The 45,054-nt window shown below is 76.1% G+C and carries 44 protein-coding genes (1 of these 44 cut by a window edge); 14 read left to right on the top strand and 30 right to left on the bottom strand.

Annotation, left to right across the window (positions count from 1 at the left end; genetic code table 11):
- Nucleotides 1-54: 54 nt before the first annotated feature.
- Together FHN55_RS10595 and FHN55_RS10590 are read right to left on the bottom strand one after the other, a co-directional pair.
- A complete protein-coding gene (locus tag FHN55_RS10595; RefSeq protein ID WP_139712278.1) occupies nucleotides 55-384 on the bottom strand; it encodes a hypothetical protein in 330 nt (109 codons plus the stop codon).
- A gap of 5 nt (nucleotides 385-389) precedes the next feature.
- Nucleotides 390-1,433 carry a 4-hydroxy-3-methylbut-2-enyl diphosphate reductase gene (locus tag FHN55_RS10590; RefSeq protein ID WP_139712292.1) on the bottom strand — a complete coding sequence of 348 codons (1,044 nt, stop codon included), beginning with the start codon at nucleotides 1,431-1,433 and terminating at the stop codon, nucleotides 390-392.
- A 178-nt stretch (nucleotides 1,434-1,611) separates the two neighbouring features.
- On the opposite strand from FHN55_RS10590, the gene xseA reads away from it, so the two are divergent.
- Both xseA and FHN55_RS10580 read left to right on the top strand, forming a co-directional pair.
- The gene (gene xseA, locus FHN55_RS10585; RefSeq protein ID WP_257570863.1) at nucleotides 1,612-2,838 is read left to right on the top strand and encodes an exodeoxyribonuclease VII large subunit; all 1,227 of its coding nucleotides are present in this window, start codon (nucleotides 1,612-1,614) and stop codon (nucleotides 2,836-2,838) included.
- The gene (locus FHN55_RS10580; RefSeq protein WP_139712277.1) at nucleotides 2,831-3,049 is read left to right on the top strand and encodes an exodeoxyribonuclease VII small subunit; all 219 of its coding nucleotides are present in this window, start codon (nucleotides 2,831-2,833) and stop codon (nucleotides 3,047-3,049) included. Before xseA ends, FHN55_RS10580 begins: the two co-directional genes overlap by 8 nt.
- A gap of 3 nt (nucleotides 3,050-3,052) precedes the next feature.
- On the opposite strand, the gene FHN55_RS10575 is transcribed toward FHN55_RS10580, so the two are convergent.
- A complete protein-coding gene (locus FHN55_RS10575) occupies nucleotides 3,053-3,721 on the bottom strand; it encodes a DUF4245 family protein (protein ID WP_139712276.1) in 669 nt (222 codons plus the stop codon).
- Nucleotides 3,722-3,822: 101 nt separating this feature from the next.
- Here FHN55_RS10575 and FHN55_RS10570 point away from each other — a divergent pair, with 101 nt between their 5' ends.
- From FHN55_RS10570 to FHN55_RS10555, 4 genes are all read left to right on the top strand, one after another.
- Nucleotides 3,823-4,752, top strand: coding sequence for a carbohydrate kinase (locus FHN55_RS10570; protein WP_218974544.1), 930 nt, complete (start codon nucleotides 3,823-3,825; stop codon nucleotides 4,750-4,752).
- A 75-nt stretch (nucleotides 4,753-4,827) separates the two neighbouring features.
- Nucleotides 4,828-5,505, top strand: a complete 678-nt coding sequence (locus tag FHN55_RS10565) for a carbonic anhydrase (protein ID WP_306821800.1) — start codon at nucleotides 4,828-4,830, stop codon at nucleotides 5,503-5,505.
- Nucleotides 5,506-5,512: 7 nt separating this feature from the next.
- Nucleotides 5,513-6,232 (top strand): hypothetical protein, encoded by a 720-nt coding sequence (locus FHN55_RS10560; RefSeq protein ID WP_139712275.1) that lies wholly within the window; start codon nucleotides 5,513-5,515, stop codon nucleotides 6,230-6,232.
- A 59-nt stretch (nucleotides 6,233-6,291) separates the two neighbouring features.
- Nucleotides 6,292-7,728 (top strand): class II fumarate hydratase, encoded by a 1,437-nt coding sequence (locus tag FHN55_RS10555; protein WP_139712274.1) that lies wholly within the window; start codon nucleotides 6,292-6,294, stop codon nucleotides 7,726-7,728.
- On the opposite strand, the gene FHN55_RS10550 is transcribed toward FHN55_RS10555, so the two are convergent.
- The 4 genes from FHN55_RS10550 to FHN55_RS10535 form a co-directional block, all read right to left on the bottom strand.
- Nucleotides 7,694-8,794, bottom strand: coding sequence for a 3-oxoacyl-ACP synthase III family protein (locus FHN55_RS10550; protein WP_139712273.1), 1,101 nt, complete (start codon nucleotides 8,792-8,794; stop codon nucleotides 7,694-7,696). The two genes, FHN55_RS10555 and FHN55_RS10550, sit on opposite strands and share 35 nt — an antisense overlap.
- Nucleotides 8,791-10,128: a hypothetical protein gene (locus FHN55_RS10545; RefSeq protein ID WP_139712272.1), complete on the bottom strand. Its 1,338-nt coding sequence runs from the start codon at nucleotides 10,126-10,128 to the stop codon at nucleotides 8,791-8,793. Before FHN55_RS10545 ends, FHN55_RS10550 begins: the two co-directional genes overlap by 4 nt.
- Before the next feature lie 78 nt (nucleotides 10,129-10,206).
- Nucleotides 10,207-11,301: a family 16 glycosylhydrolase gene (locus tag FHN55_RS10540; RefSeq protein ID WP_139712271.1), complete on the bottom strand. Its 1,095-nt coding sequence runs from the start codon at nucleotides 11,299-11,301 to the stop codon at nucleotides 10,207-10,209.
- Between the two features lie 82 nt (nucleotides 11,302-11,383).
- The gene (locus FHN55_RS10535) at nucleotides 11,384-12,220 is read right to left on the bottom strand and encodes a glycosyltransferase family 2 protein (protein WP_139712270.1); all 837 of its coding nucleotides are present in this window, start codon (nucleotides 12,218-12,220) and stop codon (nucleotides 11,384-11,386) included.
- Nucleotides 12,221-12,544: 324 nt separating this feature from the next.
- Between FHN55_RS10535 and FHN55_RS10530 the strand changes: the two genes are divergently transcribed.
- Nucleotides 12,545-13,708 (top strand): glycosyltransferase family 4 protein, encoded by a 1,164-nt coding sequence (locus FHN55_RS10530; protein WP_139712269.1) that lies wholly within the window; start codon nucleotides 12,545-12,547, stop codon nucleotides 13,706-13,708.
- On the opposite strand, the gene FHN55_RS10525 is transcribed toward FHN55_RS10530, so the two are convergent.
- The 13 genes from FHN55_RS10525 to mca form a co-directional block, all read right to left on the bottom strand.
- Nucleotides 13,696-15,522, bottom strand: a complete 1,827-nt coding sequence (locus FHN55_RS10525) for a PIG-L family deacetylase (protein WP_139712268.1) — start codon at nucleotides 15,520-15,522, stop codon at nucleotides 13,696-13,698. The two genes, FHN55_RS10530 and FHN55_RS10525, sit on opposite strands and share 13 nt — an antisense overlap.
- Before the next feature lie 126 nt (nucleotides 15,523-15,648).
- Nucleotides 15,649-17,151, bottom strand: a complete 1,503-nt coding sequence (locus tag FHN55_RS10520; protein ID WP_180357762.1) for a lipopolysaccharide biosynthesis protein — start codon at nucleotides 17,149-17,151, stop codon at nucleotides 15,649-15,651.
- Nucleotides 17,148-17,369 carry a hypothetical protein gene (locus tag FHN55_RS22655; RefSeq protein ID WP_180357761.1) on the bottom strand — a complete coding sequence of 74 codons (222 nt, stop codon included), beginning with the start codon at nucleotides 17,367-17,369 and terminating at the stop codon, nucleotides 17,148-17,150. Before FHN55_RS22655 ends, FHN55_RS10520 begins: the two co-directional genes overlap by 4 nt.
- Nucleotides 17,366-19,702, bottom strand: a complete 2,337-nt coding sequence (locus FHN55_RS22650; RefSeq protein ID WP_180357760.1) for a hypothetical protein — start codon at nucleotides 19,700-19,702, stop codon at nucleotides 17,366-17,368. The genes FHN55_RS22655 and FHN55_RS22650 overlap by 4 nt, the downstream gene beginning before the upstream one ends.
- A gap of 149 nt (nucleotides 19,703-19,851) precedes the next feature.
- Nucleotides 19,852-21,966, bottom strand: coding sequence for a glycosyltransferase (locus tag FHN55_RS10515; protein ID WP_139712266.1), 2,115 nt, complete (start codon nucleotides 21,964-21,966; stop codon nucleotides 19,852-19,854).
- A 134-nt stretch (nucleotides 21,967-22,100) separates the two neighbouring features.
- Complete coding sequence (locus FHN55_RS22645; RefSeq protein ID WP_180357759.1) at nucleotides 22,101-22,307, bottom strand: hypothetical protein; 207 nt, start codon at nucleotides 22,305-22,307, stop codon at nucleotides 22,101-22,103.
- A gap of 132 nt (nucleotides 22,308-22,439) precedes the next feature.
- On the bottom strand, nucleotides 22,440-23,300 hold the full coding sequence (locus FHN55_RS10510) for a phospholipase (RefSeq protein ID WP_139712265.1): 861 nt from the start codon (nucleotides 23,298-23,300) through the stop codon (nucleotides 22,440-22,442).
- 352 nt (nucleotides 23,301-23,652) lie between these two features.
- A complete protein-coding gene (locus FHN55_RS10505) occupies nucleotides 23,653-24,960 on the bottom strand; it encodes a PhoH family protein (protein WP_218974548.1) in 1,308 nt (435 codons plus the stop codon).
- Between the two features lie 137 nt (nucleotides 24,961-25,097).
- Nucleotides 25,098-25,853, bottom strand: coding sequence for an isoprenyl transferase (locus tag FHN55_RS10500; RefSeq protein WP_139712288.1), 756 nt, complete (start codon nucleotides 25,851-25,853; stop codon nucleotides 25,098-25,100).
- Nucleotides 25,854-26,029: 176 nt separating this feature from the next.
- Nucleotides 26,030-26,623 (bottom strand): DUF6636 domain-containing protein, encoded by a 594-nt coding sequence (locus tag FHN55_RS10495; protein ID WP_139712263.1) that lies wholly within the window; start codon nucleotides 26,621-26,623, stop codon nucleotides 26,030-26,032.
- An 80-nt stretch (nucleotides 26,624-26,703) separates the two neighbouring features.
- Nucleotides 26,704-27,483 (bottom strand): hypothetical protein, encoded by a 780-nt coding sequence (locus tag FHN55_RS22640; protein WP_180357757.1) that lies wholly within the window; start codon nucleotides 27,481-27,483, stop codon nucleotides 26,704-26,706.
- A 68-nt stretch (nucleotides 27,484-27,551) separates the two neighbouring features.
- Entirely contained in the window at nucleotides 27,552-27,986 is a 435-nt protein-coding gene (locus tag FHN55_RS10485) for a hypothetical protein (protein ID WP_139712262.1), read from the bottom strand.
- Nucleotides 27,983-28,861, bottom strand: a complete 879-nt coding sequence (mca, locus tag FHN55_RS10480) for a mycothiol conjugate amidase Mca (RefSeq protein ID WP_139712287.1) — start codon at nucleotides 28,859-28,861, stop codon at nucleotides 27,983-27,985. The genes FHN55_RS10485 and mca overlap by 4 nt, the downstream gene beginning before the upstream one ends.
- A gap of 147 nt (nucleotides 28,862-29,008) precedes the next feature.
- On the opposite strand from mca, the gene FHN55_RS10475 reads away from it, so the two are divergent.
- Together FHN55_RS10475 and greA are read left to right on the top strand one after the other, a co-directional pair.
- The gene (locus tag FHN55_RS10475; RefSeq protein WP_218974543.1) at nucleotides 29,009-29,416 is read left to right on the top strand and encodes a DUF4307 domain-containing protein; all 408 of its coding nucleotides are present in this window, start codon (nucleotides 29,009-29,011) and stop codon (nucleotides 29,414-29,416) included.
- A gap of 125 nt (nucleotides 29,417-29,541) precedes the next feature.
- The gene (gene greA / locus FHN55_RS10470; RefSeq protein ID WP_139712260.1) at nucleotides 29,542-30,039 is read left to right on the top strand and encodes a transcription elongation factor GreA; all 498 of its coding nucleotides are present in this window, start codon (nucleotides 29,542-29,544) and stop codon (nucleotides 30,037-30,039) included.
- 69 nt (nucleotides 30,040-30,108) lie between these two features.
- On the opposite strand, the gene FHN55_RS10465 is transcribed toward greA, so the two are convergent.
- The 5 genes from FHN55_RS10465 to FHN55_RS10445 all read right to left on the bottom strand — a co-directional run bounded on the left by FHN55_RS10465 (nucleotide 30,109) and on the right by FHN55_RS10445 (nucleotide 35,741).
- Nucleotides 30,109-30,912 carry an ABC transporter permease gene (locus FHN55_RS10465; protein WP_139712259.1) on the bottom strand — a complete coding sequence of 268 codons (804 nt, stop codon included), beginning with the start codon at nucleotides 30,910-30,912 and terminating at the stop codon, nucleotides 30,109-30,111.
- Nucleotides 30,909-31,856 carry an ATP-binding cassette domain-containing protein gene (locus tag FHN55_RS10460; RefSeq protein ID WP_257570858.1) on the bottom strand — a complete coding sequence of 316 codons (948 nt, stop codon included), beginning with the start codon at nucleotides 31,854-31,856 and terminating at the stop codon, nucleotides 30,909-30,911. Before FHN55_RS10460 ends, FHN55_RS10465 begins: the two co-directional genes overlap by 4 nt.
- 147 nt (nucleotides 31,857-32,003) lie before the next feature.
- Entirely contained in the window at nucleotides 32,004-33,236 is a 1,233-nt protein-coding gene (gene ilvA, locus FHN55_RS10455; protein WP_139712258.1) for a threonine ammonia-lyase, read from the bottom strand.
- Nucleotides 33,233-34,504 (bottom strand): AI-2E family transporter, encoded by a 1,272-nt coding sequence (locus FHN55_RS10450; RefSeq protein WP_180357755.1) that lies wholly within the window; start codon nucleotides 34,502-34,504, stop codon nucleotides 33,233-33,235. Before FHN55_RS10450 ends, ilvA begins: the two co-directional genes overlap by 4 nt.
- Before the next feature lie 22 nt (nucleotides 34,505-34,526).
- Nucleotides 34,527-35,741: a cystathionine gamma-synthase gene (locus FHN55_RS10445; RefSeq protein WP_139712256.1), complete on the bottom strand. Its 1,215-nt coding sequence runs from the start codon at nucleotides 35,739-35,741 to the stop codon at nucleotides 34,527-34,529.
- A gap of 128 nt (nucleotides 35,742-35,869) precedes the next feature.
- Between FHN55_RS10445 and msrA the strand changes: the two genes are divergently transcribed.
- The gene (gene msrA / locus FHN55_RS10440; protein ID WP_218974542.1) at nucleotides 35,870-36,538 is read left to right on the top strand and encodes a peptide-methionine (S)-S-oxide reductase MsrA; all 669 of its coding nucleotides are present in this window, start codon (nucleotides 35,870-35,872) and stop codon (nucleotides 36,536-36,538) included.
- A 117-nt stretch (nucleotides 36,539-36,655) separates the two neighbouring features.
- A complete protein-coding gene (locus tag FHN55_RS10435; RefSeq protein ID WP_180357754.1) occupies nucleotides 36,656-37,288 on the top strand; it encodes a class I SAM-dependent methyltransferase in 633 nt (210 codons plus the stop codon).
- A 98-nt stretch (nucleotides 37,289-37,386) separates the two neighbouring features.
- Here the strand turns inward: FHN55_RS10435 and FHN55_RS22635 are convergent, their stop codons facing one another.
- On the bottom strand, nucleotides 37,387-37,557 hold the full coding sequence (locus FHN55_RS22635) for a hypothetical protein (RefSeq protein ID WP_180357753.1): 171 nt from the start codon (nucleotides 37,555-37,557) through the stop codon (nucleotides 37,387-37,389).
- A gap of 161 nt (nucleotides 37,558-37,718) precedes the next feature.
- Between FHN55_RS22635 and FHN55_RS10430 the strand changes: the two genes are divergently transcribed.
- A complete protein-coding gene (locus tag FHN55_RS10430) occupies nucleotides 37,719-39,188 on the top strand; it encodes a PLP-dependent aminotransferase family protein (RefSeq protein ID WP_257570861.1) in 1,470 nt (489 codons plus the stop codon).
- Nucleotides 39,189-39,216: 28 nt separating this feature from the next.
- A complete protein-coding gene (locus FHN55_RS10425; protein ID WP_139712253.1) occupies nucleotides 39,217-40,800 on the top strand; it encodes a helicase HerA-like domain-containing protein in 1,584 nt (527 codons plus the stop codon).
- A gap of 20 nt (nucleotides 40,801-40,820) precedes the next feature.
- Here FHN55_RS10425 and FHN55_RS10420 read toward each other — a convergent pair whose 3' ends face one another.
- The 4 genes from FHN55_RS10420 to FHN55_RS10405 all read right to left on the bottom strand — a co-directional run bounded on the left by FHN55_RS10420 (nucleotide 40,821) and on the right by FHN55_RS10405 (nucleotide 44,609).
- Nucleotides 40,821-42,236 carry a cystathionine beta-synthase gene (locus FHN55_RS10420; RefSeq protein WP_139712252.1) on the bottom strand — a complete coding sequence of 472 codons (1,416 nt, stop codon included), beginning with the start codon at nucleotides 42,234-42,236 and terminating at the stop codon, nucleotides 40,821-40,823.
- A gap of 28 nt (nucleotides 42,237-42,264) precedes the next feature.
- Nucleotides 42,265-42,600, bottom strand: a complete 336-nt coding sequence (locus tag FHN55_RS10415; RefSeq protein WP_139712251.1) for a hypothetical protein — start codon at nucleotides 42,598-42,600, stop codon at nucleotides 42,265-42,267.
- Between the two features lie 35 nt (nucleotides 42,601-42,635).
- Nucleotides 42,636-43,466, bottom strand: a complete 831-nt coding sequence (locus tag FHN55_RS10410) for a Bax inhibitor-1/YccA family protein (RefSeq protein WP_139712250.1) — start codon at nucleotides 43,464-43,466, stop codon at nucleotides 42,636-42,638.
- Between the two features lie 120 nt (nucleotides 43,467-43,586).
- The gene (locus tag FHN55_RS10405) at nucleotides 43,587-44,609 is read right to left on the bottom strand and encodes a LacI family DNA-binding transcriptional regulator (protein ID WP_139712249.1); all 1,023 of its coding nucleotides are present in this window, start codon (nucleotides 44,607-44,609) and stop codon (nucleotides 43,587-43,589) included.
- Nucleotides 44,610-44,739: 130 nt separating this feature from the next.
- Between FHN55_RS10405 and FHN55_RS10400 the strand changes: the two genes are divergently transcribed.
- Nucleotides 44,740-45,054 carry the 5' portion of an MFS transporter gene (locus FHN55_RS10400; RefSeq protein ID WP_139712248.1) on the top strand. 1,059 nt of this gene lie beyond the right edge of the window, so 315 of the gene's 1,374 nt are visible here — the first part of the coding sequence; its start codon is at nucleotides 44,740-44,742; its stop codon lies beyond the right edge, outside the window.

Below are 45,054 nucleotides of genomic sequence, written 5' to 3'. Positions count from 1 at the left end.
ACTGGGGTGCGCGAGTGCGAGATGGGGGGTGGCGCGGGGACAGCGGGGGCGGGGTCAGCGGGCGCCGTAGGCGCGCACGGCGGCGCGGACGGCGGTCAGGGCCGCCTCGTCGACGCGGTCGGCCGGCTGGTCGGAGGAGCCCAGGCGCGAGCCGACCACGTCCTCCGGCACCTCGGCCGGAGCGCAGCCGCGGTGCGCGGCCTCCTCGCGCAGCACCGCCCAGACCCGCGCCACGGCCTCGCGGGCCCGCTCGTGGGAGGCGTCCGGGACGGCCTCGCGGACCACGGGCACCAGCCAGTCGGCGTCGAAGGTGCCGGCCGGCGGTCCGAAGACCCGCTCCCCCGAGACCCAGTCGCCGCCCAGCGGGCCGCCACCAGCAGGCACGGCGGTCAGCTGGTCGAGCAGGACGACGCCGCCGCGCCCCCGCGCCCGGAGCCGCCCTTGGGCGTCAGGCCGAGGTTGGTGCGCAGCTCGCGCGGCAGCGAGAACACGAGGTCCTCGGTGGCCGTGCGGACCTCCTCCGGCTCTCCGTAGCCGCGCTCGGCCAGGGAGCGCAGCACGTCGTCGACCAGGACCTCCGGGACCGACGCACCCGAGGTCACGCCCACCACGTCGACGCCGTCGAACCACTCGTCGCGCAGCTCGGTGGCGGAGTCGACCCGGTAGGACGACGTGGCGCCGTTCTGCAGCGCCACCTCGACGAGGCGCACGGAGTTGGAGGAGTTGGCCGAGCCGACGACGATGACCAGCTCGGCGCGCGCGGCGACCTTCTTCACCGCCACCTGGCGGTTCTGGGTGGCGTAGCAGATGTCGTCCGAGGGCGGGTCGGCCAGCTGCGGGAACTTCTCGCGCAGCCGCGCGACGGTCTCCATCGTCTCGTCCACGCTGAGCGTGGTCTGGGAGAGCCAGACCACCTTGGACGGGTCGGGCACCTCGACAGCGTCGACCGAGTCCGGTCCGTCGACCAGCGTCACGTGGTCGGGGGCCTCTCCCGCGGTCCCCTCGACCTCCTCGTGGCCCTCGTGGCCGACGAGGAGGATCGAGTACCCGTCACGGGCGAAGCGCACGGCCTCGCGGTGCACCTTGGTGACCAGCGGGCAGGTGGCGTCGAGGGTGTGCAGCGAGCGGGCGGCCGCGGCCTCGCGCACCGCCGGGGAGACGCCGTGGGCGGAGAAGACGACGCGGGCGCCCTCGGGCACCTGGTCGGTCTCGTCCACGAAGACGGCGCCCCGGCGGCTGAGCACCTCGACGACGTGCTTGTTGTGGACGATCTCCTTGCGCACGTAGACGGGGGCCCCGTAGTGCTCCAGGGCCTTCTCCACCGTCTCGACGGCCCTGTCGACTCCGGCGCAGTAGCCGCGCGGCGCCGCGAGCAGCACCTGCTTGCGGCGGGGCCGCAGGTCAGCGGCGTCGGCGGTCTGCGCGCCGTCCACAGGGGCGGCGTTCGTCTCCAGCGCTGTCACCCCTCCATCGTAAGGTCGCAGCGTGGTGGAAGCCGGAGCGCAGACGGCCGAGCGGGGGTCCGGCCAGTCCCCGTCGGCCCAGCAGCCGGCCCCGGCCCAGTCGCTCCCGCCGACCGCCGCGCAGACCAGCGCCGAGCACCCCTGGCCGGTGCGGCTGCTGACCATGAAGATCAGCGACTACGTCGCGAAGATGCCGCAGGTCTGGGTCGAGGGGCAGGTGGTCCAGGCCACCCGGCGGCCCGGCACGACGACGGCGTACCTGACGCTGCGCGACACCGACGTCGACATGTCGCTGCCCGTCAGCGCGCACGTGCGCCTGCTCGACGCGCTGCCCGGCGGGCTGGCCGAGGGCGCCCGCGTGGTGGTGCGGGCCAGCCCCGAGTTCTGGACCAAGCGCGGCGTGCTGCAGCTGCAGGCCACCGACATCCGCCCCGTGGGCGTCGGCGAGCTGCTGGCCCGCATCGAGCACCTCAAGCGCGTCCTCGCCTCCGAGGGCCTGCTCGACGAGCACCGCAAGAAGCCGCTGCCCTTCCTGCCGCGCTGCGTGGGCCTGGTGTGCGGGCGCGCCAGCGCCGCCGAGCGCGACGTCGTGCGCACCGCCAGCGACCGCTGGCCGGGCGTCCGCTTCGAGGTCCGGCAGGTCGCCGTGCAGGGCACCGGAGCGGTCTCCGAGGTCAGCGCCGCCGTGGCCGAGCTGGACGGCCACCCCGACGTCGACGTCATCGTGGTGGCCCGCGGCGGCGGGTCCCTGGAGGACCTGCTGCCCTTCAGCAACGAGGCCCTCTGCCGCGCGGTCGCCGCGTGCACGACGCCCGTGGTGAGCGCGATCGGCCACGAGGTCGACAACGTCCTGCTGGACCTCGTGGCGGACGTGCGCGCCTCCACCCCCACCGACGCCGGCCGCCGCGTGGTGCCGGCGGTGGCCGAGGAGCTGTCGGGGCTGGAGGCCGCCCGCTCGCGGCTGCGGCGCACGGTGCTGCGCCTGGTCGACTCCGAGAGCACCGCGCTGGCGCAGCTGCGCTCCCGCCCGGTGCTGGCCGACCCGCGCGCCCTGCTCGCCGAGCCCACCCGCACGGTCGCCGAGGCCCGCGAGCGCGGTCGCCGGGCGCTCGAGGGCCGGCTGCGCGAGCAGGCGGGGGTCCTGGCGGGCCTGACGGCGAGCGTGCGGGCGCTGAGCCCGGCCGCGGTGCTGGAGCGCGGCTACGCGGTGCTGCAGACCGACGAGGGCCAGGTGGTCCGCTCCCCCGAGGACGCCCCGACCGGGGAGTGGCTGCGGGCGCGGTTGGCGCGCGGGTCGATCGTCGTCGAGGTGGTCGACTCGGAAGACGATCCAGAGGACGACGACGAGGGCTTCGGAGAGGACGGCGATGGCTGACGCACCGGCACTGCCCGAGGATGTCGCGCAGCTCGGCTACGAGCAGGCCCGCGACCAGCTGGTCGAGGTGGTGCGCCGCCTGGAGACCGGGGGCGCGAGCCTGGAGGAGTCGCTGCGCCTGTGGGAGCGCGGCGAGGCGCTGGCCACGCGCTGCCAGCAGTGGCTGGACGGAGCCCGCGAGCGCCTGGAGGCGGCGCGCGTCCAGGGCTGAGGGTCAGCCCTGGGCGGTCGCGGGGCTGCTGGCGGGGCTGCTCGCACCGGTGGCGCTGCTGACGGCGGCCACGGCGGCCTGCGCCAGCGTCTGCAGGTCCGCGTCGTCGCCGCGGCTGGTGACCGCCAGGGCGGGGCCGCCGCCGCTGCTCGAGGGGTCGCTGACGAGCGTGGTGCTGCGGGGGTCGGCCCTGGTCCAGACCTCCCACGTGCGCCCGGCGAGCTCCCGGGTCCCGTCGGCGGTGGCGTCCTCGCCGGCCACGCCCTCCACCCACCCGGGGGTGGCGGCGGCGGTGGCGGTGATGCCGCCGTACGCACCGGCGGGGTCGAGGTAGCCGACGTGGAAGGTGGGCAGTCCCTCGGCGGCGTCCGGCCCGAAGCGGCTGTTGGACGCCTTCCAGCCCTCGGGCAGCACGGGCACCCCCACCGGCACGCCGGCGGCGGTGGCCGAGGCGGAGGTGGCGGCGACGTCGGCGGGGGGCCGCTGGTCGCCCTGGGGCCTGGCGGTGAGGAAGAAGACCACGAGGACGAGCGCCAGCACGAACAGCATCGTGCGCAGCATGTCGCCGGGGGTCTCGAACCCGCGGGGGCGCTTGCCCGACGGCACCGGCGCGGCGGGCGGCGACGACGGCGACGACGGCGCGGGGCTGGGTGCTGCCGCGGGCTCGCTCACCCCTCCATGCTCGCACTCGGCGGGCGGGGGCCCTCGCGCTCGCCCGCTACAGTCCGCTCCCAGCGCTCGCGGGTGTGGGCGCCGGAGGAGGAGGTCACCCCGTGAGCTCGGTGCTCGTGATCGGCGAGGCGCTGGTCGACGTCGTCCACGCCTCGGACGGCGGCGTCCGGGAGTACCCGGGCGGCAGCCCGATGAACGTGGCCATCGGCCTGGCCAGGCTCGGCCGGCCCACGCAGCTGCTGGCGCACCTCGGTGACGACGAGCGCGGCGAGGGCGTCCTGGCGCACCTGCGCGCCTCCGGCGTCGAGGTGGTCGAGGGCACCGTGCGGCCCGGTGCCACCTCCACCGCGCAGGCGACCCTGGGCGCGGACGGCTCGGCCACGTACGTGTTCGACCTCACGTGGGAGCTCCCGGAGGGCCCGGCGCTGGACGCCGCCCTCCCCGAGAGCGTGCTGGCGGTGCACACGGGCTCGATCGGGTCGTGGTTCGAACCGGGCGCCGGGGCGGTGAGCCGGCTCGTGCAGCGCTACCGCGCCACCGCCACCACCACCTTCGACCCCAACCTCCGCCCCGACCTCATGGGCGACCCGTCGCTGGTGCGGAGGCGCATCGACGCCCTCGTGGAGCACTGCGACGTGGTGAAGCTGTCCGACGAGGACGCCGACTGGCTCCAGCCCGACGGCGACCACGAGGCGCTGCTGGCGGCCTGGCTGGAGCGGGGTGCGTCCCTCGCCGTCCTGACCCGGGGCGAGAAGGGCCTCGTGGCCCTGGCCCGCAGCGGCCGCGCGGAGGTCCGCGCTCCGAAGGTGCAGGTGGCGGACACGGTGGGTGCGGGCGACTCCGTCATGGCGGCCCTGGTCGACGGGCTGGCCGAGCACGACCTGCTGGGCGCCGACCGCCGCGACGCGCTGCGCGACATCAGCAACGACGACGTCCAGACGCTGCTGGCCCACGCCGCGCGCGTGGGCGCCATCACCGTCTCGCGCCCGGGCGCGGACCCGCCGTGGCGCCGGGAGCTGCTCGGCGTCTGAGCCGGCGCACCAGGGGCGTCCGTCGACGGCAGCGGGCGCCCCTGCGCGTTCCTGGTGCATCATGCGGCCGTGCCCGTGCTGCCCCCCTCCGTGCGCCCTGACAGCCCGCCGCCCTCCGCGGGGCGGCCCTCGACCCCCGCGCAGGCGTGGGCGGCCCTCGCCGAGGGCAACGAGCGCTTCGCGGTGGAGCGCAGCTCCGGCGCGGGCAGCGCCTCGCGCCGCGCGGAGCTGGTCACCGAGCAGCGCCCGTTCGCGCTGGTGGTGGGGTGCTCGGACTCCCGGGTCCCCGCGGAGTTCGTCTTCGACGCCGACCTGGGCGACCTCTTCGTGGTCCGCACCGCCGGCCACGTCGTGGACGCCGCCGTGCTGGGCTCGGTGGAGTACGGCGTGGAGGTGCTCGGCGTGCCGCTCGTCGTCGTCCTCGGCCACGAGCGGTGCGGTGCGGTGGCCGCGGCGCTGGACGCCCTCGACGGCGGGTCGGTGCCGGGCGGGTACGTCCGCGACATCGTGGAGCGCGTCGCGCCGAGCATCCTCGTGGCCCGCCAGGGCCGCGGCCGCGACGACGACCCGGCGGCCGAGGCCGCCATCGTCGGCTCCTCGCACGTCAGGGCGACGGCCAACCTGCTGGCCGAGCGGTCGACGGTGCTCGCGCGCGCCGTCTCCGAGGGCCGCGCCGCGGTGGTGGGCGCCGCCTACGAGCTGGCCACCGGCCGCGTGACGCTGCTCGAGGGCGCTGACGCCGTCTCCGCCTGAGCGCGCCGTGGACACCTGGACCGAGCTCGGCCGCGCCACCGGCGCCACCGGCGAGGTGGTGCTCCGCCGCCGCCCGGACCCCGCGTCGGGGTCCGACCTCGTGGAGCTGGTGGTGGGCGGGGTGCTCGTCATGGACGACGGCGACGCGTCCACCGAGCGCCTCCTGGCCAGCGCTGCGCTCGAGCTCCTGGGCGCCGACGGCCGCGCCGCCCCCGGCGGGTGGCGGGTGCTGGTGGGCGGCCTCGGGCTGGGGTTCACCCTCGCGCAGGTGCTCGCCGACCCGCGGGTGGCCGAGGCCGTGGTGGCGGAGCTGGAGCCGAGCGTCGTCGCGTGGGTGCGCCAGGGCCTGGTGCCCGCCACCGCGGGGGTGCTGGCGGACCCGCGCGCCAGCACCGTGGTGGGCGACGTGGCGGACGCGCTGCGCGCGGCCCCGCCCGCGTCACTGGACGCGGTGCTGCTGGACGTCGACAACGGGCCCGGCTTCCTCGTGGCCCCCGCCAACGCGCGCCTGTACGACGACGACGGCCTGGCGGCCGCCGCGGCGGTGCTGGCCCCGGGCGGGGTCCTCGCGGTGTGGTGCTCCCACGACCCGGCTGCGCTGGCGGACACCGCGCGCGCTGTGGCGGGGATCACGGACGTGCGCGTGCTGCGCCGCGTCGTGGAGCGGGAGGGCCGCGAGCTGGAGTACTGGCTGGTGGTGGGCCGGCGCGCCCCCGCAGACCGTTGACCGGCAGCTGACCGGGAGCCCGTGTCGGCGCACGTGCCGGCTCTGCGACGATCGGGACCATGGCTGACGCGAAGGGCCCGACGGTGGGCGCAGGAGACGGCGCGGAGTACCGCATCGAGCACGACACCATGGGCGAGGTCCGCGTGCCCGCGGCCGCCCTGTGGCGGGCGCAGACGCAGCGCGCGGTGGAGAACTTCCCCATCAGCGGCACCCCGCTGGAGCGCAGCCACATCGAGGCCCTCGCGCGGGTGAAGAAGGCTGCTGCGCTGGCCAACGCCGAGCTGGGCGTGCTGCCGCAGCCCGTGGCGGACGCGATCGCCGCCGCCGCGGACGAGGTGGCCTCCGGCGCTCACGACGAGCACTTCCCCGTGGACGTCTTCCAGACCGGCTCGGGCACCAGCTCCAACATGAACGCCAACGAGGTCATCGCCACCCTCGCCAGCCGCTCCCTCGGCGAGGCGGTGCACCCCAACGACCACGTCAACGCCTCCCAGTCCAGCAACGACGTCTTCCCGACCTCGGTGCACGTGGCCGCGACCTCCGCCGTCGTCAACGACCTGGTGCCGGCCCTGGAGCAGCTGGCCGCCTCGCTGGGGGCCAAGGCCTCCGAGTTCGCCGAGGTGGTCAAGTCCGGCCGCACGCACCTCATGGACGCGACGCCCGTGACGCTCGGCCAGGAGTTCGGCGGGTACGCCGCCGCGGTCCGCTACGGCGTCGAGCGCCTGCGCGCGGTGCTCCCGCGCGTGGCCGAGGTGCCCCTGGGCGGCACGGCCGTCGGCACCGGCATCAACACCCCCGCGGGGTTCCCGCAGCGGGTCATCGAGCTGCTCGCGCAGGACACCGGGCTGCCGCTGACGGAGGCGCGCGACCACTTCGAGGCGCAGTCCGCGCGCGACGGGCTGGTGGAGCTGTCCGGCCAGCTGAAGACCATCGCGGTGTCGCTGACCAAGGTCAACAACGACATCCGCTGGATGGGCTCCGGGCCCAACACCGGCCTGGGCGAGCTGCGCATCCCCGACCTGCAGCCGGGCTCCTCGATCATGCCGGGCAAGGTGAACCCGGTCATCAACGAGGCCGTGCTCATGGTCTGCGCCCGCGTCATCGGCAACGACGCCACCGTCGCGTGGGCGGGCGCCTCGGGCGCCTTCGAGCTCAACGTGCAGATCCCCGTCATGGCGCTCGGCGTGCTGGAGAGCACCCGCCTGCTGGCCAACGGCTCCCGCGTGCTGGCCACCAAGGTGGTGGACGGGCTCGAGGCCGACGTCGAGCAGGCCCGCCACTACGCGGAGGCCTCGCCGTCGATCGTCACCCCGCTCAACCGGGTCATCGGCTACGAGGCGGCGGCCAAGGTGGCCAAGCACGCCGTCGCCCAGGGCGTCACCGTGCGCCAGGCGGTGCTCGACCTCGGCTTCGTGGAGCGCGGCGAGGTCACCGAGGCCCAGCTCGACACCGCGCTCGACGTCATGTCGATGACGCGGCCGCCCTCGAAGGCGTGACGGGTCGCTCCTGCCGGGGCCGGTGCGCCCGCCTCGGCAGGGGCACCCGCTCGGCGCGCTCAGCGGGCGAGCCGAGCCACGTCAGGGCGGTGCCGGCGAGGTTCATGCCGCCGCCGAAGGCGAGCAGCAGCACCCGGTCCCCCGGGAGCAGCGCCCCCGCTCGGCGGGCGGCGTCGAGGGTGACCGGCACCGAGGCGCTGCCGGTGTTCCCGAGCTCCTCCACGGTCGTGTGCATCCGCGCCCGCGGCAGGCCGAGGGAGGCCGCCAGGCCGGCGAGCATCACGCCGTTGCCCTGGTGCGGCACCACGTGGTCCACGGCCGCCGGGTCCCACCCGGCCCCGGCGAGCACCTCGGCGACCAGGCCCGGCACGCGCTCCTCGACGAACTCCCGCACGCCGCGCCCGTCCATGCGGAACCAGTGCTGGCCCTCGGCGAGGGTCTGCTCGCTCGCCGGCAGGCGGCTGCCGCCCGCGGGCACCCCGATGAGGTGCGCGCTGCTGCCGACGCCGTGCAGCACCGCCCGGCCTACCTCGCGGCCGGCCGGCGCAGCGCCCAGCACCACGGCCCCGGCACCGTCGCCGAAGAGCACGGCGGTGCGCCGGTCGGAGCGGTCCAGGATGCGCGAGTACACGTCGGCGCCCACCACGAGCGCCGGGCGCCCGTCCCCGGCGGCCACGAGCAGCGCCCGCGCCACCTCCAGGGCGTAGACGAAGCCGCTGCAGACCGCGTTGACGTCGAAGGCTGCGGCGCCGTCGGCGCCGAGCGCCGCCTGCACCAGGCTCGCCGTGGGCGGCTGCGGGGAGTCCGGCGTGGAGGTGGACACCACGACGACGGCGAGGTCCGCCGCCGCCACCCCGGCGTCGGCCAGGGCCCGGCGAGCGGCCTCGACCGCCAGGTCGGAGGTCGCCTGCCCGGGCAGCGCGTGCCGGCGCTCGCGGATGAGCGTCTTGGCCTCGATCCACTCCGGGGTCACCCCGGCGGCCTCGGCCACCGGGCCGTTGGGGACGACGACGGGCGGCAGGTAGCTGCCCGTGCCGAGCACCCCGACGCCCGTGCCGCCGCTCATGCCAGGACCTCCGCGCGACGGGACGCGGCCCGCTCGAGCACCGCCACCGGGTCGCCCGTGGCCAGCCGCACGGCTTCCGCCATGCGAGCGGTGTCGTAGACGGCGCCGTGGAAGGACAGGGAGAGGTTGAGGTGGCCGCGCAGCTCGGTGAGCGAGGCCGTGACGCCCTCGGCGGGTGCGGGCGTGGACACGGACGTGGCCGTGGCCCGCGCTGCGGGCCCGTCCCACGGCAGGTCGGCGAGCGCGGGGTGCTGCATGCTCGTCACCGCCAGCACCGGGCGGGGACGGGCGGGCACCCGCTCGCCGGTGGCCGTGCGGGCGGCGCGCGTCCGCGGCAGCAGCTGGCGCGCCGCGCCGAGCGTCATGGCGCTGAGGGGGCGGGCCGCCTCCACGGCTGAGCGCAGCGCGGTGGTGATCTCCCGGGCGTCCCAGCGCTCACCGACCGGCAGCTGGAGACCGGCCACGAAGTTCCCGTGCACCGCGGCGCCCGGCGGCAGGTAGCGGCGGGCGTCGACCAGCACGGTGGGCGGTCCCTGCGGCGGCAGGCCGACCGCGGCGAGCGCAGCGCCGACGAGCACCGTCTGGACGGCGACGCCGGAGGTGCCCTTCCCCTGCGCCCTGCGCCAGGCGGTGAGCTCGGCCAGCTGCGCCTCGCCCATGACGGCGTGCACGGCGGTCGTGGACGGGCGCAGGAGCGCGCGGCCGGCGTCGTCGTCCTGCTCGCCACCGCCGCCCGCGCCGGTGGAGGTGGCGGACGAGGCAGCGGCGGCGGCGCGGACCGCGGCGAGCGTCAGGGCCACCCGGCGCGGGTGGCGGCCGTAGTGGTGCGCCAGCGCGCGCAGCAGCGGCGACGTCAGGTCGGGCTGCTGCGTCCAGGCCGGCGGCCGCCCGGTGCGCGCCACCTCGAGCAGCGCCGCGGGCAGGCCGAGCATGAGGCCGCCGTCACCGGCGGCGTGGCAGATGAGCAGCGCCAGGTGGCGCCCCGCGACCACCCAGCGCACCGGCACGTCGTCGGTGCGGTGGGCCTCCAGAGCGCGGGCGAAGGCCGAGAGGCCGACCTCGTCGGGGCCGGGCCCGTCGTGGACGAGCACCGCCCGCCGTGCCAGCTGGGCGACCGGCAGCCCCGCGGCCACCCAGCGCCCGCGGGAGGCGTCCAGCGCCTGGCCCAGGCGCGCGGCGGGGAACGCCTCGGCCAGGGCCCCCGCCGCGGCCACGAGGTCCTCGTGCGGCGGCAGGTCGAGCGGCCCCAGCACGATGCTCGTCCGGGTGCCGCTCCACAGCAGGTCCCTGGTGCCCAGGCGCTCGGTCGCGCCCGCCGTCGTGGTGTCCCCCATGTCCTGCTCCTCCCGGGTGGCGCGGTGCGCGCGCGTGGTCCTGTGCTCTCTGCGGTGCTGCGGTGGGGTGCGCCGGGCTCAGGTGCCGTCCGGGTACCAGATGGAGACCCAGTCGACCTGCACCACGGCGTCGCGGGTGGCGTCCCACCCGGGGCGCACGTAGCCCTGCAGGACGAGGTGCATCGGGTCGACCGGGACGTCGGAGGAGCGCATGAGCCGCACCCCGTCGAGGAAGTAGGTGACGCCGGACGGGGTCCACTCGACCGTCGCCACGTGCCACTCGCTCCACGGGGCGGTGGTCTCGGCGCTGCCGCAGTGGGCCTCCGGGTCGCCCGGGCAGTGGTGGTAGGCGCGCACGCCGCCGTCCAGGGCCCCCTCGGCGAAGTCGATCTCGCCCTCGTCCCAGACGTTGGAGTCGGGCCAGGCGAGGAAGGCGGCGTGGTAGCCGCGCGAGGCCGCCTCGCTGCGGAAGCGCACCGAGTAGCGGCCCCCGACGTGCCCGCCCCAGCGGCCGTCGACGAGGGGGACGATCCCGGAGACCAGGGGGACGCCGCCCTCGGTGCGCCAGCGCATCCGCAGCGCGCCGCCGGAGACGGAGAGCACGTCGTCGCTGTACGCCCCGACCTCGAAGGTGTCGGGGAAGCCGTCGTAGGCGTGCCAGCGGTCCCCGTAGGCGCTGGAGCTGAACGAGCCCTCGGGCACGTCGGTGTCGAAGCCGTCGGTGAACACCTGGTGCCACCCGGCCAGGTCGCCCACGGGCAGGGCGGCGCCCGCGGCCTGCGCCGAGTCCGGGGCGCTGCTCCGCACCCCGCCCGAGGCGGACGTCTGCACCGCGGCGCTCCACGGCGAGCTCGCTCCCCCGGACCCCGCAGGGGCCTGCGACGCCGGCGCGGACGGCGCCGGCGCGGAGGGCGCGGGACCACCGCCCGGGCTCTGCGCCGACGACGACCGACCCGCCCCTGCGGCGGGGGCGGAGGCCGCGGCCGCGGTGCCGCCGGCCGCCGCGCTGCCGGGGGCCTGCACGCCCCAGCTCGTGGTGACGTGGACGAGGGCGCCCGCAGCGCTGAGCGCGAGCACCCCGGCGGTGACCGCGGTCCACCGGCGCGCGGCGCGCGAGGGGCGCGGCGCGCGGCGGAGCCGCCGGGGGGCGCCGCGGTCCGGCGGTGAGGTCACAGCAGTGCTTCGGCCGCCGGCCGGGACGACCGGAGGGCGCCCTGCGCCCTTCGGGTGACCCCCGTGCGGGAGCCGGGTCGGCTCAGGCGTGGGTCAGCTCGCCGCTCAGGTCGGCGGCGGTGAGGTCCAGCTCGGCGCGCTGGGCGGGGATCGCCGCGGGCAGGGCGCTGGAGGCAGCGCTGCCGGAGGTGCGGCCGGAGCGGGTGGCGCGGCGGCGCTCGTCGAAGATCGTGCCGAGCACCCGGAACCCGTCGCGGAAGGTGTTGAGGTTGCTCACGCCGTAGCGGCGCTCGGCCTCGAAGCTGGCGACCTCGGTGATCTTCTTGCCGGCGACGGCCACGCGGACGTTGATCATCGTCTCGATCTCGAAGCCGTCGCCCCACTGCGCGGCGGTGGTGCCGTGCGCGGTGGGCAGCGCGAACGCGGCCACGCAGTCGCGGCGGAAGGCGTTGTAGCCGTAGCAGAGGTCGCTGTAGCGCGAGCGGAACAGCGCGTTGGTGAGCGCGTTGAGGCCCCAGTTGCCCGCGCGGCGCAGGCGCGTGATGTCGTCGCTGCCGCCGCCGGGGGCGAAGCGGGAGCCCTTGGCGTAGTCGGCGCCGGCGTCGAGCGCGGCGGTGAAGTCGGCGATCTCGGCCGGGTCCATCGACCCGTCGGCGTCGATCATGACGATGTAGTCGCCGGTGGCGGCCTCGAAGCCCGCCGCGAGCGCGTTGCCCTTGCCCTTGCGGGTCTGGCGGACCACCACGCAGTCGGGGCGGACGGCGAGCGCGGCCTCGACCGTGCCGTCGACGCTGTTCGCGTCCACGAGGACCACCTCGGTGACCTGCTCGGGCAGGCGCTCGAGCACCCAGCCGACGTTGCGCGCCTCGTTCTTGGTCGGGATGACGACGCTGACGGTGGCGGCGCTGGTGCTGGTCATCGGTGCTCCCCCGGGACGTGCTGTGCTCCTCGGGTTCCGGTTTCGCCACTCGCTCCCCCGATCCGCACGCGGCGACCAGTCCGCGGATCGGGATCCTCGCGTCTCCCGGTGGCCTCGTCGGCCACGGGTGAACACTCTCAGTCACCTCGCCGCCGTCACAATGCGTGATGAGCACTGTCACCCGGTCAGCGCACGGGGTGACGACACGTCGACGAGCTGATCACCGCGGGCCACCAGGCGTCGTGCGTATCCCGCCCTGGGGACACCGACCCAGCAGTGGTGATCACGCTCCGTGCTCGCCCCCGGCTGCGTAGGGTCCGCCGTGTGCGGATCGTGCTCGACGTCCTGGAGCCCAGCCGCCTCGGCGGCATCGAGGTCACGCTCCTGGAGGACGTGCGCGGCCTGTCCGCGCGGGGCCACGACCTGCACGTGGTCCACGGCCCGGCGCGCTACCGGCCCGCGCCCGGGGACCTCCACGACGACCTGCTGGCGGCGGGCGCGCACCTGCACGGCCCGCACCGCGTGGCCTGGTCCCCGGGACGCACCCCCTCGGACCTGGCCGCCTACGCGGCCAGCGCTCGGCTGCTGCGACGGCTGCGACCCGATGTCCTGTGGGTGCAGCGCTTCGAGCACCTCGCCTGGGCCCACGCCGCCCGCTCGGCCACCCGGACACCGCTGGTGTGCCACCTGCACCACGCGCCCATGTACCGCCGGCCCGTCCAGCGGCTGCTGGCCGCCGGCGTGGGTCGCCACCTGGCGGTCTCCGAGTTCACCCGCCGGCAGTGGGTGGACGCCGGCCTCCCGGTGGACAGGGTCGGCGTGCTGCACAACGCGCTGCCCGCGGGCGGCTACCCGCCGGGCGGGGCGCAGGAGCTCCGGACGGCCCGCGAGCAGCTGGGCCTGCCGGCCGAGGCCCGCGTGGTGCTGCTGTACGGCCTGCTCGTGGAGGGCAAGGGCGCCGGCGTGGTGGCCCGGGCGTGGCAGGAGCTGCAGGCCGCGGAGCCGTCAGCCCACCTGCTCGTGGCCGGTGACGTCCCGCAGGGGCACCCGGACGGCGGGCTGCCGGGCGTGCTCGAGGCCGCCGTGGCGGCGGGCCGGGCCACGCGGCTGGGCGTCCAGCGCGACGTCGTCCCGCTGCTGCACGCGGCGGACGTCGTGCTCTTCCCATCGCTCATGGCGGAGTCGTTCGGCAGGGTGCCGCTGGAGGCGCTGAGCACCGCCAGACCCGTGGTCGCCTCGCGCACCGGCGCGGTGCCGGAGGTGCTGGCGGGAGCCCCCGAGGGCCTCCTCGTGCCGCCGGGTGACCCGGCCGCGCTCGTCGCGGCCGTGCGCTCCCTGCTGCGGTGGCGCGACGACGACGACGGGCTCGGCGACCGCCTCGCCGCGCTGGCGCGCCGCTTCGACGCCGAACGGCGCTGGGACGCGCTGGAGGCCGAGCTGGCCTCGGCCGCCGGCCAGCCGCCTCCAGGCCCGGGTCAGGAGGCGTAGGCGAGCAGCTCGGACAGACCCGCGTTGCGGGTGGTGGCGCTGACCGAGGTGGTGGTCAGCCGCAGCGACGTGGTGGCGCGGGGTGCGAAGGCCACGGTGGTGGCGCTGCCGTCGTCGGCGAGGGCCGGCACGGCGACCCGGGAACCGTCGGAGAAGGTCAGCACAGCACCCGTGATGCGGTCGTCGGTGTTCGGCCTGTCGTGCAGCACCACCCGGCCGAGGGTGACCGGCGCGGACCACGCCAGGGACAGGGTCGCGCCGGCGCCGCCGCCCGCGCTGGCCCACTCGGCGGTGTGGTCGCCCGGGTAGCCGCCGAGCACCCCGTCGACGGCCTTCGCGGCCGTCTGGCCGGTCGCGCTGCTCTGCGAGCTCGCGGTGGCGGTGGCGGAGCGCGCCAGGTCGACCGCCGGGGCGGGGGTCGGCGTGGTCGTCGGCGTGGTCGTCGGGATGCCGGTGCCGGCCGGGGTCCAGGCCTGCAGCTCGGCGAGACCGGCGTTGGCGGTGGTGGCGCTGACGGATCCGACCCTGAACGTGAGCGAGGTGGTGGAGCGGGCGCTGAAGGTGACGGGGGTGGCCGCCCCGGCGTCGTCGAGGGCTCCCACGGCGACGGTCGTGCCGTCGGAGAAGGCGAGGGTGCCGCTCGTGACGCGGTCGTCGGCGTTGGGCCTGTCGAAGAGGACCACCGAGGACAGCACCACCGGCGACGCCCAGGTCAGCGTGAGGGTGCTGCCCGCACCCCCGCGCTGCGTGGCCCACTCGGCGGTGTGGTCGCCGGGGTAGCCGTCCACCACGCCGTCCACCGCCTTCGCCGCGGTCTGCCCGGTGCCGGCGTTCTGCGAGGAGGCGGTGGCCGTCGCGGTGCGCGCCGCGTCGCTGCTGGCCGTCGGGGTCGGCGCTGCCGAGGGCAGCGAGGTCCCGGAGACGTGCTGGCGGGCGAGCCAGCCGGCCTCGTACTTCCCGGAGCACGCGGAGGTGCTGCCGCACATCTGGTCGTCGTAGGGCGCGTAGGCGTACAGGGCGTCCTGCTTGGCGGCGAGCGCCGCGCCGGTGACGTTGGCCGGCAGGTCGTTGACCGGGTAGCCGTAGTAGCCGACCACGGGCGCCTGGCTGGCGGCGGCGTCGCGGGCCAGCACGGCGACCTTCGCGACCGCGTGGTGGTCGGGGTGGTCGACGTCCCCGGCGTGGGAGAAGTCCTGCGTGCGCACCGCTGACGGGGCCTGCGCGCGGATGACGGCGGCGACGGTCGCCACGAGGGAGTCCGCGGTGTAGATGGCGCTGGGCGTCCCGGTGGTGGAGATGGTGGTGCGGCCGCCCTGCAGGAGCGCGGGGATGCTCGACCAGCCGTAGCGCGAGGAGCCCTGGGCGTCCAGGCCGCCGTCGGGCAGCCGCAGGTAGACCATCGTCAGGGGCCGGTCGGACAGGCTGGCGGTGGCGACAGCGGTGCCGGCGAGCGTCGTGGTGCCGGTGGTCCAGGTGCCCGCGGACCGGGTGGCCGTGGACCACGCGGCGCGCACGCCCGCCTCCCGGCTGCGCGGGTAGCTGCTGTCGCGCCCAGCGTCTCCGGACGTGGCGTAGACGATGGTCGTGCAGGTCCCCGCGGCCAGCTCGGAGGACAGCACCGGGTTGAGGAAGAAGAGGTCGTCGTCGGGGTGGGCGACCACGGCCACCGTCCCGCCCGTGCACGACGCCGCCGGGGCGGCCGCGGCCGGCGGTGCACCGGCTCCGGCGGGCGCGCCGCCCACCAGCGCCAGCGCGGCGGCGCCCGCTGCCAGCAGGCGCACCAGCGCACCGCGGCCCGTCGTCACTGCCAGCACGTCGCCTCCAGGGTCTGGCCCGCGGTGATCCGCGGATCGTCACTCACGGTAAGGAACGGAGGTTGCTCAGCGTGAGGACCAGGCGTCGGAGCCACCCGTTCGCCGTGGCGCGCACCCGATGGGACGTCACTGCGCGTCGTCGTCCAGGTCCTCAGCGGGCTCCGGGGCGCGCTGCGCCCGGCGCAGGGCCACCCACAGCCACGGCAGGCACGCCAGCGCCGCCGCGGTGCGCGCCGCGACCCAGGCGGGGTCCTGCGGGAGGGCCACCGTGGCGAGGGCCACCGCCGTGGCCGACCCCACGAGCAGCCACGTCCGCGCCGGGGTCGCGGGCAGCCGGACGGCGCGCGGCAGCAGCGCGCGCTGCACCACCGCCTGCACCCAGAAGGCCACCACCGTGGACGCCGCCGCGCCCGCCAGCCCCCAGTGCGGCACCAGCACGACGTTGAGCACGGTGTTGACCACCGCCGCCAGCGCCGCGGCCACCGCCAGCGGCCGGCTCCGGCGCACCGTGATGAGCGCGCGGGTGGTGGCCAGCGAGGTCACCACCGGCAGCCCCGAGAGCACCACCAGCGCCACCACGAGCAGCAGCCCCTCGGGCGCGAAGCTGGGTGGCGCCAGCACGCGCAGCGCCAGCGGAGCCCCGAGCACCACCCCGAGCACCACCGGGGCGAAGAGCAGCAGGAGGTGGTCGCGGCTGGCGCTGATCAGCGCCCACCGGCGGCGCTCGTCGCGGACGTCGGCGATCCGCGCCGCCCACGCCTGGCCGAGCAGGACGGCGAGGGTCACCGACAGGAAGCCCACGGTGTACGCCACCTGGTACCGGCCGGCCTCGGCCGACCCCAGCAGCCGCTGCACCACGAGGCGGTCACCGGCGTTCAGCACGAAGACCGACAGGCCGCTGAGCATCAGCGGCAGGCCCAGCGCCACCGACCGCCGCACGAGGCGGTGGTCGGCCACGCCGCGCAGGTCCGGGCGCACCGCCACCAGGCCGACCCCCACGGCCAGCACCTGCCCGGCCACCACGCCCCACGCGTACGCCTGGGCGCTGCGCTCCACCAGCAGCACCGCCGCCAGCCCCAGCACCTGGCTGCCCACCGAGGCCGTGGCGCTGGCAGCGGTGAAGGCCACGAGCCGGTCCTGCGCGGTGAGCAGCGCGAGCACGAGGGCGGTCGCGGCGGCGGGCGCGGTCCAGAGCACGGTGGCCAGCACCAGCGGGGTGAAGCCGCCGAAGCCCAGCGCCGGCGCCCAGAGGGGCCCGGTCAGCCCGCTCAGGACGGCGGTGGCCGTGGACAGCACCAGGCCGACGCCCACCAGGCGCCGGGCCCCGGCGTCGTGGCCGTCCTCGGCGCGCTGCACCACCAGGGACTGCTCGAGCCCGGCGGTGGAGAGGACCACGAGCACCTGGTGGACGGCGAGGGCGCTGGCCATGAGGCCCAGTCCCGCCGGCCCGAGCAGGTGCGCCAGCAGCGGGGAGACCAGCGCCGCGGTCACCAGGGGCAGGGCCGAGACCAGCGCGTAGACGGCGCCCCGGCCGAACAGGTCGGCCCGGGCCGCGGCCGCTGGACCCGCAGGAGCTGCAGGACCCGCCAGCTCCGCCGCGGGGGCGGCGGGCTCGAGGACGGCGCTCACGAGGAGACCGCCGACAGCAGGCGCACCAGCGTCGCGGCCACCGCCACCGCGGCCGCGGCCCCCAGCGCCAGCGCCACCGGCCCCGGGCGGGCGCTGGCGCCGCCGCGCGGGACGCGCAGCTCGCGCAGCACCGACGTCGCGACCACCAGCACGGCGGCCAGGACGAGCGCGGCTGCGCTGAGAGCGGTGGCGGGACCGAGGGCTGCAGAACCGATCACGAGGCGCCTCCCGGCAGGTCGGAGCGGCGCAGCAGCACGACGTCGCCGTCGTCCACCTGGGCCGTGTACTGCCCGGACGCGAGCAGCTCGCGCTCGACCGCGTCGAGCCAGCCGGGTGCGCGACCGTCGGCGTAGACGCCCTGGGCCTGCTGGGTGGGGGTGAGCAGCAGGTAGTCGGGCCGCTGGTCGAGCACGCAGGCCGCGGGCGCCTCGTCGCACGCTCCCGTGCTGTCGGTGGGCACGCCCACCTCGACGTCACCGCTGAGGGTGCGGGCCGTCATGAGGTAGGGGGCGTTGCCGAGCGAGGCCACCCAGGTGCCGGAGGGGACGGTGGCCAGCAGGTGGTCGGCCACGGCCAGCTCAGCGGTGCTGGTGCGCTCGAAGGAGGCGTTCAGGCCCCGGGTGGTGGTGGCCGCGACGCCGCACACCACGACGGCGGTCACGAGCACGCCGGTGGTCACCGGGCTGCGCCGCCGCGTGGCCCCGCTGCGCCCCGAGCTGGCCGTGGTGCCCCGGCGCTCGGCGTGGCGGGCGCGGCTCGGGGGCGTGCGCAGCGGGGTCCGGCGCGGGCGGCGTCCGACGCCCACGGTCCGGGGGGCTCTGGCCGTGGCTCTGGCTCGCAGCGCCACCACCAGCCGCACCAGCGCCTCGGCGGCCAGGGGCGCCAGCAGCGGGGTGGCCAGCAGGAAGCACCGGATGACCACCTCCCCGCCGTAGCTCTGCACGGCCACCAGGCCGAACGGCAGGGCGGCGAGCGCCCCCACCAGCAGCGCGCCGCGGCGTCCGCGGCGCAGCCACCAGCCGGCCACCGCCGTCAGGGCCAGGGCGCCGGAGGTGGCCAGGCGGACGACCTGCCCGACCTGGTGCAGGGGCACGTCACCCACGCGGGCCGCCACGCCGCCCTCGACGGCGGCGGAGACCTGCCCGACGTCGCCGAGCAGGGCGGCCAGGTGGCCGGACCAGTAGCCCTCGGCGCCGAAGCTGAACCACGCGGTGAAGGCCAGGCCCGCCACCAGCCACAGGGTGCGGAAGCGGGTGGCCCCCAGCGCGGTGATGACGACGAGCGCGCCGATGGCCACCAGCGGCGTCAGCTGGTGGGTGACCACCATGGCCAGCAGCACCAGCCACAGGAGGGCCTCGGTGCCCCAGACCGCGGCGCGGCGGGTGCCCGCCGGCACGGCGGGCGTGGTGCGCCACGCCCCCGCGAGGGCCCGCAGGCGCTGCACCGGGGTCCCGGTGGCCGGAGCGGGCGCGACGGCCCGCCACCACCACAGGAGCACCGCGAGCGCGGTGGTGAGCCAGAGCACCGCCACCGCCTGGGGGGCGAAGTAGTCCTGCTGGTACCAGTCGGTGAGCACCACGAGGAACAGCGCCAGCCAGGCGCTGGCGGCGCGACCCGTCACGGCGCGGGCGATGACGAACAGGGGCGCCAGCACGAGGACGTCCAGGACGACGGGGGCCGGCGCGAGCAGCACCGTCGCGTCGGGCAGCCCGCCCACGGCGACGACGTGGGAGGTGGCCGCGAAGAAGCCCGCCCAGCTCATGCGCGCGTCGAACGGCGGTGGGAGCACGCCGGTGGCGCTGATGAGGTCCGCGAAGCCGCGGTGCACCCAGGCCGTGGGGGTGGAGACCTCGCCGGTGGCGGCGCTGAGCAGCGACGTCTGCGAGACCACCACGAGGAGCAGCGCCGGGAGCAGCACCGCGGGGTCGGGGCGGCGCCCGAGCAGCCCGACGGCGACGACGACGCCGGTCAGCGCGAAGCACGCGAGCAGCGGCCAGCCGACGGCCTGGACGAGCCCGAGGTCACCGATCGCGGAGGTGTCGAGGGTCGTGGCCTGCAGGACGAAGAGGCCGGCGGCCACGGCCGTCCCGGCCCAGCCGACCAGCCGTCGCCGGACCCGGCTGCCGGCGGTGCTCGACGGCACGGGGAGCGCTGCGCGCACAGCGGGACGCGCCCGCGCCAGCAGAGCGCGCAGCGCCCCGGGGGGCGGGCTCGGCGACCGCAGCGCGGCGAGGACGGCCAGGGCGGCGGAGGCGGCGAGCACCCCGGCCTCGGTGGCCAGGGGGGCCCACGCACCGGCGAGGAGCGTGCCCAGCGCGAGGAGCACGGTCACCGCCAGCGAGGTGCTGGTGGCCAGCGCCGCACCGAGCGCCCGGCTCTGGGGGCGCAGCAGGAGCACGAGGGGTGTGCCGGGCAGGCACAGCGCGGCCAGCGCCGCGACGGTCCCGCGGACCGGCAGCGGCACCAGCCCGGCCGCCCACCCCGGGGCGGACGGGGCGCCGGACCAGGCCACCAGGGCCGTGACCAGGCACAGCGCAAGGGTCGCCAGCACCAGGCACCGCTCGAGCAGTCCGCGGGTGACTGGACGGCGCGGTCTCACGAGCCCGGCCCGCGGCCTGGGGAGCGACGGAGCGGCTGCGGCGCCACCGCGGGCGGCGCCGGTGGACCCGGCCGCGACCGGGCGGGCCCCGGTGGCGGCGCTCACGCCGTCGAGGGCGCCGCGGAGCGCCCCCGGCGCTGGTGGGGGGCAGCGCCCGCGTCGGGGGCGGCCGCCCCCACGGCCGCGCGCCGCTGCACCGCCACCCGTCGCGACCGCAGGTACAGCCCCGGTCCCTGGAGGTAGCCGACCAGCTCGTGGCCGACCAGGGCCAGCGGCATCTCCGCCGGCTTCTTGGCGTTCTTGGTGGAGGACGGGGCCAGCAGCGTCCACACGCCGCGCGGCACGCAGAGCAGCACGTCGCGCGCGGGTCGGCCGCCGCCGAGCACGATCTTCGTGAGCACGGCGGACATGCCCACCCCGTAGCCGCGCATCTGGGCGCGCAGCGCCTCGTAGGTGTCGCGGTGGAAGTGGCGCACGACGGCGGTGGGGCTGTAGACGGCCACCCGGCCGTCGAGCAGCACGCGGCGGAAGACGTCGAGGTCCTCCCCGCCCTGGGCCGGGCTGCCTGCGCCGAGCGCCTCGTCGAAGCCGCCCAGGGCCCGCAGCGCGGCGGTCCTGAAGACCATGTTGTTGCCGCTGCCCACCTCGCCGGAGGTGTAGGGGAAGAACGCCGAGCGGTGCCCGGGCTCCCCCAGCCCACCCGGCACGGCCACGCCCTCCAGCGCCCAGGTGGTCTGCACGAGGCCCTTGTCGAAGACACCGGCCTGCTCGAACCACTCCTGCTCGACCGTGGCGACCTCGGCGGCGAGCACCCGGCCCGTCACCAGGGCCACGGCGCCGGTGGTGTCGCGGCGCAGGACGGCGAGGAGCTCGGCCAGCCAGGTGGGGTCGGGCACGGCGTCGTCGTCGGTGTAGGCGACCAGCGTCCCGCGGGCGGCGGCCAGCCCGGCGTTGCGGGCGGCGGACAGGCCGCGCACCGGCTGGGCGAGCAGGCGCAGCCGCGGGTCCTCGACGAGCGCCGACGACGAGGGCTGCGCGAGCAGCGCGGCGACGCGTCCGGACGCCGGGTCGTTGTCCACCAGCACCAGCTCCAGGTGCGGGTGGGTCTGCCCGAGGACGGCGGCCACCGTGCCGACCAGGCGGGGGTCGCGGCCGAGGGTGCAGACGACCACGGTCACCAGCTCGTCGCGGGCCACCCGGGCGTCGGGCGGGGAGGCGGGCCGCGGCAGCGCGGCGCCCGCCGCGCCGGCGGACGGGGCGGAGGGTCCCGAGGGGACCGCCGGGTGGGTGGTGGCGCGGCCCGCGAGGTACCCGGAGGCCGTGACGGCGAGGCCCGCCACCAGGACGGCGGCGCGCGCCAGACCGCTGGCGTCGCCGCGTAAGGCGGCGCGGGCCTCCCGGGCCAGGGCTCGGGGCAGGACGCGGGCCACGTAGCCGCGCTCGCTGCTCAGCGCCGCGCCGGCTCCGGCGGCCCGGGCCACCTGCGCCTTGGACCGGCCCTCGTGCCAGCAGCGGGAGAGCAGGTAGCGCACGCGCTGGCGCGCGGCGGGCACGGTGTGGTCGACGGCGAAGGCCGTGGCGCGCGGCGTGCGCGCCCCGGGGAGCTCGGCCCGCACCCGGATGCCCATGAGGGTCTCCTCGCAGCCCACGGGCAGCGTGCCGACGCGCCCCAGCTCCGTGGAGAAGCCGCCGGCGGCGGCCAGCGCCGTGCGCCGCACGGCCATGCAGGCCCCGATGGGGTTGCGGACGGCCTCGCCGTCCGCGGGCAGGCCCTCGTAGTCGCAGCCGACCACCCAGCCGAACTCGGCGGGGAACCAGCGCGGCGCTCGCCCTCCCTCCCAGTCGGCGTGCACGGCCCCGGCCACCACGGCGACGTCGGGGTCGGCGGCCGCGGTGCGCAGGCCCGCGATCCAGCCCGGGCGCGGCAGCGCGTCGTCGTCGAGGAAGACCAGCAGCTCCGCGGTCGTCGCGCAGACACCGGTGTTGCGCGCCCCGGACAGCCCGCGGGGGCCGGTGCTCTCCACCACGACCACCCCGTCGGGCACCGCGGCGGCGAGGGCCGCGGCCAGCTGGGGGGCGTGGTCGACCACGAGGACCACCTCGTCGAGGGGACCGTCGCACTGGCGGCGGGCCTCTGCGACGGCGGCCAGCACGGACGCGGTGCGCTGCGGGGTGTACGCGCAGACGACCACGGCGACGGCGGGGGCGTCGTGCACGAGGACTCCTCGGTTCGTCGAGGAGGCCGCGCCGGTCGAGCACCGGCGTCGTCAGGACCGCCCCTCCCCCGGTACTGCGGCAGGAGCGGAGATCACCTGAACACCGCGCCGGGGACGGGAGCCCGCTCAGCGCATCATCGACCCGATCGGCGCAAGAGGCGCACGAGCCCGTCCACCAGCCGGGCGACCTTGCCGGACTCGCGCGCGTAGCCGGTGGCGCGGCGGTCGACGAACGCCTCGCAGCCGCACAGGCCGCAGTCTGCGCCGCGCCGGTAGTGCTCGTGGGCCTCGCGCTGGTGCCCGCAGCGCGCGCAGGGGGCGGTCGTGCGGGCGTCGCTCACCGCTGCAACCTACGGCAGCGGCACCCCGCCGGGCGGCGACCACGCGCGGCGGTGAGCACCGCCGCGCGCCAGCACGCTGGTCAGCGGCTCGTCGGCGGCTCGTCGGCGGCTCGTCGGCGGCTCGTCGACGGCTCAGTACCAGTTGACGGCCTGGCTGTGGGCCCACGCCCGGCAGGGGGCGCCGTAGGAGCTGGCGATGTAGTCGAGGCCCCAGGCGATCTGCACGCGCGGGTCGGACTCCCAGCCCTCGCCGTGGGAGGCCATCTTGGCCCCGGGCAGCGCCTGGGGGATGCCGTAGGCGCTGGAGGTGGGGTTGTCGGCGGACCACTTCCAGCCCGACTCCTTGGTCCACAGCCGGTCCAGGCAGGAGAACTGCTCGGCCCCCCACCCGCGCTCGGCCGCGAGCGGCCGGGCGACGGAGCGCGGATCCGCCTGGGCGGCCGCGAGCTCCGCTGCGGCCCGCTCGGCGGCGCGCTGCGCCTGGGCGGCGGCCACGGCGTCCCGGGCCTGCGCCGCGGAGCGCTGGGACGCGGCGGCGGCGAGGGAGGCGTCAGCGGCGTCAGCGTCGGCCTGGGACAGCAGCTCCTGCACCTGCTGCTGGGCACGGGCCACGGGGTCTGCCGGGTCGGCGGGCGCCCCAGCCGGCTGGTCACCCGGCTGGTCACCCGGCTGGTCCGCCGGCTGACCGGGGGGCGCCGAGGGCTGGTCGGCGCTGAGGCGGTCCTCGCTGCGGCTCGCGGCGCTCCCCCGCTCGCTGACCAGCTCCGCCTGGAGGGCGGCGGCCTCGGGCGGGGCGGCCGCCGCCTGCTGCTCCGCCCCGGCGGCGCCCGACGACCCGGCCGAGCGCCACACCTGGGCCACCCGCTGCGCCGTCAGGTCCTCCTGCGCGGAGGTCGCGGCCTCCTGCTTGGCGGGGCCCACGAGGGTGCCACCGGTGGCGGTGAGCACCACGGCGCCAGCTGCGACCACCCCCGCGGCGGCGCGCAGCGGCACGAATACCGGACCGCGCGCCCCCTCGGCTGGGTGGGCACGACGACGACGGGGACGGAGCACTCAGGACCTTCCGGGCGGCGCACCTCGCACGCGGCGCGCAGGAGTGCCCCGGGTGGTCCGCTGGGACCCGGGGGAAGGGCGGGCCTGGTGCGAGGACGCAGGGTCAGGGCGCCGGCACCTGCACCGTGGCAGGTGGGCTCCCCGGGTGACCCGGAGCGCTGTCGTGGACCGACAGTGCCATCCGGCTGCCCGGTCTGTCCAGGTTCAACCACCCTCGTCCGTCCGGGTGACCTCTGTCTCCACAGAGGGTGACCTGGTCACCCCGACACGTGACGGGGACGTGAGCGGTGCGTCACACCTCGAGGACGTCCATCATCTCGGTGACCAGGGCCGCCACCGGAGACCGCTCCGAGCGGGTCAGCGTGACGTGCCCGAACAGCGGGTGGCCCTTGAGCGCCTCGATGACGGCGGCGACGCCGTCGTGGCGGCCCACGCGCAGGTTGTCGCGCTGGGCGACGTCGTGCGTGAGCACCACCCGCGAGTTCTGCCCGATGCGCGAGAGCACCGTCAGCAGCACGTTGCGCTCGAGGGACTGGGCCTCGTCGACCACCACGAAGGCGTCGTGGAGGCTGCGGCCGCGGATGTGCGTCAGCGGGAGGACCTCGAGCAGCCCGCGCGCCATGACCTCCTCCACCACGGCGGGGCTCACCAGCGCCCCGAGGGTGTCGAAGACGGCCTGCGCCCAGGGGTTCATCTTCTCGGCCTCCGAGCCCGGCAGGTAGCCGAGCTCCTGCCCGCCGACGGCGTACAGGGGCCGGAAGACCATGACCTTGCGGTGCTGGCGGCGCTCCATGACCGCCTCCAGACCGGCGCACAGCGCCAGCGCCGACTTGCCGGTGCCGGCGCGCCCGCCGAGGGAGACGATGCCCACGGAGGGGTCGAGCAGGAGGTCGATGGCGATCCGCTGCTCGGCGCTGCGGCCGTGCACCCCGAAGACCTCGCGGTCCCCCTTGACCAGGTGCACCTGCTTGTCCGCGCCCACACGGCCCAGCGCCGAACCGCGCGGGGACAGGAGCACCAGGCCGGTGTGGCAGGGCAGGTCGCGGGCGGGCTCGAGGTCGAGCGCGCCGCCGTCGTAGAGCTCCTGCACCTGCTCGGTGCTGGCGTCCACCTCCACCACGCCGGTCCAGCCGGTGTCGACGGGCCCGGAGGCCACGTACTCCTCGGCGTCCAGGCCCACCGCGGAGGCCTTGACGCGCATGGGGAGGTCCTTGCTGACCACGGTGACGCGGTGGCCCTCAGCGGCGAGGTTGGCGGCCACCGAGAGGATGCGGGTGTCGGCGTCACCCAGCCGGAAGCCGTCGGGCAGGCCCGCGGGGTCGGTGTGGTTGAGCTCCACCACCAGCGTGCCGCCGTCCTCCCCGACCGGCACCGGCGCGTCGAGGCGGCCGTGCTCCACGCGCAGGTCGTCCAGGAGGCGCAGGGCCGCACGGGCGAAGTAGCCCAGCTCGCTGTGGTGGCGCTTGCCCTCGAGCTCGGTGATGACCACCACCGGCAGCACCACCTGGTGCTCGGCGAAGCGCAGCAGCGCCTTCGGATCGGCCAGGAGCACGGAGGTGTCGAGCACGAAGGTCCGCACGGTCGGCGCCGTCGGGGGCACCGGCGAGGAGACGGACTGCTGGACGGCCGAAGCGTCGCTCACGAGACCGACGCTAGCCCCGATGACCGACAGCGCGCGGGAGGAACGCCAGGAACGCCCGCACGGGTGACGGTGGGTCACCGCCTCGGGTGCGCGGCTCAGCTGCCGTAGCGGCGCTCGCGCTGCTCGTAGGAGCGCAGCGCCCGCAGGAAGTCGACCCGGCGGAAGTCGGGCCAGTAGGCCTCGCAGAAGTAGTACTCGCTGTGCGCGCTCTGCCACAGCAGGAAGCCCGACAGCCGCTGCTCCCCCGAGGTGCGGATGACCAGGTCCGGGTCGGGCTGGCCAGCCGTGTAGAGGTGCTCGGCGATGTGCTCGACGTCGAGCACCTCCACCAGCTCCTCCAGGGTGGTGCCGCGGGCCGCGTGCTCGGACAGCAGGGAGCGCACGGCGTCGGCGATCTCCCGCCGGCCGCCGTAGCCGACGGCCACGTTGACGTGCAGCCCGGTGTGGCTCGCGGTGGCCTTGGCGGCCTCCTCCACGGCGCAGCGGGTGCTGGGCGGCAGCAGGTCCAGCGCGCCGACGGGGTGGACGCGCCAGCGGCCGTCGCGGGCGAGCCTGTCGACGGTGTCCTCGATGATCGCCAGCAGCGGCTCCAGCTCGGCCGGGGGCCGGGTGAGGTTGTCGGTGGACAGCATCCACAGCGTGACCACCTCCACGCCGACCTGCTCGCACCACTCGGTGAGCTCGAGCACCTTGTCGCCGCCGGCCTGGTGGCCGGAGCGGGTCTCGAAGCCAGAGGCCTTCGCCCAGCGCCGGTTGCCGTCGAGGATCACGCCCACGTGGCGCGGCGCGCGGGCCGGGTCCACGGAGGTGGCCAGCCGCCGCTCGTAGCCCCGCTCGAGCGCAGCCCGCAGGGGGGCCCGCAGGCCCCGCAGGCGAGGGGCGACCCACTCCCGGGCGCGCCGAACCCGCAGGGCCGCGCGGCTGCGCACCCCGTCGTCCGCTGCGACCACGACCGCCTCCTGTCCGCCGCGCACGAGCCTAGGTGGTCCGCCGCGGACCGCTCACGGAGCGTGCGCCCCGGGCGCGCTCAGAAGAGCTCGACCTTCTCCTTGCGGACGGTGAACCCGTGGCCGGTCGTGGAGTTCTCGCAGGTCATCCCGACCTTGTCGCTCACGCTCGTGCACGTCAGCGGTTCCATGGTGATCGACGAGCCGTAGGCCAGCGTCGGGGCGCTCGGGTCGGCGATGGTGTCGCCCACGCACAGCGGCTCGGCGTCGCCGCCGCCGACGCCCACGCTGCCGTAGCTGCCGCCGCCACCGCCCCACGTGTCGTCGCAGCCGCCCTCCGGCTCCCGCACGTCCCACCTCTGCTCGGCCAGGTCGCACCGCGCGTAGGGGTCGGCGCCCTGCACCGGGGCGAGGTAGCACGAGATGTTGCCGGTGGGCGACCGGAAGGTCGTCATCGACGTGACGACCGCGGCGGAGGGCGACCCGCTCGCCGCCGGTCCCGCCGGTCCCGCCGAGGACGACGGCGGCGGTGCGGCGCTCGCGCCGGACGCGGCACCCCCGTCCTCCGGCTCCTCCGACCCGCTGCAGCCCGCCAGCAGCCCGCCCAGCAGCAGGACGCCGGCGAGCGCAGCCGCTGCTCTCGTGCGGCGGGCGGTGGGGGTGCGGCCGGTCACGGCACCATCGTGGGCCAGGCGCGCCGGCGGCACGGGCGAACCGGGCATCTGCTGCTGGCGGTGACGCCCGGGCGCTCGTGTCAGGCGCAGCTGCGCAGCACCAGACCGGGCCGCACGCGGTCGGGGTCAGGGCCCACAGCAGCGGCGTTCTGCGCATACAGGGCGCGCCAGCGGGCGTCGACGTCCGCGTCACCGGCCGCCGGTCCCAGCTGGGACGCCGCCAGCGCCCACAGCGAGTCACCGGGAGCGACCACCAGCTCGCAGACGACGCCGGAGGCCTGCTCGCTCGGGAGCTGCGCCGGGGAGGCCGGCGGCACCCCGCTCGAGGTGCCAGCGGGCGCCTCGGAGGCCGCCCCCGAGGGGGGAGGCGGTGCCGGGGCCGACGACGCCGAGGGCGAGGGCGAGGGCGACGGCGACGGCGACGGCGACGACGAGAGCGGTTCGCTGGACGTCGCGGTCGCCGTGGGACCGGCACCCGTCGCCGTGGCGTCGGCGGGGTCGGCGGCGCCGTCCCCGCGGGCCAGCACGAGGACCACCAGCACGGGAGCGGCCGAGGCCACGGCCAGCAGCACCAGGGCGGCCAGGGGCACGAGGGCCGCGCGCCCGGGCGCCGCGGTGGTGCGCGGCGCCCCGGAGACCGGGACCCGCACGAGCACCTGCGGCGGCGTCGGGGGCCGCAGGGCGGCGAGGCTCGCCAGGACCACCGCGACGAGCAGCCCCACCACGGCCAGCAGGCCGGTCAGCCGCAGCGCGAGGAGCCAGCCGCCGCTGAGCGCGTCGGCCCTCCACGCGACCAGCGCGACGAGCACGAGCAGCGCCACCGCCGCACCGCCGGCGATGCGCCATGCCCGTGCGTCCACGCCACCCCCGTGCTCGGCGCCCGACGGCGTCCTCCGACCTGCCGGGCGGAGCCCGGCGAGTCGTCACTCTAGGTGCGCGGGGAGTCCGAGGTGCCGGGTTCGTCCGGCTCGTGCGCTTCGTGGCGGTCGTGGTCGCGGGGTTCGCCCCGCACCTCGCCCTGGACCACGTCGGCCCCCGGGGGCAGCTCCGGGCCGCCGCGACCGTCGTCGCCAGCGGTGCCGCGGTCGAGGGACCGCTCGCGCAGCTGCTCACGCCGGGCCAGCTCCGCGGCCTCCTCCGCCGCGGCGCGGTGGCGGAGGCGGCGCATGCGGTGCACCAGGTTGACGATGAGGAAGATCGAGACGAGCACCACGGCGGCCGTGGCGAGGAAGCCCAGGACGCCGGGGGTCACCGTGTTCGGGTCGAGCTCTCGGGGTCCGCCCGTCGGCTCCGGCACCGGGTTGGGACCCAGCCCGCCCAGGATCACGCCCGCACTCGTCAGCGCGCCCAGCAGCGGGCTCACGCGGCGCTGCCTGCTGCCAGGTGCTCGCGGACGCCGGTGAACAGGTCGTCCTCGACCTCGCCCTCGGCGAGGGCGGGCAGGCGGACGCGCGAGCGGGCCAGCTCGAAGTCCTCCGTGGGCCACAGCCGGGCCTCGAGGTCGCGTCCGGCGGCGAACCAGAACCCGTCGGGGTCGATCTGGGTGGCGTGGGCGAGCAGGGCCTCGTCGCGCTGGGCGAAGAAGTCCGCCACCGGCACCCGGGTGGTGACGGGGCGCTCCTCGCGCTCCTCCCAGCGCTTCATCCACTCCGTGTAGGGGGACTCGCCGCGCTCGCGCAGCAGGTGCTCGTGGATGGCGAGGATCCGACCCCGCGACATGGTGTTGTAGTAGAGCTTCAGCGGGGTCCACGGCTCGCCCTCGCCGGGGTAGGCGTCGGGGTCGCCCGCGGCGTCGAAGGCCGCCACCGAGACCTTGTGGCACATGATGTGGTCGGGGTGGGGGTAGCCGCCGTTCTCGTCGTACGTCGTCATGACGTGCGGCTTGAAGCGGCGGACCACGCGGACCAGGGCCTCGGCGGCCACGTGCACCGGCTCCAGGGCGAAGCAGCCCTCCGGCAGCGGCGGCAGCGGGTCGCCCTCGGGCAGGCCGGAGTCGACGAAGCCCAGCCACTCGTGCTGCACCCCCAGGGCGGCGGCCGCGGCGGCCATCTCCTCGCGGCGGACCTGGGAGATGTCGCGCAGGACGCGCGGGTCGTCGGCGAGCTTGGGGTTGAGGATCGAGCCGCGCTCGCCGCCGGTGCAGCTGACCACCAGCACCTCGACGCCCTCGCTGACGTAGCGGGCGCAGGTGGCCGCGCCCTTGCTCGACTCGTCGTCGGGGTGGGCGTGGACGGCCATGAGCCGCAGCGGCTCGGTGGGGCGGGGCAGGGGACTGCTCACGGGAGGTGACCTCCGGGTGCACGGGTGGGGGACAATCATCGCGCACCGCCCGACGGGGGCGAGCGCGGCCGACGGCCGCCCGACGACCAGCTGGAGCACCCTCCCGTGAGCAGCGCCCCGCACTCCGCCCCGACCCGTCCCGCGGGCCGGTACGGGACGCGCGGCCCGCTGCGCCGGCGGGTCCGGCTGGTGGTCTCGGTGGTGCTGGGGCTGGCGCTGGCCGCGTGGGCGGTCTGGGCCGGCCTGGGCAGCGCGTCCTCGCACGTGCAGGCGTCCGAGCAGAGCTACCGGGTGGTGGACGACGCCACCACCGTCGTCGTCTTCAGCGTGGCCAAGCCCGCCGACGTGGCGGTCGTGTGCCGGGTGCAGGCGCTGAGCTCCACCGCCGCCGTCGTGGGGCTGCAGGAAGTGCCGGTCGGCCCCGAGGACGGCGCCGCGAGCGTGCACACGGTCACCGTCAAGACGCAGCAGCGGGCCGTCACCGGCGTCGTGGACGACTGCGTCCCCGCCTGAGCGGCAGCGGCCCGCTGCGCGGGCCGGTCCGCCCAGCGCTGGTAGCCTCGCCGTTTCCGCGCCTCGTGCAGGCCAGCGTCGTCCTGGTCGCGGAGCACAGCCCTGAGACCGACCGAGGAGGACCGGTGTCCGACACCACGCCCGCCACCACCTGGCTGACGCAGGAGGCCTACGACCGCCTCCAGGCCGAGCACGCCCACCTGACCGGGCCGGGCCGGACCGAGATCACCCAGCGCATCGACGCCGCCCGCCAGGAGGGCGACCTCAAGGAGAACGGCGGCTACCACGCCGCCAAGGACGAGCAGGGGAAGATGGAGGCCCGCATCCGGCAGCTGGAGCAGCTGCTGCGCGAGGCGCAGGTCGGCCAGGCCCCCGCCGCCGCCAACGGTGTCGTCGCTCCGGGGACCGTGGTCTCCGCGACCGTCAACGGCAGCATGAAGATGCGCTTCCTGCTGGGCAGCCGCGAGGCCGTCGGCACCACCGACCTCGACGTGTACAGCGAGAAGTCGCCCATCGGCTCGGCGGTGCTGGGCAAGAAGAAGGGCGACTCGGCGAGCTACACCGCGCCGAACGGCAAGGAGCTGTCCGTGGTGGTCGACGACGTCGAGGCGTACGCCGGCTGACGCACGCCCGCGACGCGCAGAGGCGCCCCACCCCCGCCGGGGTGGGGCGCCTCTCGCGTCGCGGCTGCCTCAGCGGGCGGCGGAGCGCTTGAACTGGCGGGTGGCGAGCGGCAGGAACACCGCGACCAGCACCACGGACCAGATCAGCGTGTAGAGCGCCGCGTTCTCCAGCGGCCACGCACCGGACCCTCCGGCCAGCGAGGGGTTGCCGAAGAGGTCGCGGCTGGCCTGGGTGACCGCCGAGACCGGGTTCCAGTCGGCGATGACCCGCAGGACGGTCGGGAAGTTCTGCGTGGGCACGAACGTGTTGGCGATGAAGGTGATCGGGAAGATCACGATGAAGCTGACGTTGTTGAACACCTCCGGGCTGCGCACCAGCAGGCCCACCAGCGCCATCACCCACGAGCAGGCGTAGGCGAAGAGCAGCAGCAGCGCGAACCCCGCCAGGGCCTGCAGCGGCGACGTCGTGATGCGCCAGCCCACCGCCAGGCCCGTCGCCGTCATGATGATGATCACCAGCACGTTGGTGACGACGTCGGAGGTGGTGCGCCCGACGAGCACCGCCGACGGGGCGATGGGCAGCGACCGGAACCTGTCGATGATCCCCTTCTGCATGTCGTCGGCCAGCCCGCTCCCGGTGACGGTGGCCCCGAAGATCACCGTCTGGGCGAAGATGCCCGGCACGAGGAACTCCGCGTAGCTGGTCCCCGCGGGCACCGGGATGGCGCTGCCGAAGACGAAGACGAACAGCAGGATGAACATGATCGGCGAGATGAGCGTGCCGACCAGCAGGTCGGGGACCCGCCTGACCTTGATGAGGTTGCGCTGGGCGATGCTCGCCCCGTCGCTGATGGCCGACCCGAGCGCGCTCACGAGCGCACCTCCACCTTCTGCTGGTCCGCCTGGCCGGTGCTGCCGGCCTCGTCGGTGCGCTTGCCGGTGAGGGTCAGGAACACGTCGTCCATGGTGGGCCGGCGGGTGCCGGCGTCGGACAGGTGCACGCCGCGCGCCTCCAGCTGCGCCAGCACCCGCACCAGCACCGCGGCCCCGCCCTCGACCGGCGCGGTGAGGCGCCGGGTGTGGCTCTCGACCTCGACCTCGCCCACGGCCGCCTCGGCGAGCAGGGAGCGGACCTCGTCGAGGTGGGCCGGGTCGTCGACCACCAGCTCGATGCGCTCCCCGCCGACCTGGGCCTTCAGCTGGTCGGAGGTGCCGCGGGCGATGGCGCGGCCGTGGTCGATGACGACGATGTCGTCGGCGAGGAGGTCGGCCTCCTCGAGGTACTGAGTGGTCAGCACCACCGTGGTGCCGCCCCGCACCATGCCCTGCAGGAGCTCCCACATGTCGGCACGGCTGCGCGGGTCCAGGCCGGTGGTGGGCTCGTCGAGGAAGAGCACCGGCGGGTCGTTCACCAGGGCGCCGGCGAGGTCGAGGCGGCGGCGCATGCCACCGGAGTAGCCCTTCACCGGCCGGTCGGCGGCGTCGGTGAGGCTGAAGAGCTCCAGCAGCTCGCGCGCCCGCTCCGCGGCCCGGCGCGAGCCCTGGTGGTAGAGCTTGCCGATCATCCGCAGGTTCTCGAAGCCGGTGAGGTACTCGTCCACCGCGGCGTACTGCCCGGAGACCCCGATGCGCCGGCGCACCTCCTGCGGGTCGCGCAGCACGTCGACCCCGGCCACGTGCGCCTCGCCGGCGTCGGGGACCAGGAGCGTGGTGAGGATCCGCACCGTGGTGGTCTTGCCGGCGCCGTTGGGCCCGAGCAGGCCCAGCACCGTGCCCTCGGGCACGTCGAGGTCGACGCCGTCGAGGGCGCGCGTCACCCCGCCGCCCCTGCCCGGTCTCCCGTAGGTCTTCACCAGTCCCCTGGCCCGCACCGCGAGCCCCTGGCCGCCCGTCACGTCCGTGTCCCCATCACGACAGGCACGCTAGAGCCGCCCACCGACAGAGGGCGTCCCGGACGCGCCCGTTCAGCCGACGTGCACCTCGTAGCCGGCGCGGCGCAGCGCGGCGACCACGCCCTCGGCGTGCGCGGGCCCCTGCGTCTGCAGGCGCAGGTCCACCTCGACCTCGTCCACGGCGGCGCGCTCGGACGTGCGCCCGTGGCCGACGTCGATGACGTCGGCGCCGACGTCGGCCACGAGCGAGAGCAGCCCCGCGAGCGCGCCGGGCCGGTCGGGCACGCGCCGCACGGACAGCGTGAGGAACCGCCCGGCGGCGGCCATGCCGTGGCGGATGACGCGCATGAGGAGCAGCGGGTCGACGTTGCCCCCGGAGACCACCACGCCCACCGGCGGCTCGTAGGCGGTCGGGTCGGCCAGGAGCGCCGCCACACCCACCGCTCCCCCGGGCTCCACGACGAGCTTGGCGCGCTCCAGCAGGAGGAGCAGGGCGCGCGAGACGTCCTCCTCGGAGACCGTGACCACGTCCGACGGCGGGAGGAGGGCGCTGACCACGCCGAAGGGCACGTCACCGGGACGGGCGACGGCGATGCCGTCCGCCATGGTGGACATCCGCGCCAGCGGCACGGGACGCCCGGCCGCCAGCGAGCCCGGCCACGCCGCCGCCTGGGCTGCCTGCACGCCCACCACGCGGACCCCCGGCGCCACGCCCGAGAGGGCCGCGGCCACGCCGGCCAGCAGCCCTCCTCCCCCCAGGCAGACGAGGACGGTGCGCAGCCCCGCCACCTGCTCGGTCAGCTCCAGCCCCACGGTCCCCTGACCGGCGACGACGTCGGGGTGGTCGAAGGGGTGCACGAGCACGGCGCCGGTCTTCTCGACGTGCTCGCGAGCGGCCACCAGGGCCTCGTCGACCGTGGTGCCCGCCAGCTCGACGCGGGCGCCGTAGCGGCCGGTCGCCTCCAGCTTGGGCAGCGACGCACCGACGGGCATGAACACGGTGGCGGGGGCGTCCAGCTCGCGGGCGGCGATGGCCACGCCCTGCGCGTGGTTGCCGGCGCTGGCCGCCACCAGACCCCGCCGGCGCTCGGCGTCGGTGAGCCGCGCGGCGCGCACGTACGCGCCGCGGACCTTGAAGGAGCCGCCCCGCTGGAGGTTCTCGCACTTGAGGTGCACCGGGCCGCCGACGAGGTCGGACAGCGCGCGGCTGCGCACCACCGGGGTGCGCCGCACGACGCCCTCCAGCACCGGGCGCGCCGCCAGCACGTCCTCGGGCCCCACCGGTGGCGCGTCCCCGGGCGTCACCGCTGGTCGTCCGCCGGGGCGCGCTCGTCCAGACGGCCGGGCGCGGGGGGCTCGCCGTCCTCGCGGGCCCGGCGGGCGGCGGCCTCGTCAGCGTCGCGCCGCTCCTCGTCGGACGTGCGCTCGTCGTCGTCCTCGCCGTCGTCCTTGAAGTGCTTCACGAGGCCAGGGGGCAGGGCCGCGTCGCCGCGCACCAGGTGCACGACCACCGTGTTGGCCACCGCGATGACCGGGACGGCGAACAGCACGCCGGGGATGCCCGCCAGCGTGGCCCCCGCGGTGATGGCGATGAACACCGCGAGCGGGTGCACCGAGACGGCCTTGCCGAGCAGGAACGGCTGCAGCACGTGGCTCTCCAGCTGCTGCACGAGCAGCACCACGGCGAGCATGATCAGCGCCTTGACAGGGCCGACCGCCACCAGCCCGACGAGCACGGCCACGGCGCCGGTGACCACGGCGCCGACGATCGGCACGAAGGCGCCGAGGAACACGAGCACTGCGAGCGGCACGGCCAGCGGGATGCCGAGGACGAAGGCGCCCAGGCCGATGCCGATGGCGTCGACCGCGGCCACGATGATCGTCGCTCGCACGTAGGACGTCAGGGTGACCCAGCCGCGGTGCATCGCGGCGTCGAAGGGGGCCTCGGCGGGAGCGGGCAGCAGGCGCACGAGCCACGACCAGACGCGGCGGCCGTCCCAGGTGAGGAAGATCGTGAAGAAGAGCACCAGGAAGCTGCCGGTGAGCAGGGTGGCCGCCGTGCCGCCGACGGCGACCGCACCGCTGACGATCGAGTCGCTGTTGGCCTGCAGCGCCGTGCGGGCCTGGGTGATGTAGTCGTTGATCTGGCTGTTCGACAGGCCCAGCGGGCCGTTCGACAGCCAGGTCTGCAGCTGGGTGATGCCCGCGGACGCCTGGTCGGCGAGGTCGTCGAACCCGTAGACGATCTGCGTGACCACCAGCGTGAACAGCCCGACGATGAGGGCGATGCCCAGCAGCATGCAGACGAGCGTGGCCACCACCCGGGGCCAGCCGTGGCGGTCCAGGAAGTCGACCGAGGGCACGAGCAGGGCCACGAAGAGGAGCGCCACGAACAGCGAGACGGTGAGCTCGGAGAAGTAGGCCAGCACCTGGCCCAGGCCGTAGAGGACGACCGCGACGACGACCACGCGCCACGCCCAGGCCGCCGCGACGCGCACCGGGAACGGCACGGCGTCGGCAGCCGTGCGGTCGGGGCGCGGCGTGCGGGTCAGTCGGCTCTGGGTGGGGGGCACGCCCGCCAGTGTGGCGGGGGCGTCACCCGAGTGCGCGGTCGAGGTCCCCGATCAGGTCGTCCAGGTCCTCGAGCCCCACGGACAGGCGCACCAGGTCGTCCGGGACCTCCAGCGCGGAGCCCGCCACCGAGGCGTGCGTCATGGCGGCCGGGTGCTCGATGAGCGACTCCACGCCCCCGAGGGACTCGGCGAGGGTGAAGACCTGCGCGCGCTCGCAGACCTCCAGGGCCTTCTCGCGCGAGCCCACGCGGAAGCTGACCATGCCGCCGCCGCGGCGCATCTGCTTGGCCGCGACGTCGTGGCCGGGGTGCCCGTCCAGGCCAGGGTGGAGCACGGTGGTGACGCCGGGGTGCTCGGACAGCCACGTCGCGACCGCCTCGGCGGAGTCGCAGTGGCGCTCCATCCGGACCGCCAGGGTCTTGAGGCCGCGCAGCACCAGCCACGCGTCGAACGGCCCGGCGACGGCGCCCATGGCGTTCTGGTGGAAGCCGACGGCCTCGGCCACCTCCGCCAGGTGGTCGCCCTGGCCGACGACGAGCGCGCCGCCGACGACGTCGGAGTGGCCGCCGCAGTACTTGGTGGTGGAGTGCACCACCACGTCGGCGCCCAGCGCCAGCGGCTGCTGCAGGTAGGGGGTGGCGAAGGTGTTGTCGACGGCGAGCAGCGCGCCGGCGTCGTGCGCGACGGCCGCGAGCGCGCCGATGTCGCCGACGGTGAGCAGCGGGTTGGTGGGCGTCTCCGCCCACACGAGCTTGGTGCGGCCGGGCTGCACGGCGGCGGCCACGGCGTCGGCGTCGGAGATGTCCGCGGGGGTGTGCTCCACGCCCCAGCGGCCCAGCACGCGGGCGATGAGCCGGTAGGTGCCGCCGTAGGCGTCGTCCGGGACGACGACGTGGTCGCCCGGGGTCAGCACGGCGCGCAGCAGCGTGTCCTCGGCGGCCAGGCCGGAGGCGAAGGCGTACGCGGATCGGCCGCCCTCGAGGGAGGCCAGGCACTCCTGCAGGGCGTCGCGGGTGGGGCTGGCGGAGCGGGAGTACTCGTAGCCGGAGCGAAGGCCGCCGACGCCGTCCTGCTTGTAGGTGGTGGAGACGCTGATCGACGGGATCACCGCGCCGGTGCGCGGGTCGGGCTCGGACCCGGCGTGGATCGCGCGCGTGGAGAAGCCGGCGCCGGACCAGTCCGAGGGCGCGGGGCTGCCGGGGACGCCGTGGCTGCCGGGGACCTGCTGCTCGCTCACAGCGGGAAGGCTACGGCCCCCGTGCGCAGGACCACGGCCGAGGACCAGCGCAGCGGGATGGATCGCGCGCGACGAGGCGTTGTCACCAGCAGACCGCGCCGTCGCCTGAACCCCTGGAGGAACCGCCCATGGCCCTGTTCGGCAGCTCGCTGAAGTCCCGCATGGTGACCCGCGAGGAGGCGCTGCCCGGCCGCGACGTCCGCCCCTACCCCGTCCCGACCCACCACGCCGTGCTCGGCACGCCGCTGGAGGGCCCGTGGCCCGAGGGCACGCAGGTGCTCTACGTGGCGATGGGCTGCTTCTGGGGCGCGGAGCGCACGTTCTGGCGCCAGCCGGGCGTGGTGACCACCTCGGTCGGCTACATGGGCGGCTTCACGCCCAACCCCTGGTACGAGGAGACGGTGACCGGCCGCACCGGCCACACCGAGGCCGTCATGGTGGCCTACGACCCGTCGCAGACGTCCGCGGACGCGCTGCTGCGCGTGTTCTGGGAGTCGCACGACCCGACGCAGGTCAACCGCCAGGGCAACGACGTCGGCACCGGCTACCGCTCGGCGGTCTACTGGACCACCGAGGAGCAGCGCGAGGCCGTGGAGCGCACGAAGGCCGCCTTCGAGCCGAAGCTGCGCGAGGCCGGGTACGGCCCGATCGCCACGGAGCTGCGCTCGGCGGCCGACGCCGGTGAGTACTACCTCGCCGAGGACTACCACCAGCAGTACCTGCACAAGGTGCCGAACGGCTACTGCGGCCTGGGCGGCACGGGCGTGACCTGCCCGGTGGGCGTCGTCGGCGCCTGACCGCTCCCGCCTCACCAGCACGGGGTGGCCCTGTGCCAGACCTACTGGCACGGGGCCACCCCGTGCCGGTCAGGGAGTGGCGTGGATCCCCCCGGGCCGGCGCGGCAGGGTGCACGCGTGAGCGCTGAGCGGACCGACCAGCCCGGGCACGACGTCGCCTGGTGGGACGCGAAGCACCGCGACCGTCCGGTCCACGACGACGTCGACCCGTCCGTGCGCGCCGCGTGCCTGCCGCTGGCCGCCGCAGCGAGACCGGGAGGCGCGGTCGACCTGGCCTGCGGCACCGGGCGCCACGCGCGCTGGCTGGCGCAGCGGGGCTGGGACGTGGTCGGCGTCGACTCCTCCCCCGGCGGGCTGGAGGTCGCCGCCCGCGCGGCGCGCGAGCAGGGCGTCGGGCAGCGCTGCCGGTGGGTGGCCGCTGACGCCCGCACCTGGCAGCCGGAGGCACCGGTGGCGCTGGTGGTGGTCGCGTTCGTCGCCCTGCCCCGCCTGGTGGAGCGCGCGGCGCAGTGGCTGGTGCCCGGCGGTCGCGTCGTCGTCGTCGGGCACGCCCTGGCCAACGCCTCCCGCGGGGTCGGCGGACCGCGCGACCCGCGGCTCCTCCACGACGCCGCCGCCCTGCGCCGGGGCGCGCGGGCGGCCGGGCTGCGGGTGCGCCTGGCGGCGGAGGTGGAGCGCCCGGTGGTCTGGGACGACGGCGAGCGCCGGGTCCAGGTGGACGCCGTCCTCGTGGCCGACCGCCCGGCCTGACCCTGGACGCGACGAAGGCCCTGCACCTCAGCGGGTGCAGGGCCTTCGCCGTGCGTCGAGGTCGGCGGCCCCGGTGACCGGGGTCTCGCCGCGCAGGGTCAGCGGTTGACCGCGGCCGGCGGGACGGAGGGGAGCATGACGCCCCAGCCGTCGTGGCTGCGCGGGGCGGGACGCTCGCCGTAGCCGTCGCCGTCGATGACGCGGGCGAGGGCGTACAGCGCACCGAGGGAGAGCAGGGACAGGGCCAGGAGGAGCACGAAGACCGTCATGCATCAATGATCAGTCACTATTGGCATGAAGGCACCATGCCAATCGCGGAACAGTGGCCTGAACTGGGCCGTTCGGTGTCAGACCACTCTGTTCGCAGTGAGTCGCACCACTCCGGAGGCTCCCGGAACCAGGCCAATCGTGGCAGGGTGGCCTGGTGTCGATGAACACCGGATCGCTCAGCGCCGTCGGCCCGACCGCCGGCACCACGTCCGCGGACCGCCTCGCCGAGCTCATCGGCCCGGGCACTCTGCACCCGCCGATGTACGCCAGCCTGGCCAGCGGCATCCAGGGCCTGGTGAGCGACGGGCGCCTCGGCGTCGGCGTGCGGCTGCCCGCCGAGCGCGAGCTGGCCTCCGCCCTCGGCGTCAGCCGCGTCACCGTCTCCGCCGCCTACGGCCGCCTGCGCGAGGCGGGCTGGGCCGACGCCCGCCAGGGCTCGGGCACGTGGACGCAGCTGCCCGCCACCAGCGGCGTCGTCGCCGCGTGGGTGCCCGGCGGTGCGCGCGAGGGCGTGCTCGACCTGTCCTACGCCGCCCCGCCCGGTCCGCCGGAGGTCGCCGACGCCTACGCCCAGGCGCTGACCGAGCTCCCCCGCCACCTCGGCGGCCACGGCTACACGCCGCTGGGCCTGAACGACCTGCGCGTCCGCATCGCCGAGCGGTACACCGCGCGCGGACTGCCGACCACCCCCGAGCAGGTGCTCGTCACCTGCGGGGCCGGAGGCGCGGTGAGCTCGGCCCTGCGCGCCGTGCTGGGCGCCGGGGACCGCCTCGTGGTGGAGCACCCGGTCTGGCCGAACGCCCTCGACGTCGCCCGGGAGCTGCGGGCGCGCCTCGTGCCGGTGCCGCGAGACCTCGCGTCCGGCAGCGGCTTCGTGACCGCCGCGCACCGAGCGGCGCGCCAGACCTCGGCGCGCGCGCTCTACGTCGTCCCCGACTTCTCCAACCCCACCGGCGCCACCCTGTCCGAGGGCGACCGCCGGTCGCTGGTCATCTCCATGCAGCAGCAGGAGGTGGCCGTGGTCGCGGACGAGGCGCTGGCCGACCTCGCCCTGGACGGCCAGGAGCCGCTCGCGCCGCTGGCCGCGCACGGCCGCCCCGGCACCGTGCTGAGCGCCGGCTCGATCAGCAAGGCCGTGTGGGCGGGCGTGCGGGTCGGGTGGCTGCGCGCCGAACCCGACGTCATCGCCCGGGCCGCCGCCGCGGCGTCGCGGGACCACGGCTCCTTCTCCCTGGTCGACCAGCTGGCCGCGTGCGCGCTGCTCGACTCCTACGACGGCATCGCCGCACGCCGCCGGGTCCAGCTGCGCGCCCAGCGCGACGCCCTCGTCGCGGCGCTGCGCACCCACCTCCCCGACTGGGAGGTGCCCGTGCCGCCGGGCGGGCAGTCGCTGTGGTGCCACCTGCCGCCGGGGGTGTCGTCGTCCGTGCTGGTCGACACCGCCGAGGAGCTGGGCCTGCGGCTCGCCACCGGCTCGCGCTTCGGCGCCGGGCACGCCTTCGACGACAGGCTGCGGCTGCCCTTCACCGCCCCCGTCGCCGACCTCGAGCGGGCGGTGGAGCTGCTCGTCGAGGCCACCGGCGCCAGCGCAGGCCGCTCCCCCGCCGCCCCTCGCCGCCACCTGGTCTGAGGAGCGCCCCGGCACTAGCGTCCGCGCCGTGAGCAGCCACCCCGACACAGCGGCGTTCGTCACCGCGGTCCGCGACGCGTACTCCACCACCGGGCCGGCCGTGCAGCTCGGCGCTCTGGTGGTGGACGGCGCCGCCCACCCGGAGGCGCCCGTCCAGCTGCCGCTGTCCGTGCTCAACCGCCACGGGCTCGTGGCCGGCGCCACCGGCACCGGCAAGACCAAGACGCTGCAGCTGGTCGCCGAGCAGCTCAGCGCCCACGGCGTGCCGACCTTCCTCACCGACGTCAAGGGAGACCTGTCGGGCATCGCCCTGCCCGGCGCCGCGTCCGACCGGGTGACGTCGCGCGCCGCCGACGTCGGCCAGCAGTGGGTGCCGGCCGGCTGCCCCACCGAGCTGCTCGCGCTTGGCGGGATCGGCACCGGGGTGCCCGTGCGGGCCACCATCACGGGCTTCGGCCCGGCCCTGCTGGCGCGGGTGCTGGACCTGTCCGAGGTGCAGTCCTCCTCGCTGGCGCTGGTGTTCCACTGGGCCGACAGGGCGGGACTGCCGCTGCTCGACCTGGCGGACCTGCGCGCCGTCATCACCCACCTCGTCTCCCCCGAGGGCAGGGCCGACCTGGAGGGCCTGGGCGGCCTGAGCAAGCAGACCGCCGGGGTGCTGCTGCGCGAGCTGCTCGCCTTCGCCGACGGCGGCGCCGACGCCTTCTTCGGCGAGCCCGAGCTCGACGTCCACGACCTCCTGCGCACGACCACCGTCCAGGGCGAGGAGCGCGGCGTGGTCTCCTGCCTGGAGCTGCCCGCCGTCCAGGGCCGCCCGGCGCTGTTCTCCACGTTCCTGCTGTGGCTGCTCGCGGAGCTCTTCGAGGAGCTGCCCGAGGTCGGCGACCTCGACAAGCCGAAGCTGGTGTTCTTCTTCGACGAGGCGCACCTGCTCTTCACCGGCGCCAGCAGGGACTTCGTGGCGCAGGTCGCCCAGACGGTCCGCCTGGTGCGCTCCAAGGGCGTCGGCGTGGTGTTCGTGACGCAGAGCCCCACGGACCTGCCCAAGGAGGTCCTGGCCCAGCTCGGCTCACGGGTGCAGCACGCGCTGCGGGCCTTCACCCCGGACGATGCGAAGGCCCTGCGCGCCACCGCCTCGACCTACCCGAAGAGCGACCAGTACGACACCGAGACCCTGCTGACCAGCGTCGGCACCGGCGAGGCCGTGGTGACGGTGCTGTCCGAGAGCGGCGTGCCGACGCCGGTGGCGTGGACGCGCCTGCGTGCGCCCCAGTCGCTCATGGCGCCGGCGCCACCGGCCGAGCAGCAGCGGATCGTGGCCGCCTCACCGCTGCAGGCGGAGTACGGCGCGCCCGTCGACAGGGACTCCGCCTACGAGCGCCTGACGCGCAGGACGGCTGCGCCGCCGCGCGGCTCCGACGGCCGCGCGCCGTCGTCGTCGTCCCAGCCCACCCGGGCCCCTGCCCCCGAGCGGCGCAGGACCGAGCCGGAGGAGCGCTCCGTGGTCGAGCAGGTGCTCGGCTCCTCGGCCTTCCGCAGCTTCGCGCGGTCAGCGGCCTCCAGCCTGGGCCGGGAGATCACCCGCAGCATCTTCGGCGTGCGCCGCCGCTGAGCGGCGCACGCCGACGAGCGTCAGCGGCGCTGGGCGAGGAAGGCGAGCAGGTCGGCGCGGGTCACCACGCCCGCGGGCTTGCCGTCCACCGCCACGAGCACCGCGCGGGCGCCGCGGAGCTTCTCGCGCAGGTCGGCGACGGGCTCCCCGGCCCCGACCAGCGGCAGCGGCTCGGCCATGTGCTTGCTCACCGCGTCGGACAGCGACGCCGCCCCGGAGAACACCGCCTCCAGCAGACCCTCCTCGGTCACCGAGCCCGCCACCTCACCGGCCATCACCGGCGGCTCCGCACCGACCACGGGCATCTGCGACACCTGGTACTCGCGCAGGATCTCGATGGCGTCGTGCACGGTCTCGGTGGGGTGGGTGTGCACGAGGTCGGGCAGACGCCCGGACTTGCCGCGCAGCACGTCACCGACCGTCGCCCCGCCGACGGCGGCGGTGCCGGGCGCGTCGACGTCGAAGCCGTAGGAGCGCATCCAGGCGTCGTTGTAGATCTTGCCGAGGTAGCCGCGCCCCGAGTCGGGCAGGAGGACGACGACGACGGCGTCGGCGGGGAGGTCCTTCGCCACGCGCAGCGCGCCCACCACGGCCATGCCGCACGAGCCGCCCACGAGCAGCCCCTCCTCGCGGGCGAGGCGCCGCGTCATCGCGAAGGCCTCGGCGTCGCTGACGGCGACGATCGTGTCGGGCACGGACGGGTCGTAGGCCGGGGGCCAGATGTCCTCACCGACGCCCTCGACGAGGTACGGGCGCCCGGTGCCGCCGGAGTAGACCGACCCCTCCGGGTCGACGCCGACCACGTGCACCGGGCGCGCGGAGCCGTCCTCCGCGAGCCGGTCGCGCGAGGCGTCCTTGAGGTAGCGGCCGGTGCCGGTGATGGTGCCACCGGTGCCCACACCCGCCACGAAGTGCGTGATGCGGCCGTCGGTGTCCTTCCAGATCTCCGGGCCGGTGGACGCGTAGTGGCTGGCAGGGCCCTCGGGGTTGGCGTACTGGTTGGGCTTCCAGCCGCCGGGGGTCTCGCGGGCGATGCGGTCGGAGACGGAGTAGTAGCTCTCCGGGCTCTCCGGGGCGACGGCGGTCGGGGTGACGACCACCTCGGCGCCGTAGGCGCGCAGCACGTCGCGCTTCTCCACGCCGACCTTGTCGGGGCACACGAAGACGCAGCGGTAGCCCTTGCGCTGGGCGACCAGGGCCAGGCCGACCCCGGTGTTGCCGCTGGTCGGCTCGACGATGGTGCCACCGGGCCTGAGCTCACCGGAGCGCTCCGCGGCCTCGATCATGCGCTCGGCGATGCGGTCCTTCACGGAGCCGCCGGGGTTGAGGTACTCGACCTTCGCCAGCACGGTGGCGGCGATCCCCTCGGTGACGCGGTTCAGCTTGACCAGCGGGGTGCCGCCGATCAGGTCGACGATGCTCTCGGCGTACTGCACGCCAGCATCCTCCCACCCCGCTGGGGTGTCAGAGGGCGCGGCGCAGGGCCTCCAGCCGGTCGGCGGCGCGCTCGAGGAGCGCGGCGTCGTCGCCGGTCCGAGTGGCGTCGAGCAGGTCCCGCCCCAGGACGGACAGCTGGTCGCCCAGGGCGCGGTCGGCGAGGACGGGGACGACGACGGGCGCCCGCGCCTCGGCAGTGGCGGCCGCGTCGGCCAGCTCCTGCAGCACCGGGCGCACGCGGTCCGCCGGGGAGGGCCCGGTGTCGTCCGCGGGCCGGGACAGACGAGTCGGGCCGAGCGCCGCCAGGCGGGTCAGGACCCGCCCGAGCTCGCGCTCGGCCCGTTCGCGCGGTGATCCGGTCACCGCACCATGCTGTCAGTCAGCCAGCCGGCCGCCGGTCAGTCGCCCGCCATGGAGCGGATGATCGACAGGATGCGCAGCAGCTCGATGTACAGCCAGACCAGCGTGACCGTGAGGCCGAACGCGGCGGTCCAGGCGTAGCGCTGCGGGATGCCGTTCTTGACGCCCGTCTCGATGAAGTCGAAGTCGAGCACGAGCGAGAGCGACGCGAGGACCGCGCCGATGGCGCCGACCGCGAGGCCCAGAGCACCGGCCCAGAGGTTCAGGCCGTTGCCGAACATCGCGAACACGAAGTTGACGAGGCAGAAGACGGCGTAGCCGAGCACCGCGCCGATGAGGATCCGGCGGAACTTCGGCGTGGCCCGCACGGCCCCGCTGCGGTACAGGACGAGCATCACGGCGAACACCGCGACGGTGGCGATGACCGCCTGGATGGACACCGCACCGAGGTTGCGAGCTTCGAGCTGCATGTCGATGACGCGGCTGAGGCCACCGATGAACAGGCCCTGCAGCGCGGCGTAGAGGAGGATCAGCACGGGGCTGGGCTCGCGCTTGAACGAGTTGACCAGGCCCAGCACCAGACCGCCGAGCACGCCGACGATCATCAGCAGCGGGCTGAAGAGGAAGTAGTTGAAGGCGCCGAGCAGGACGACGGTGCCGAGCGTCATGCCCGCGCGCATCACGACGTCGTCATAGGTCATCCGCCCGGTCTCGGCGGGTCCCGCCGAGGGTGCGGAGTACATCTCCTCCAGCGTCGGCTGGCCGTACGAGGCGGTGCTCGCACCACCGCGAGGGGTGGCGTCGAAGCCCGCGTAGCCGCCGCGCTTGAACTGCGGCGCGTTGCGCAGCGCCGGGTTGTTGCTCTCCATGCGCGTCCTCCCGAGGACTCGACACCGGCGGGCGCCGGTCTCGTACCACCAATGGTAATGGATTGGTAAAGAGGTGTGCGCAGCGGACGCGCCCGGACGGGCGCACCGGCAGCGCGCGCCTCACGACGACGGCGCGGGGCCCGTCGAGCGGCGCACCACGAGGTGCGTCGGCACCACCTGCGGGGGCCGCCCGGGGCCCACGGCGCTGCCACCGCCCAGCAGCGCGTCGACGGCGAGCTCACCGGCCCGCTCCGAGCGCTCCGCGAGCGTGGTCAGGGGCGGGGAGCACAGGGCAGCGCCGAACACGTCGTCGAAGCCGACCACGCTGAGGTCGGCGGGCACGGTCGCACCGCGCTCCGCCAGGCGCGCCAGGACCCCCATCGCGAGCAGGTCGTTGTGGGCGACGACGGCGGTGGCGCGGCCACCGCCACCGGCGGCCGGCCGCAGGCCCAGCACGGCGTCCGCCGCTGCAGCACCGGCCTCGAAGGTCGGGGAGAACGGTCCCAGGCGCTCGACCGCCACGTCGTGGCGCCCAGCGGCGACCTGCAGCCCCGTCCAGCGGCGCGCCCCCGACCAGGACCCGGCGGGACCGCCCAGCACCACGAGCCGGCGGTGCCCCATCGAGGCGAGGTGGCTGACGATCTGCTCGGCCCCGCCGACGTAGTCGGCGACGACACTGGGCAGCCCCGTGGTCACCCGGTTCACGAGGACGACGGGGGCGAGGGCGGCAGCGCGGCGCAGGGCCTCGTCGCCCAGGCGGGAGGCCACCAGGACGAAGCCGTCCACGCCGCGGTGCAGCCGCTGCACCACGGCCTCCTCGGCGGCCGCGCTCTCCCTGCCGTCGGCCAGCACGAGGGTGCGCTGCGAGCTGGCCAGGGCGCGCTCGGCGCCCTTGACGAAGCCCACGAAGAGGGGGTTGGCGATGTCGGGGACGACCAGGGCCACGGTGTTGGTGCGCCCGGACTCCAGCGCCTGCGCCAGGGGGCTGGGCGCGTACCCGAGCCGCGCGGCCACCGCGAGGACGTGGGCGCGGGTGTGCTCGTTGACCCGGCCGGGGTGGGTGAAGGAGCGCGACACGGTGGAGGCCGCCACGCCCGCCTCGGCGGCGACGTCGGTGATCGTCGGACGGCGACGGCGCTCCACGGCGGCAGGCTAGCCGCCGCGTGGCAAAAAACGACAAACGATTGTCACGGCCCGGAGGCGGCTCCTAGCGTCACCACACCTCGACGACGAGCCTGACGCCCGCGGGCGTCCCCCACTGGAGGAGCCGACGATGGCCGGTACCAGCAGCACCACCCCCGAGGCGGAGCGCACCCAGCGCACGCCGCGCAAGGCCGCCGTGGCCGCCTGGAGCGGCAGCGCCCTGGAGTACTACGACCTCGCGATCTACGGGACGGCCGCCGCGCTCGTCTTCCCGAAGATCTTCTTCCCCGAGGGGCACGCGGCCACGATCGCCTCGCTGGCCACGTTCGGCGTGGCCTACGTGGCCCGCCCGTTCGGCTCCTTCCTCATGGGGCACGTCGGAGACCGGCTCGGCCGCAAGACCGTCCTCATCGGCACGCTGCTGCTGATGGGCTTCTCGACCTTC

The organism is Streptomyces sp. NP160 (assembly GCF_006335115.1).
Classification (GTDB): Bacteria; Actinomycetota; Actinomycetes; order Actinomycetales; family Quadrisphaeraceae; genus Quadrisphaera.
The sequence above is the reverse complement of the archived record's forward strand: the minus strand, read 5'-3'. Positions and strand labels throughout refer to the sequence as shown.

Bases quoted from the DNA above. Each gene is read 5' to 3' on its own strand.
- FHN55_RS10580 (WP_139712277.1), top strand. From the start codon at position 2,831: ATGGCTGACGCACCGGCACTGCCCGAGGATGTCGCGCAGCTCGGCTAC.
- FHN55_RS10550 (WP_139712273.1), bottom strand. From the start codon at position 8,794: ATGAGCGGCGGCACGGGCGTCGGGGTGCTCGGCACGGGCAGCTACCTG.
- mca (WP_139712287.1), bottom strand. From the start codon at position 28,861: ATGGCCGTCCACGCCCACCCCGACGACGAGTCGAGCAAGGGCGCGGCC.
- FHN55_RS22635 (WP_180357753.1), bottom strand. From the start codon at position 37,557: ATGACGGTCTTCGTGCTCCTCCTGGCCCTGTCCCTGCTCTCCCTCGGT.
- FHN55_RS10410 (WP_139712250.1), bottom strand. From the start codon at position 43,466: ATGGAGAGCAACAACCCGGCGCTGCGCAACGCGCCGCAGTTCAAGCGC.
- FHN55_RS10535 (WP_139712270.1), bottom strand. From the start codon at position 12,220: ATGACCAGCACCAGCGCCGCCACCGTCAGCGTCGTCATCCCGACCAAG.
- FHN55_RS10555 (WP_139712274.1), top strand. From the start codon at position 6,292: ATGGCTGACGCGAAGGGCCCGACGGTGGGCGCAGGAGACGGCGCGGAG.
- FHN55_RS10430 (WP_257570861.1), top strand. From the start codon at position 37,719: ATGAACACCGGATCGCTCAGCGCCGTCGGCCCGACCGCCGGCACCACG.
- msrA (WP_218974542.1), top strand. From the start codon at position 35,870: ATGGCCCTGTTCGGCAGCTCGCTGAAGTCCCGCATGGTGACCCGCGAG.
- FHN55_RS10545 (WP_139712272.1), bottom strand. From the start codon at position 10,128: ATGGGGGACACCACGACGGCGGGCGCGACCGAGCGCCTGGGCACCAGG.